This is a genomic window from Henriciella mobilis (assembly GCF_003576315.1).
Classification (GTDB): Bacteria; Pseudomonadota; Alphaproteobacteria; order Caulobacterales; family Hyphomonadaceae; genus Henriciella; species Henriciella mobilis.
This window is the reverse complement of sequence record NZ_QWFZ01000003.1, coordinates 1-57,281: the sequence shown is the minus strand read 5'-3', so window position 1 is coordinate 57,281 and position 57,281 is coordinate 1. Positions and strand designations below refer to the sequence as shown.

At 62.5% G+C, this 57,281-nt stretch carries 53 protein-coding genes, 1 tRNA gene and 1 pseudogene (1 of these 55 running past the window's edge); 32 read left to right on the top strand and 23 right to left on the bottom strand.

All coding sequences use genetic code 11. The features are described 5' to 3' along the window. Positions 1-999, top strand: partial view of a FliG C-terminal domain-containing protein gene (locus D1227_RS00290; protein ID WP_119377792.1) — the 3' portion only. 99 nt of this gene lie to the left of the window's left edge; the window shows 999 of its 1,098 coding nt (coding positions 100-1,098); the start codon falls outside the window, past its left edge; it ends in the stop codon at positions 997-999. Between the two features lie 66 nt (positions 1,000-1,065). Here the strand turns inward: D1227_RS00290 and D1227_RS00285 are convergent, their stop codons facing one another. The 5 genes from D1227_RS00285 to D1227_RS00265 form a co-directional block, all read right to left on the bottom strand. Beyond that, complete coding sequence (locus D1227_RS00285; RefSeq protein WP_407647010.1) at positions 1,066-2,163, bottom strand: flagellar basal body P-ring protein FlgI; 1,098 nt, start codon at positions 2,161-2,163, stop codon at positions 1,066-1,068. A 19-nt stretch (positions 2,164-2,182) separates the two neighbouring features. Further along, positions 2,183-3,163, bottom strand: coding sequence for a flagellin (locus D1227_RS00280; RefSeq protein WP_119377791.1), 981 nt, complete (start codon positions 3,161-3,163; stop codon positions 2,183-2,185). Between the two features lies 1 nt (position 3,164). Then, positions 3,165-4,613 (bottom strand): flagellar hook-associated protein FlgK, encoded by a 1,449-nt coding sequence (flgK, locus tag D1227_RS00275; protein ID WP_119403410.1) that lies wholly within the window; start codon positions 4,611-4,613, stop codon positions 3,165-3,167. 25 nt (positions 4,614-4,638) lie between these two features. Further along, on the bottom strand, positions 4,639-5,943 hold the full coding sequence (locus tag D1227_RS00270) for a flagellar hook protein FlgE (protein WP_119377789.1): 1,305 nt from the start codon (positions 5,941-5,943) through the stop codon (positions 4,639-4,641). Between the two features lie 63 nt (positions 5,944-6,006). Next, on the bottom strand, positions 6,007-6,861 hold the full coding sequence (locus D1227_RS00265; RefSeq protein ID WP_119377788.1) for a flagellar motor protein MotB: 855 nt from the start codon (positions 6,859-6,861) through the stop codon (positions 6,007-6,009). Positions 6,862-7,020: 159 nt separating this feature from the next. On the opposite strand from D1227_RS00265, the gene D1227_RS00260 reads away from it, so the two are divergent. The 8 genes from D1227_RS00260 (at position 7,021) to D1227_RS00225 (ending at position 13,878) form a co-directional block, all read left to right on the top strand. Continuing rightward, positions 7,021-7,950 carry a FliM/FliN family flagellar motor C-terminal domain-containing protein gene (locus D1227_RS00260; protein WP_158586524.1) on the top strand — a complete coding sequence of 310 codons (930 nt, stop codon included), beginning with the start codon at positions 7,021-7,023 and terminating at the stop codon, positions 7,948-7,950. Between the two features lie 46 nt (positions 7,951-7,996). Continuing rightward, on the top strand, positions 7,997-8,863 hold the full coding sequence (gene motA / locus D1227_RS00255; RefSeq protein WP_119377786.1) for a flagellar motor stator protein MotA: 867 nt from the start codon (positions 7,997-7,999) through the stop codon (positions 8,861-8,863). A gap of 89 nt (positions 8,864-8,952) precedes the next feature. Continuing rightward, positions 8,953-10,641, top strand: coding sequence for a hypothetical protein (locus D1227_RS00250; RefSeq protein ID WP_119377785.1), 1,689 nt, complete (start codon positions 8,953-8,955; stop codon positions 10,639-10,641). Beyond that, entirely contained in the window at positions 10,641-11,354 is a 714-nt protein-coding gene (locus tag D1227_RS00245; RefSeq protein WP_119377784.1) for a flagellar hook-basal body complex protein, read from the top strand. Before D1227_RS00250 ends, D1227_RS00245 begins: the two co-directional genes overlap by 1 nt. 29 nt (positions 11,355-11,383) lie before the next feature. Continuing rightward, entirely contained in the window at positions 11,384-12,169 is a 786-nt protein-coding gene (flgG, locus tag D1227_RS00240) for a flagellar basal-body rod protein FlgG (RefSeq protein WP_119377783.1), read from the top strand. A gap of 3 nt (positions 12,170-12,172) precedes the next feature. After that, positions 12,173-12,580 carry a flagellar basal body P-ring formation chaperone FlgA gene (gene flgA / locus D1227_RS00235; RefSeq protein ID WP_119377782.1) on the top strand — a complete coding sequence of 136 codons (408 nt, stop codon included), beginning with the start codon at positions 12,173-12,175 and terminating at the stop codon, positions 12,578-12,580. Then, on the top strand, positions 12,577-13,281 hold the full coding sequence (locus D1227_RS00230; protein WP_233349527.1) for a flagellar basal body L-ring protein FlgH: 705 nt from the start codon (positions 12,577-12,579) through the stop codon (positions 13,279-13,281). The genes flgA and D1227_RS00230 overlap by 4 nt, the downstream gene beginning before the upstream one ends. Before the next feature lie 12 nt (positions 13,282-13,293). After that, positions 13,294-13,878 (top strand): flagellar basal body-associated FliL family protein, encoded by a 585-nt coding sequence (locus tag D1227_RS00225; RefSeq protein ID WP_119377780.1) that lies wholly within the window; start codon positions 13,294-13,296, stop codon positions 13,876-13,878. A gap of 96 nt (positions 13,879-13,974) precedes the next feature. On the opposite strand, the gene D1227_RS00220 is transcribed toward D1227_RS00225, so the two are convergent. Then, entirely contained in the window at positions 13,975-14,652 is a 678-nt protein-coding gene (locus tag D1227_RS00220) for a flagellar hook assembly protein FlgD (RefSeq protein ID WP_119377779.1), read from the bottom strand. A gap of 12 nt (positions 14,653-14,664) precedes the next feature. Further along, the gene (gene fliK / locus D1227_RS00215) at positions 14,665-16,302 is read right to left on the bottom strand and encodes a flagellar hook-length control protein FliK (RefSeq protein WP_119377778.1); all 1,638 of its coding nucleotides are present in this window, start codon (positions 16,300-16,302) and stop codon (positions 14,665-14,667) included. 119 nt (positions 16,303-16,421) lie between these two features. On the opposite strand from fliK, the gene D1227_RS00210 reads away from it, so the two are divergent. From D1227_RS00210 to D1227_RS00185, 6 genes are all read left to right on the top strand, one after another. After that, a complete protein-coding gene (locus D1227_RS00210; RefSeq protein WP_119377777.1) occupies positions 16,422-16,760 on the top strand; it encodes a hypothetical protein in 339 nt (112 codons plus the stop codon). Continuing rightward, a complete protein-coding gene (locus D1227_RS00205) occupies positions 16,741-17,121 on the top strand; it encodes a hypothetical protein (protein WP_119377776.1) in 381 nt (126 codons plus the stop codon). The genes D1227_RS00210 and D1227_RS00205 overlap by 20 nt, the downstream gene beginning before the upstream one ends. Before the next feature lie 140 nt (positions 17,122-17,261). After that, positions 17,262-18,509, top strand: coding sequence for a flagellin (locus tag D1227_RS00200; RefSeq protein ID WP_119377775.1), 1,248 nt, complete (start codon positions 17,262-17,264; stop codon positions 18,507-18,509). Between the two features lie 62 nt (positions 18,510-18,571). Then, the gene (gene flaF, locus D1227_RS00195; RefSeq protein WP_119377774.1) at positions 18,572-18,961 is read left to right on the top strand and encodes a flagellar biosynthesis regulator FlaF; all 390 of its coding nucleotides are present in this window, start codon (positions 18,572-18,574) and stop codon (positions 18,959-18,961) included. Then, positions 18,961-19,383, top strand: a complete 423-nt coding sequence (locus tag D1227_RS00190; RefSeq protein WP_119377773.1) for a flagellar biosynthesis repressor FlbT — start codon at positions 18,961-18,963, stop codon at positions 19,381-19,383. The genes flaF and D1227_RS00190 overlap by 1 nt, the downstream gene beginning before the upstream one ends. A gap of 5 nt (positions 19,384-19,388) precedes the next feature. Continuing rightward, positions 19,389-20,222, top strand: coding sequence for a DUF1217 domain-containing protein (locus D1227_RS00185; protein ID WP_119377772.1), 834 nt, complete (start codon positions 19,389-19,391; stop codon positions 20,220-20,222). Here D1227_RS00185 and fliI read toward each other — a convergent pair. Continuing rightward, positions 20,152-21,540 carry a flagellum-specific ATP synthase FliI gene (gene fliI, locus D1227_RS00180; protein WP_119377771.1) on the bottom strand — a complete coding sequence of 463 codons (1,389 nt, stop codon included), beginning with the start codon at positions 21,538-21,540 and terminating at the stop codon, positions 20,152-20,154. The genes D1227_RS00185 and fliI overlap by 71 nt on opposite strands. Before the next feature lie 85 nt (positions 21,541-21,625). Here fliI and D1227_RS00175 point away from each other — a divergent pair, with 85 nt between their 5' ends. Genes D1227_RS00175 through D1227_RS00140 form a run of 8 tightly spaced genes read left to right on the top strand, consistent with a single transcriptional unit; the run spans position 21,626 to position 27,225 of the window. Then, entirely contained in the window at positions 21,626-21,985 is a 360-nt protein-coding gene (locus D1227_RS00175; protein WP_233349533.1) for a FlgB family protein, read from the top strand. 13 nt (positions 21,986-21,998) lie between these two features. Further along, positions 21,999-22,382 carry a flagellar basal body rod C-terminal domain-containing protein gene (locus D1227_RS00170; RefSeq protein WP_119377769.1) on the top strand — a complete coding sequence of 128 codons (384 nt, stop codon included), beginning with the start codon at positions 21,999-22,001 and terminating at the stop codon, positions 22,380-22,382. Positions 22,383-22,391: 9 nt separating this feature from the next. After that, on the top strand, positions 22,392-22,688 hold the full coding sequence (locus tag D1227_RS00165; RefSeq protein WP_119377768.1) for a flagellar hook-basal body complex protein FliE: 297 nt from the start codon (positions 22,392-22,394) through the stop codon (positions 22,686-22,688). A gap of 9 nt (positions 22,689-22,697) precedes the next feature. Beyond that, a complete protein-coding gene (locus tag D1227_RS00160; RefSeq protein ID WP_119377767.1) occupies positions 22,698-22,961 on the top strand; it encodes a flagellar biosynthetic protein FliQ in 264 nt (87 codons plus the stop codon). Between the two features lie 15 nt (positions 22,962-22,976). Next, positions 22,977-25,055: a flagellar biosynthesis protein FlhA gene (locus D1227_RS00155; RefSeq protein ID WP_119377766.1), complete on the top strand. Its 2,079-nt coding sequence runs from the start codon at positions 22,977-22,979 to the stop codon at positions 25,053-25,055. Continuing rightward, positions 25,055-25,810 (top strand): flagellar biosynthetic protein FliR, encoded by a 756-nt coding sequence (locus D1227_RS00150; protein ID WP_119377765.1) that lies wholly within the window; start codon positions 25,055-25,057, stop codon positions 25,808-25,810. Before D1227_RS00155 ends, D1227_RS00150 begins: the two co-directional genes overlap by 1 nt. A 9-nt stretch (positions 25,811-25,819) precedes the next feature. Continuing rightward, entirely contained in the window at positions 25,820-26,893 is a 1,074-nt protein-coding gene (locus tag D1227_RS00145) for an EscU/YscU/HrcU family type III secretion system export apparatus switch protein (protein WP_119377764.1), read from the top strand. A 2-nt stretch (positions 26,894-26,895) separates the two neighbouring features. Further along, positions 26,896-27,225 (top strand): hypothetical protein, encoded by a 330-nt coding sequence (locus D1227_RS00140; protein ID WP_119377763.1) that lies wholly within the window; start codon positions 26,896-26,898, stop codon positions 27,223-27,225. A 9-nt stretch (positions 27,226-27,234) separates the two neighbouring features. Here D1227_RS00140 and D1227_RS00135 read toward each other — a convergent pair whose 3' ends face one another. Continuing rightward, positions 27,235-28,320 (bottom strand): GGDEF domain-containing protein, encoded by a 1,086-nt coding sequence (locus tag D1227_RS00135; protein WP_119377762.1) that lies wholly within the window; start codon positions 28,318-28,320, stop codon positions 27,235-27,237. A gap of 119 nt (positions 28,321-28,439) precedes the next feature. Further along, a complete protein-coding gene (locus tag D1227_RS00130) occupies positions 28,440-29,519 on the bottom strand; it encodes a GNAT family N-acetyltransferase (RefSeq protein ID WP_119403409.1) in 1,080 nt (359 codons plus the stop codon). Between the two features lie 14 nt (positions 29,520-29,533). Between D1227_RS00130 and D1227_RS00125 the strand changes: the two genes are divergently transcribed. Further along, positions 29,534-30,337, top strand: coding sequence for a polysaccharide deacetylase family protein (locus D1227_RS00125; RefSeq protein ID WP_158586523.1), 804 nt, complete (start codon positions 29,534-29,536; stop codon positions 30,335-30,337). A 119-nt stretch (positions 30,338-30,456) separates the two neighbouring features. After that, positions 30,457-30,948, top strand: a complete 492-nt coding sequence (locus tag D1227_RS00120) for a flavin reductase family protein (protein WP_119377759.1) — start codon at positions 30,457-30,459, stop codon at positions 30,946-30,948. Positions 30,949-30,957: 9 nt separating this feature from the next. On the opposite strand, the gene D1227_RS00115 is transcribed toward D1227_RS00120, so the two are convergent. After that, complete coding sequence (locus D1227_RS00115) at positions 30,958-32,391, bottom strand: efflux transporter outer membrane subunit (protein ID WP_267896329.1); 1,434 nt, start codon at positions 32,389-32,391, stop codon at positions 30,958-30,960. 100 nt (positions 32,392-32,491) lie between these two features. On the opposite strand from D1227_RS00115, the gene D1227_RS00110 reads away from it, so the two are divergent. Beyond that, entirely contained in the window at positions 32,492-33,685 is a 1,194-nt protein-coding gene (locus D1227_RS00110; protein ID WP_119377757.1) for an efflux RND transporter periplasmic adaptor subunit, read from the top strand. Then, entirely contained in the window at positions 33,682-36,849 is a 3,168-nt protein-coding gene (locus tag D1227_RS00105) for an efflux RND transporter permease subunit (protein ID WP_233349537.1), read from the top strand. Before D1227_RS00110 ends, D1227_RS00105 begins: the two co-directional genes overlap by 4 nt. A 26-nt stretch (positions 36,850-36,875) precedes the next feature. Here D1227_RS00105 and D1227_RS00100 read toward each other — a convergent pair whose 3' ends face one another. After that, positions 36,876-39,791, bottom strand: coding sequence for a M16 family metallopeptidase (locus D1227_RS00100; protein ID WP_119377756.1), 2,916 nt, complete (start codon positions 39,789-39,791; stop codon positions 36,876-36,878). A gap of 101 nt (positions 39,792-39,892) precedes the next feature. Then, the gene (locus D1227_RS00095) at positions 39,893-41,161 is read right to left on the bottom strand and encodes an adenosylmethionine--8-amino-7-oxononanoate transaminase (protein WP_119377885.1); all 1,269 of its coding nucleotides are present in this window, start codon (positions 41,159-41,161) and stop codon (positions 39,893-39,895) included. Positions 41,162-41,250: 89 nt separating this feature from the next. Here D1227_RS00095 and D1227_RS00090 point away from each other — a divergent pair, with 89 nt between their 5' ends. The 3 genes from D1227_RS00090 to D1227_RS00080 are packed head-to-tail and all read left to right on the top strand — an operon-like array spanning position 41,251 to position 44,084. After that, positions 41,251-42,372 carry an aminotransferase class I/II-fold pyridoxal phosphate-dependent enzyme gene (locus D1227_RS00090; RefSeq protein WP_119377755.1) on the top strand — a complete coding sequence of 374 codons (1,122 nt, stop codon included), beginning with the start codon at positions 41,251-41,253 and terminating at the stop codon, positions 42,370-42,372. Then, positions 42,369-43,025, top strand: a complete 657-nt coding sequence (gene bioD, locus D1227_RS00085; RefSeq protein ID WP_119377754.1) for a dethiobiotin synthase — start codon at positions 42,369-42,371, stop codon at positions 43,023-43,025. The genes D1227_RS00090 and bioD overlap by 4 nt, the downstream gene beginning before the upstream one ends. A gap of 60 nt (positions 43,026-43,085) precedes the next feature. Continuing rightward, positions 43,086-44,084 (top strand): sugar kinase, encoded by a 999-nt coding sequence (locus D1227_RS00080; RefSeq protein WP_119377753.1) that lies wholly within the window; start codon positions 43,086-43,088, stop codon positions 44,082-44,084. Between the two features lie 26 nt (positions 44,085-44,110). On the opposite strand, the gene D1227_RS00075 is transcribed toward D1227_RS00080, so the two are convergent. From D1227_RS00075 to D1227_RS00030, 10 genes are all read right to left on the bottom strand, one after another. Continuing rightward, positions 44,111-44,908: an enoyl-CoA hydratase/isomerase family protein gene (locus D1227_RS00075; RefSeq protein WP_119377752.1), complete on the bottom strand. Its 798-nt coding sequence runs from the start codon at positions 44,906-44,908 to the stop codon at positions 44,111-44,113. Between the two features lie 28 nt (positions 44,909-44,936). Next, the gene (locus tag D1227_RS00070) at positions 44,937-45,710 is read right to left on the bottom strand and encodes an SDR family NAD(P)-dependent oxidoreductase (RefSeq protein WP_119377751.1); all 774 of its coding nucleotides are present in this window, start codon (positions 45,708-45,710) and stop codon (positions 44,937-44,939) included. A gap of 20 nt (positions 45,711-45,730) precedes the next feature. After that, on the bottom strand, positions 45,731-47,770 hold the full coding sequence (locus tag D1227_RS00065; RefSeq protein WP_233349539.1) for an NADPH-dependent 2,4-dienoyl-CoA reductase: 2,040 nt from the start codon (positions 47,768-47,770) through the stop codon (positions 45,731-45,733). Between the two features lie 34 nt (positions 47,771-47,804). Continuing rightward, entirely contained in the window at positions 47,805-49,064 is a 1,260-nt protein-coding gene (locus tag D1227_RS00060) for an acyl-CoA dehydrogenase (RefSeq protein WP_119377750.1), read from the bottom strand. 17 nt (positions 49,065-49,081) lie between these two features. Beyond that, the gene (locus D1227_RS00055) at positions 49,082-50,203 is read right to left on the bottom strand and encodes an acyl-CoA dehydrogenase family protein (RefSeq protein WP_119377749.1); all 1,122 of its coding nucleotides are present in this window, start codon (positions 50,201-50,203) and stop codon (positions 49,082-49,084) included. A gap of 192 nt (positions 50,204-50,395) precedes the next feature. Beyond that, positions 50,396-52,009, bottom strand: coding sequence for a GMC family oxidoreductase (locus D1227_RS00050; RefSeq protein WP_119377748.1), 1,614 nt, complete (start codon positions 52,007-52,009; stop codon positions 50,396-50,398). Then, the gene (locus tag D1227_RS00045) at positions 52,009-53,298 is read right to left on the bottom strand and encodes a 3-hydroxyacyl-CoA dehydrogenase (RefSeq protein ID WP_119377747.1); all 1,290 of its coding nucleotides are present in this window, start codon (positions 53,296-53,298) and stop codon (positions 52,009-52,011) included. Before D1227_RS00045 ends, D1227_RS00050 begins: the two co-directional genes overlap by 1 nt. A 215-nt stretch (positions 53,299-53,513) precedes the next feature. Beyond that, entirely contained in the window at positions 53,514-53,843 is a 330-nt protein-coding gene (locus tag D1227_RS00040) for a CoA transferase (RefSeq protein ID WP_267896333.1), read from the bottom strand. Positions 53,844-53,947: 104 nt separating this feature from the next. Further along, a tRNA-Leu gene (locus D1227_RS00035) sits at positions 53,948-54,032 on the bottom strand. Between the two features lie 348 nt (positions 54,033-54,380). Continuing rightward, on the bottom strand, positions 54,381-55,067 hold the full coding sequence (locus D1227_RS00030; protein ID WP_119377745.1) for a TetR/AcrR family transcriptional regulator: 687 nt from the start codon (positions 55,065-55,067) through the stop codon (positions 54,381-54,383). A 307-nt stretch (positions 55,068-55,374) separates the two neighbouring features. Between D1227_RS00030 and D1227_RS00025 the strand changes: the two genes are divergently transcribed. Both D1227_RS00025 and D1227_RS20080 read left to right on the top strand, forming a co-directional pair. Beyond that, positions 55,375-56,550, top strand: a complete 1,176-nt coding sequence (locus tag D1227_RS00025) for a TonB-dependent receptor (RefSeq protein WP_233349541.1) — start codon at positions 55,375-55,377, stop codon at positions 56,548-56,550. A gap of 155 nt (positions 56,551-56,705) precedes the next feature. Then, positions 56,706-57,281: pseudogene (locus tag D1227_RS20080) on the top strand (IS3 family transposase); the annotation flags it as partial.

Here is a 57,281-nt window from a genome sequence, read left to right as displayed (position 1 = left end):
GCGCAGCGGGCTGCCGTGGTGATCGCCATGCTGGGCAAGTCGGCTGCGAAACCGATTGTCGACAAACTGGACGACCGTGCACTGGAGCAGGTTTCGCAGGAGATCCAGAACATCCGCTACCTGGGCCGAGAGGAGCTGGTGGAGATCGTGGTCGACTTTCTGCAACATCTTCACGGTCAGAATGGCGCCTTCCGGGGCGGGCCAGAGCGGGCGCGGGAAATTGTCGAGGGCGCAATAGGCGAAGCGCGCTTCGAAAACATCTTCGGCGAACCCTTCCAGGAGCTCGATTTCTCGCCGGGCTTTGACGACACTTGGATACGCCTCGAGCAGGAAGATCCCGGGCGGATCGCCGAGTACCTCAATGGTCTGACGCCCAACCTGGTTGCAATCATTCTTCGAAAGCTGGACGTCGCCGTCGCTTCGGAAATCGTGACCTATCTCGAGGATGACAAGCTCGACCCGACCATCGGGTCCATGGTCGAAACCGATCATGTCGATGAAGATATCGATGCGGTCGTCGCCAAGATGGTCAAGATGGAGTTCCTCGACAATTTTGGCGATGGAGGGTTTGGCGGCGATTTCGGTGGTGATGAAAGCCATCTCGCCGCGATCGGCGAAATGCTAAGCCTCGTTCCCAGCGACAAACGCGACCGGATGCTTGCTTTCCTCAAGAGCCAGTATGAGGGCAAGTTCTCGAGCATCGAACGGCAAATGTTCACCATTGAAAGCCTGCCCGACATTCTGCCGCGCAATGCCGTTCCGGTCGTTTTCCGGGAGCTGGACGAGATGACGATTGTGCGCCTGCTGGCGACGCTGACGGGCGACAGTGCGCCGGTCCAGGAATACCTGCTTGGCAACATTTCCTCGCGTCTGGCAGACCAGTACCGCGATCAGCTCGGTGATGTCTTCATCGGATCGCCCGAGCAGGCAGAAGCCATCCAGCGGGAGTTCTTCACGGCTCTTATGGCAATGAAGCGGCAAGGCACCATCAGCATGTAATCCGGGCTGCGTGGCCGCAGCGCCATTGCATGACGGCTCGCGGCCACATTTATGGCGCCATCCTGCCTAGCGGATGATCAGGTCCGCGTGGATTGCGCCTGCAGCCTTCATGGTCCGGATGATATCCGCCATCTCGCCTGGCGACACGCCGAGGGTATTCAGCCCGTCGATCAGCTGGGACAAGGTCACATTCGGATTCAGCAGGGCGATGCTGTCGGTACCGGTCTGCTGGATATCGATTTCGGAACGTGGCAGCACAATCGACTCGCCTTTCGAGAAGGGGTTCGGCTGCGAGACCACGGGTGTTTCGGTCACCTTGATCGAAATATTCCCCTGCGCGATCGCAACCTTGGAAATCGTCACGTCCTCGCCGAGCACGATGGTTCCCGACTGTTCGTCAATGACGATGCGGGCAGGCACCGCGACCTTGATCGGCAGGTTCTCGATATTGGCCAGGAGGCGCGACGGTGAGCCGCTCATCGAGCGAAGGTCAAGGTCGACCGTACCCGGATCGCGCATGTAGGCGATGGGGGTACCGATCGCCGTATTGATCGTTTCCTCGACCCGGGCGGCAGTCGTGAAATCCGGATCGCGCAGCGCCAGCACGATTGAATCGCGCTGGTTGAATTCGAATCCGGTCTCGCGCTCCACGCGCGCGCCATTGGGAATTGCGCCGGCCGTCGTCACGCCCTGGCGCTGCCGTGCGCCCTCAGCCTGCACATCCAGGCCCGAGACCACGATGCTGCCCTGCGCGACAGCGTAGACTTCGCCATCGGCGCCCTTGAGCGGGGTCAGGATCAGCGTGCCGCCTTCGAGGCTTTTTGCGTCGCCGATGGAGGAGACCGACACATCGACCGTCGAGCCGTTTCGCGCAAAGGCGGGCAAAGCCGCCGTAACCAGAACGGCGGCGACATTGTCCGGCTTGATGTCCTCGCCCTGCACATTCACGCCGAGGCGCTCGAGCATGTAAGTCAGGGAATCCTCGGTGAACGGCGAATTGCGGGCTGTGTCGCCTGTCCCGTTCAGGCCGACCACGATGCCGTAGCCAATCAGATCGTTCTGCCGGACACCCTCGACATCGACGATATCCCGGATCCGGGTCTGGGCATCGGCGGTGCCGACAGGCGCTGAGACCTGGAGCAGGACGGTTGCGGCGAGAAGCAGGAGGAGGCGCATCATCGGATCACTTCAGATAGTTGAGCAGGGAAAGACCAGAGAGGCGGGCGGTCAGCATGTAGGAGGCTTCGAGATTGTTCTCGAGTTCCTTCAGGATGGTGGCCGCTTCATACTGATCTCTCATCGTCATGTTGGTGAAAGCTTCGGTCAGTATCAGTTCTTCTGAGTTCAGCGCGTCCAGGCCCTCGGTCAGCCGTTCCTGGATGACGCCGAGCTTCGAGCGCAGCTGGATCATGTTGATCTGGCCGGAAGCGACCGTATCGGCGGCGATCCTGAGCGAGGCATTGTCCTGCGTCAGCAGGGCGGGCGGAGCGTCGTCTCCGGCCACGGCCATGACGGCCAGCCCTCTGACGAGCTCGGTTATGGCGGGATCGATCCCGTTCACCGCGTCAGGGTCGGTAATGCTCGCGGAGCCCTGATAGATATTGGCCTGCCAGCCGCCCGTGGGCGTATTGAAATAGGTGTCGAGCTGGGTCTGGAGGTCTGCCGCATCTGTCGCGGTGACAGCCATCTGCCGCACATCGCTGATAAGCTGGCTGGGATCTTCGAATGGCTGCGTCGATGTTGCATCGCCCGCGAATAGAAAACGTTGGCCATGGCGGTTGTTCAGCGAAGAGAACAGCTTTTCGAGGGCGCTGACCGCATCGCGGCCAATGATCTTGATGTCCGACTTGTTGTCGACACCCAGTGCCGCGAGCATCCGGGCAGGCAGGCCTTCAGCGCCTTCCTGCGCGCTCTGCAGGCTGCGCTGTGCAATGTCGATCCGTGCATCGCGCAGTTGCAAGGCGCCGCGATCCACCTGGATATCCTCAAGCGCCTTCTGGCTCAGCATCGCTTCGCCGATGCGGCCGGACAGAAACTTCGAGAGATCCGCCCGCTTGCCTGTCACAGCTTCAGATGAGACGTCGTTTATCTGCTCACGCAGCTGCGCCACATTCTTTGAAAGCTTGGCGTTGATGAGCGAATAGGAGATGGACATTTTTTCCATGTCAGAGGTCCATTAGCCGTTGAATCATCTGGCTTGCGACCTGAATGACACGGGCATTCGCCGCATAAGCCTGTTCGATGAGAAGCAGTTCCTGCATCTGCGCGTCGACGTCGACGGCCGTCAGCGACTGCTCTGCCTCGAACGCGATTGTGTGCTGCGCCGTTGTCGATGCCAGGACCGAGTCATGCGCGATGCGCGTCTGGCCGACCATGGATGACAGGTGTGCCGACAGCTGCGTCGCTGTGAAGCTTCCCTGGATACCGTTCTCGTTGATCGAGCGGATTTCGGTCAGCGCATCGACCATGGCCGACAGGATCGAGTTGTTTCCGGGCGGACCTTCAGCCGTTGCCGCCAAACCGTCTCTCAGACGCCACAGCTGGCCGCCCGCGGCCGGATCAACAGCGGCATTGATCTCGATCCGTGAGGCCAGACCATCGCCTGCGCCCGGATTGTTGTCGATAAACAGGCCTGGCGCGCCGCTGGCTGTGGTCGGATCGATCCCATCGGCCGACAGGCGCGCAATGAGATCGCCAGCGACCGAGTCGAGCTGTCGGCTGAGTTCCGGAAGGTCATTGTCACGAAGCGTGAAGAGGGCGCCGAACAGGCCGCTGGAAACGGCGGACCAGGCCGATGCGCCAGGCGTCAGGTCCGTTCCATTTACGCTTAGCCCGGAGAGCTGGCCGTTTTCGACGGTCTGCGATGCGACGAAGGAGTTAGAAGGCGAGAACTCGATTGTCTGCGCCTTGCCTGCAATCAGGAAGACGCCTTCTTTTGTCACCACGTCCACGGAGCCGCGATCGCGCTGGACGGTTTCAATCGGAATATACTCGGAGATCGTATCCAGCAGGCGCTGGCGTTCATCCTTCAATGCGGCCACCTGGACGGAGGCCTCTTCATTGCTGGAAATCTCTACGTTCAGCTGTTCGATTTCCTTCAGCGCCTTGTTGACGATCGTCACGCCGTCCGCAATTTCGCGATCAGCCTCGGCGCGCTGGGTTTCGACCATCCGCGACAGGCCGTGAAGCTGATTGACGAGTGAGCGGGCCGCATTCAGCACGGAATTTGCGGTCGCTTCGGATTCGGGAGTTGCCGCGGCTGCTTTCAGCGCGGACTCGAAACTGTTCAGGGAATTGAATAGGCCCGGGCCATCGGTCGAATTGCCGATGCGGGCGGCAATTGTTTGCCAGGTGCTGGACCGCAGGCTCGCCTGCGACAGGTCACTGGTCAGCAGCATCCGCTGGCCGGTCAGGCCATCGTCGCGCGCCCGGTCGATGCCGGCCACCCGCACGCCGTGCGTAGTTGAGCCCAGCGTGGTTTCGGCCAGCAATGCAGAACGCCGGACATAGCCCGGCGTTGTAGCGTTTGCGACGTTCGTCGCGACGATGTCGGCCCTCAGTCCACTGACTTGAAGGCCGGATCGCGCGGCGTTTATGGCGTGTGAGACGCTCAAGGTTCAGCTACCTTTCAGCCGCCGACTAACGTTTCAGGTTAGTCGTTTCCTGAAGCATCTCGTCCACGGTCTGAACGATCTTGGCGTTGGACGTATAAGCCCGCTGCGTCTCGATGAGGTCGGTCAGCTCGGCAGCGATGTCCGTCGTCGATTCCATCAGAGAGTAGCCTGCAACAGAACCAACAGGGCCAGCGGACGCATCCCAAAGGTAAAGGTTACCGCTTTCAGCGGAGACCTGGTAAGCCTGAGAGTCCAGAGCCTTGAGGCCGTTCATGTTCGGAACGTCGCCCACTGGGATCTGATACAGGGTGCGGCGGAAGCCGGTATTGTAGATCGCCTGCAGATAGCCGTTTTCGTCAACTTCCACCGACTGAAGGTCACCAATCGGCGCACCGTCCTTCGTAACGGCTGTTGGCGAGAAAGGAGCAGACAGCTGCGTGATACCAACGCTGTCGTTCGGGCGGCCGATAAACACGTTGACCGGGCCGTGCGGCAGGCTGAGTGCGATCTCACCTGTTGAGGAATCGTAGCTGATCCCGCCATTTGCCGTAGCACTCAGAATCCGGCCGCCATTGGTTGGCGTATCGGCAAAGGTGATATCCATTCCACCGATCGAGGTGTTGGGATCGCCAGCGCTATCGAAGACTTCAACAGTCCAGCTGTTGGAGTGACCGGACGCCGGGATCACCGGGGTGAATTCCAGCGTCAGCGTCTGGGCACGACCAAGATTGTCGAAATATTCGATCGGAAGCGGGAAGGAGTTCCCGGTTCCAATAGACTCGGTGGCATCGGCTGGCAGGTTGATGCCAAGTTCGATGCTCGTTGTCGGCGATGCGGTATATTGCGACGCGGCGATGTTCACCGGGGCAAGGTCGATACCGCTGTTGCGGCTGACATTGCCAATTTCGCCATCCGTGTTGGCAGGCCATCCGAGGAGAAAAAGACCGCTCTGCGTGCGCAGGTTGCCGTTCTGGTCGGCATAGAAGGAGCCGGTCGGCGTCATCATCATGTTCCGTTCCGACGCAATGGCGCTTACGCCGACCTGGTCGGTCACGGGCAGTAGGCCGCGGCCAGCGACGGCGAGGTCGGTCGCGTTACCTGTCGAGATCAGGGAGCCGGTGGCTGCAATGTCCTTGAAGGTGTCGACACGCACACCGCCTGCGGAATAGGCCGAAGAGCGCTGCTGCAGCACCATGCTCGAAAAGTCGACTTGGCTACGCTTGTAGCCGTAGGTCGACGAGTTGGCGATGTTGTCGGAAATCGTGGAAAGGCGGCTGGCATTGGAATTCAAGCCCATAACGCCAGCGTTGAGGGAAGACGAGATACTCATAAGACGGACTCCTACCGAATGTTGCGGTTAAAGAGTCGCGGTCTTTGGTTAACATCGGGATAATCAGCTTTTGGGCGAGCCCACGCTATCTGTAAGGATGGTGATAGATATACGCCGGTTCGGGGCTGCGCTCGGATCTTCCGGCAGCAGCGGGTCTGTATCGGCGCGGCCAGACACTTCCCTGAGGCGGTCGGGGTCGAGACCGGCTTCGATCAGCATCTGGCGGGCCGTGTTGGCCCGGTCGGCCGAGAGGTTCCAGTTATCGTAGCGCGCGCCGCCGCGATAAGGGCGGCTGTCTGTATGGCCAACGATCTTGATGTCGTTCTGGAAGGATCCAAGCGAGTTGTTCACCACGACCAGGAGTTCCTCTAGCAGCCCGGTTGGTGCGCTCTGGCCGATTTCGAACAGAGGCGCGCTGTCGGACTCGACGATTTCCAGAACAATGCCTTCAGGGGACATCTTTACCAGAAGGTGTTCTGAAAGCTGGGTGGATTTCTCACTCAGTTCTGACTGCATCGACTTCAGGTTTTCGCTGACTTCGCTCTGCGAGGCCTGCTGCGGCGTCTTTTCTTTCTCACGCTTCGGCTTGGGATATTCGACTGTATTGTTCCGCGTCGCGCCCGTGCCCATCCGGGCGTAGGTCTGCTCCGTAAACATCGAGGAGCCATTAAGGCCGTCCGAACCGCCACCGGAAATCCGGCTGACAGGAATGGTCGGATTGAAATAGTCGGCAATACCCTTGCGCTGTTCTTCGGTGGTCGCGTTGAGCAGCCACATAAGAAGGAAGAACGCCATCATGGCCGTCACAAAGTCGGCATAGGCCACTTTCCAGGCGCCGCCATGGTGCCCGTCGCCTTTAACAACCTTTTTTCGCTTGATGATAATTGGTTGTGAAGAATGAGATGGCTGTTCTGCCATGACGCCCCGCTTTCGAATTGCAGTCATGGTAAATAACAGCGATAGCTCAAAAGAGCTTCTACGCGGGGCAAGGGTTTGCAACGGTCCTGCTAACCATTCGTCAACCAAATAAATTCACTGGTTGGTAACAGGATTAGCTATTGTTGCCACGAGTGTGCCGTGTCCATCGTACTGAGGAAGAAAATCAGTGCTGCGGGGGGACTTCCCCAAAAGCTCATGCAATGCGACCCGCTCTGGGCCGCACTGATGGCGGCTGCCCAAAACTGGTCCAAACAGGTCTACAAGTCCGACTTGGCCGGGCGCATGACCAATAGCCGGATCATTGGCGGCGCGACCGCCCAGCGCGAACTCGGGCATCGTTTTGCGTTCATGCCGCAAATCATGTCGGGCGGCCCGCTGCTTGCGGTCGCGATCGACCGGGCCGGCGCGGCACGTTACGCGGCAACGCGCCTGCGCCAGCCAACAGAAAATCTGCTCCAGGCCGCAGACCTTTTCTTGAAGCTGATGTGCGAACAGCCCGCCAACGAGCTTTGGCAGCAGGTCGAAAGCGCGCTGCAGCCTGACGCTTTTCCCGGTATGCCCGCAGAGCTCACCGACGCGTCGGCTGTGCCGGACGGTATCGATTCTGATGTGCGTGTTGCCCAGATTACCATCGCAATGGCGGCAGAGGGCGGCGAAGATGGCTGGCTGCTTGAGGGCGGCGAAGACCCGCCGGAAATCGACCTCTTCTTTGACCTCAGCAAGCTTGAAGCCGTCGCAGCTGAATTCCGTGAACGGTCCAGGCCAAAGTCGCTCGGCGGTGGACACGATCGCGAAATGCTTCGCTCGCGCATGCGCAGCTCTTCAGTCCGTCTTGATGTGGTCCTTGGCAGTATTGTCCTGTCGGTCGGCGAATGCTCGCGCCTTAAGGTTGGCGACGTTCTGGACTTGCCGGACGTCGAAAACGGCAAGCTGACGCTATGCGCTGAAACCATGACAGGGCAGGGCGCGATCGCGACCGGCGAAATGGGAAATTGGAAAGGTCACCGGGCATTGAAGCTCGATGGGCCAGTTGTTGAGAGCTTCCTGCGCGAACTCGCGGAGAACTGAAGCTCGACAGGGGTTTGCGTCCGGATGGGCGCGGAGGAGGTTGAACGTGAATGCGATTCTGGGACTGGTGGTTACCATCGGTATGGTGTTCGGCGGCTATCTGCTCGCTGGCGGACACATGGAAATCATCATGCATGCCCTTCCATTTGAAGGGATGATGATTGGTGGTGCGGCGATCGGCGCATTCCTCGCGTCCAACGATTTCAACACGATCAAGCATACCGGCGGCGACCTGATGGCCGCGATCACCGGGCCGAAGTGGAAGAAGACGGACTATCAGGACCTTCTCTGCCTGATGACCGAACTGCTGAATGTTCTCAAGCAGAACCCTGTCGATATCGAAGCGCATATCGAAGAGCCGCAATCGTCGGATATCTTCCAGAAGTATCCAAAGATCCTGAAAGATCACGATGCGATCGAGATGATCTGCGACACCATCCGGTCGATGCTGATGAACTTCGACAACGTGCACCAGGTCGAGGAGCTCCTGGAGAAGCATCTCGAAAGCTTGCTGGAAGAGAAGCAGCATGGGTCGCACGCACTTCAGAACATGGCTGACGCGCTTCCGGCGCTGGGCATCGTTGCGGCCGTTCTCGGCGTTATCAAGACAATGGCCTCGATCGACAAGCCGCCGGAAATTCTCGGCGGGATGATTGGCGGCGCGCTGGTGGGGACATTCCTGGGCGTTTTCCTGGCCTATGGCGTGGTCGGTCCGTTCGCATCGCGCATCCGCTCGATCCGGGCCGAGGAGCATTTCTTCTACTCGATGATCGGCGAGGTGCTCGTGTCGAACCTGCACAAGAACCCGGTCAATATCTGCGTCGAGGTCGCGCGGCGACATGCGCCAGCCCGCGTTCGTCCATCCTTCAATGAAATCGAACAGGCTGTCAGGGGGCTCAAGCAGGCGGCGTGAAACGTCGAGGCATCATCTGTTCTGTCGCCCTCGCCCTTGCTGGGGGAGGGTTGGCCTGTGCCCAGGACTCCGATGGCAGGACAAAAATCGTGGAGCCTGACAGCGAGCTACCCAGCTCGCTTGACCGCTTCGTGAAGAATGCCATCGACGAAGGATTGCTGACGCCATCTGAGCCATCATCGTCGCAGCCTTCATCAACGACAGCGAATACCGCGCAGAACCCGCACGCTCCGATCATCGAAAGGCAGGGGAGCAACCGGGCGCAGGCGGGCGTGTCGCTTCGCCCCAAACAGTCCACCGCCACAAATGTGTGCGCTGAGGAGGACCCGTTCGATTTCACCGAATATCACGAGCTTCGTACATATGATGATCTGCTGGCCTGGCGCAGCACCGCTGAAGCGGCTGAGCCCGAGCAGTTCAAGAACGAGCTCGCACGGGCGTATATCGCCCTCGGCCTCAACGAAGAAGCCCGGCTGCAGCTGAACGGAATCGTTGGCCCGGAAGCATCTGCCCTGCGGCGCCTGGCGGTGCTCATGGAAGATCGTGCCGCGCCTGATCTTGAGTTTTTCCGCCAGCAGGCCGATTGCCCCGACGTGTCAGGCATCTGGTACTCCCTCGCCCTTCTCAAGAAGGACAGGAAAGCCGCAGCCCGGCGCTTCGATGAGCGGATAAACGAGTTCCGCCGGCTTCCTTTCCAGCTACGGGTCGAGATTGCTGCGCGCGCCGTGCCGGCTCTGGATGCTGCTGGCGAGCGTCTGATCGTCGACAAGCTGATGGCCAATTTCAATGAGGAAGATATCGCAGCCTCGTCGCGCCTGAAATTCAACAGAGCGCTCATTAATATGCGAAACGGCGGCGACGCTGCGCGCGATGTGATGCGCAATTACCTGAACAATCCCGAGTTCAGGGAAGAGGCGGCGGCGAGCCTTCTGCGCCATGGTCAGACACTAGAGAAGACAGTCCAGAAGGACGTTGCAGACCGCATGATCGAGAAGATCAGCAGTATTGATTCCACAGGGCCTGTCGCGAGCAGTCTCGATGTGATGCTCAATGACCTGCACGAGGTCGCCGGATACGGGCTGACGCTGCAACTGGCCAGCATGCCGGCAACGCAGCGGCCCGAGGCTCATGACCGCATCGTTTCGCACTTCGTCTCGCTGGCTGAGGACGGCTTGTCCAGTGCCGACACGCTCGAGAATCTTGAAGCGATGGACGCCCTGCTCGCTGCGGCCGATCTGCTCTCGGAACACGACGAACTGGACAATTTGTACACAAATGCCAGCCAGCTGGCGTTGAAGCTGGGGTTCCAGAATCTTGCTGCGACGTTTGCTTCGCGTTCATCCGATCCGGAAGAACTGGTCGAGGCGCGCGCATCCCTGGCCTTCCGCATGGCGGACCATGACGCCCTGAAGTCCTTCACCGACCTTTATCCTGAGAATGCAGAAATCACCCTCCTGGCCGCCCTGAGCGCAGTGAGATCTGGCGACGAAGCCTTGCTGGCCGCTGTGGAGCCGAGGCTGCGGCGCGATGCGAGGACGGTGGTTTCCCTGATCGAGATGGATGCCGCCAGCGGTCGCTGGATTGTGCCCGAATACATTTACGGGACGGCCCGAGCTCTCGGCGACGAAGAACATAAGGCGCGCGTGGAGCGGGTCGAACTGCTGCGTAGCCAGCTTGGCGCCCCGCAACCGTCACCGGAGTACGGCGTCGCCGATATTGGATCGGCCCTGAAGCGAATCCGCACCTCACTCGAACCAGACGAAATGGAGGTTCACTGATGTCGAATGCCGTTTATGCTGCCATCACGCGCCAGACTGGCCTTACGAATGAATTGCAGGTCGTGGCGAACAATCTCGCAAACGCCAGCACGACTGGGTACAAGGCCGACCGCGCCGTGTTCGCTGAGTTCCTCGCAGGCAATGGTGAGGATATCGAACATATTTCGATGGGTGGCCTGGCCGGTCACCAGTTCGACCTGGAGCAGGGCGGCCTCAAATTCACCGGCGGCCAGTTCGATCTTGCGATCCAGGGTGATGGATTTTTCGTCCTCGACACGCCGGATGGTCCGCGACTCACAAGGGCGGGTCATTTCCAGCTTTCCGCGGAGGGCCGGCTCGTTGATGCGCAAGGCAGCCCGGTCCTGAACCCGGCCGGCGGCGCGCTTCTCATTCCCCAGGGCGTGGGCGATGTTTCGATTGCAGGGGACGGCACGATTTCCGCCAATGGCCGCATTCTGGGACAGGTTGGCATCGTGCAGCCGGAAGGCCAGCTTACCCGCGCCGGCAATACGAGTTTCGAAGCCCCGGAAGGTTTTGACCCGGTTGAAGGAGCCCGTGTGGTTCAAGGCGCGCTCGAACAATCGAATGTTTCCCCCGTGCTTGAAGTGGCGCGCATGATCGAAGTGCAGCGCGCCTATGAGGCCGGACAATCAATGATGGACACAGAGGACCAGCGGGTAAGCCGCTTCATCGAAACACTGCGACAACTCTAGGGCTGGACGCCCGCTCGAAGGAGGAACCTATGAAGTCACTACAGATTGCAGCCACCGGGATGGCCGCGCAGCAAATGCGCGTGGATGTCATCTCGAACAATATCGCCAACATGAGTACCGCGGCCTACCGTCCCAGGACGGCTGAGTTTTCCGACCTCATGTACCAGCAATATCTCACGCCCGGGACGATAACCTCGCAGGTGGGGACAGTCGTCCCAGCCGGTATCCAGCTCGGGACTGGCGTGAAGCCCTCCTCCGTTTCCATGGAGATCACACAGGGCTCACTGCGCGAAACCGGCGCTGAACTGGATCTCGCGATCGACGGTACTGGCTTCCTGGAAGTGCGCCTGCCATCGGGCGAGTCAGCCTTCACGCGCGATGGCAACCTGAACCGGAGCGCCGACGGCGAGCTGGTGACCAAGGACGGCTACGCGCTGGCCGACGGGATCATCATTCCAGCCGATGCCCGGCGGATCTCGATCAGCCCTGATGGCGAAGTCGTTGCCTATTTCGAGAACGAGGTTCAGGGCCAGCCAATCGGCAACATCTCGCTGACACGGTTCGTCAACGAGAAAGGCCTGGAGGCCATCGGCGACAACATGTTCCGCGAAACCGAAGCCTCCGGCGCCGCGAACCGGCTAGTGCCCTCTTCAGAAGGGGTCGGCATATTGCGACAGGGCTACATCGAGGATTCCGGTGTTGATGTGGTGAAGGAGATCTCGGACCTCATCGAGGCGCAACGCGGCTATGAGCTGAATTCCAAAGTGATCACCGCGGCTGACGAAATGCTCGCCGCAACGACACGGGTGCGCTAAGCCATGAGTGCCTTCATCAGTCTCGCGGCCAGTGTCGCCGCCATCCTGAACACCTCCGCATCTTTCGTCGCAACAGACGTGATCCGCGCAGGCGAGCAGGTTTCGCCAACCAACATCACCACCGAAGCTGGCGAGGCCGCGCCGGCCGATCATCCAGTCATCGGCCGGGAAGTCCGCCGCACGGTCTATGCGGGCCAGACCGTGTCGATGGACAACACCCAGCCCGCGCGCCTCGTAAGCCGCAACCAGCTGGTCACGATCAAGTACATTCGCGGTGGCCTCGAAATCACCATGACCGGGCGCGCCATGGGCGAAGCCGCGGCCAATCAGGACGTCTCGGTGCTGAACCTCCAGTCGCGTCAGATGGTGCACGGCGTAGTTCAAAAAGACGGATGGGTGCTGGCACAATGAAACACATTTCCACGATCGGCCTTGCCGCAATCGCCCTGGCTGGATGCGCGTCCGGTGGCAGCCAGCAGGCTGCCGTGATGCCGCCGCCGCCAGCAGCCATGCCGGTGATCACACAGCCGCAGCAACCGGAGTCCTATCGCGACAAGAACTCGCTCTGGACCACCTCGCCCACCGCCCTGCTCGGCATGCGCCGGGCCAAAGCGATCGGTGACCTGCTGACCGTTGTTGTTGAAATGGACGACCAGGCCAGCCTGCAGAGCTCCCTGTCGCGCTCGCGCGATGCCAATAATGAGGCAAGTATCGACGCCCTGTTCGGCCTGCCGAACCTTGCCGGCGCCGCGCTACCGAATGGCGCAACCTTGTCGCCGGGTATCGACTATGGCCGCAGCTCATCGCTCAACGGGGCCGGGACGATCAACCGCGCCGAGAAGGTTGCCTTCACGCTGGCGGCCCGGGTTGTTGGGGTCGAGCCGAATGGAAACCTTGTCATCCAGGGCTACCAGCAGACCCGGGTGTCGAACGAAGTTCGTGTCCTGACAGTGTCCGGCGTTATCCGTTCGCAGGATATTACTCGTACAAATACAGTGTCTTATGAGAAGATCGCGGATGCGCAGCTGGCTTATGTCAGCAGCGGGGAAGCGACAGCACCCGTCGAACGGCGTGCGGGCACCAAAGTGCTCGACGCCATTATCCCATTCTGAGGTAGATCCACCATGATGAAGCTCATCGCCCCGGCCCTGATAGCCGGCATTTTCGGCGCCGCAGGCGGGGCGGCGGCCGTCTACCTGAAGTCCGGGTCATCCGACGCCGCGCACACGGTGCCAGCGGACAAGAGCGGTGGGGACCATGGCGGGAGCGATGATGGTCACGGCGCCAAAGGCGGCGACCATGGAGAGACCGCCAAGAAGGACAAGAAGGATAGCCACGGTGCCAGTTCCGGCGGGGGCGGGCATGGGGGAGGCGATACCTCCGGCGCCCCTACCTATTACAAGTTCAGCCGGGAATTTGTCGTTCCGATCATCGAGGATGACCGGGTGAAAAGCCTTGTCATCCTGAACCTCAACCTGCAGATCGACACGGCCTCCTCGCAGAGCCTGTTCTCGCAGGAGCCAGCGCTGCGCGACAACATCATGACGACGCTGATCACGCTGAGTGCGGATGACGAGATCTTCAATTCGCTCAACAGTATCGAGCATTATGAAACGATCCGTTCCATGATCCTGAACAATTTGCAGAATTCATTTTCGACCGGGATCGAGAACGTCCTGATCCTCGACATGGCGCGGCAGGACCTCTGAGGAGACAGAAGGTCTGGCGACAGTCTGATTTCCGTCTATTTTCAGTACAATTCCAGTCTGATTCCAGTATAATTCCGGTCTGGAAGCGGCCCGGGCCTATTCGGCCTTGCGAACTGCCGACATATCGGCGGACACGCGCGAGGTTGTACCGACCCGCATTGTTCCATTCTCGCTGGCGACGTCGGTCACTTCCGTGAAAATGCGCGGCGCAACCGTTCCGAGATACTGGCCGTCCTGGTAAAGCGAGATGCCGAATTCGAACAGCGTGTCGGTGGCCGGTTTCTGGCCGGTCAGGGTCTCCCCGTTCCAGCTGTGAGCAGCCTTCGACATGTCGAGATCCTGGCTCCACACCGCTTCGCCATCGGTATCCACAACGGCGAGGACGGCCTTGTCGACGCCATCGGGGAGGTCGAACTCGAAATCGACCGCATCGCCGGAATAGGGCACCCAGGATGTTTCGACCGACACGCGCTGGCCCAGCCATTCGCTGGCGAGCATGGAGTGGAGATCGCCGATCATGGTCGCAATGCTCTCAAGGCTCTTATTGCCGACGACCTGCTGCTCGAGATTGGAGAAAGTCGCGAGCTGCTCGACGAACTGGGTCGAATCCATTGGCGAGAGCGGATCCTGGTTGCGGACCTGGGCGGTCAGCAGCTGGATGAAGCTCATGAATTCCTCGCCGAAGCGCTCGGGCGAGACGACGGGCTCCTTGGCGACGCCCGACTGCTGCTGGCTGGTCGCCTGCGTATTGCTGGCTGCTGATACGGTGCTCATGGGGCCGACTTTCTAAAGCTTGATGTCCAGGCCCGCAGCGATTGTCCGGGCGCGGTTGGGAAGGTTTGCAGCGGTCAGGGTCTGGGCCACCAGCTCATCCTCGGCAAAGGAAAGGGGCCCGCCTGCGAGGCGGCCGGAAGGCTGCTGGTCCTGCTGCGAGGAATTCTGGCGGAAGGTCATGTCCTGCGATGACAGGCCGTGCTGTTCCAGCGCCTGCGCCAGCTGGAAGTGCAGCTGGCGGAGCTGGCGCATGGCTTCGGGCGTATCGCCCGTCACGGTGATGTGCTGCAGGCCCTGTTGTGCGTCGAATTTGAAATCGATCGAGACGCGGCCGAGTTCCGGCGGGTCGAGCTGCACGGTAATCCGGTCGCTGCCATCCGTCCCGGCGAGCTTGGCCCGGACGATATCGACCACTTCAGGCGGCGTGGCGATCATCGCCGCGTTTGTCTGCATGCCCTGAAGGACGATGCCATTGGCGACATTGATCGCAGGTCCTGGTGCGCCGGCTGCAGGCTGGGCAACGGAGAAGAGCGATTCAGGCTTGCCCGTCGTATCGGACAGGGCGTGCTGGCCGAGCATCTCTTCCGGCGGTGTCATGGCCGCCGGTGACATGATACCTGTCAGGGTGTCGGCATGGCGCTCGCCAGCGGGATGGACGAGCTTATCCTTGCCCTGTTCGACGCCGCGCACGGGTTGCGGTGCGGCGTGCTGAACCGCGGCTGCTTGCGCACTGGCTTGCGGCGGTGTGCCTCGGCTGGCGTCTTTCTGGATGGCTGCGGCGGCGACCGGCGATGCGGCCGCGGCGGCCGTTTCATTGGTCAAGGGGCCACTGGAGGGGCGATCGGCGTAAGGAAGAGTGGCGGCCCGGTCCGGCTGTTGGCCGCGGTCAGCGGCGGCTTGCTGCTCGCCCTTGCTGGAGGCTCCGGCGGACACGTCGTTAGCCGGCGCTTCGGCATCAGCGACGGGGGATGCGACAGGGGCTGGCTTGGCATCTGTTCCGGACGCAGCTGACGCGGCCGGCGACGCGACCTGACTGTCAGCTGGCGCGCGGGCGCCTTCCTGAACGTGGTCGGCTGGTGCCATCGTCTGCGCGGGCTCAATCGCCTGCGCGGCTTCAGATGGCTTGTCCGGGGACACAAGCGGGGTGCCGGACTGTGGCGTGTGATTCGCCTTTGTCTCTTTTGATCCGTCGCCCTCGTCAGCGGACCCTTCAGCCTGCGCGGCCGTTGCCGGGGCTGACACAGCTGCAACAGCCGTTTCGGCCTGCGCACCGGCTTCATCGCGATCGCCCGTCTCGGACGGTGTGTCCTCCAGGTCGGCGGAAGCGGCCGCAGCCGCATCCTCAGCTTCAGCTTTCACGGTTTCTTCGGGAGACGCAGCGCCGTCTGATTTGCCTGTCTGTGCAGCGTCCTCAATGGCGCCAGCATCGCCTTCAACCCAGTTGAGATCGCTCGATGCCGCCTTGCCGGAGCTGGCCTGCTCGCCTGCCGGCGCCATCCCGGTCGTAGCTTTTTCGGGGGCCGGCCCATCCGGATCCATCATGGATTTGCGGAACGCGTCGCCTTGCTGGGCGGGGGCATTTGGGGGGCGGCTCGGCCTTGAGATGAGGTCGATCAGACCTTGCATCTTGGTGTGTACGCTATTCGCCATTTCTCATCCTGAGTTAGGGCTCTCTTAACCGAAGCTGCCGCACGTCGAGTAAAATATGCCTTAACGCGGCGCTCTTTTCTGGCGGCCTCCGGCGGGCACAGCAGACTCTGGTTGGATACATGGCTGACTTTATAAATTCAGTGGCAGTGCAATCAGGCGCCGGGCCGGCGGCCGGCGAAAGGCCGAAACCGGTCCCTGCCGACGAGCGCTCGGAACTCGGCATCCGGTTCGAGAAGATGCTTTGGGCCGAGATGCTGCGCCATACCGGCCTTGAAAAGGCGATGACGCAATCAGGCGGCCAGTCTGCGGCGGCCTTCACACAGTTCATGATCGAATCAATTGCCGAGGACATCGCCCGGCGCAGCCCGCTCGGGCTCGACCCGGTCGGGTCCAGGGCAGGGCAGACTTATGCAGCATTGAATACGGAGGCAGCAGTCGATGCAGGCGAACGTGATTGAGGATGCCATCGGAACGCTTGAAACCGTTCTTGTGCATGAGCGCGAGCTGCTGATGCGCGGCCAGGCGCGTGAGACTGCCGCTCTGGTCGGCGAGAAGATGTCGGCCCTGCAAGTCTTCGATGATGTTGTGCTTAACCGCGCCGCGACGGGTCTTCAGGACGGCCATCGCCGGCGTGTCGAGGCGATCATCGCGCTTGCCAAGGAGAATGCCGAACACTTCAAGGCTGTGCGCAATGGCGTTCGCAATGCCATCGACCGGATCGGCGCACGTACAGAAAACGCATATGTCGGCGCTTACAATGCGACGGGCGGCCAGACGCCTTTCCGAAACGCAACCGGCGGTTATCTGAAGAAAGTTTAGTTGGTTAACTCCTTGTACACTTGCCTCAACTATTCAGCGATGAACCAAGAAGGGTTCCCGGGGCTGTCCCGCTGTCAGGATGACATGAGTTTAAACAATTCAGCCGGCAACGTGTCCGGGCTGGCAATAAGGAAAAACTGATGTCCAGTATTATCACCAACAATAGCGCAATGGTTGCACTCGAGACCCTGCGCGGCATTAACCGCAATCTCGAGGCTGTCCAATCCGAAATCTCGACCGGCAAGAAAGTCGCGTCGGCAAAAGACAACGCAGCCATCTGGGCCATCTCGACGGTCATGTCGACCGACGTGGAAAGCTTCAAGCAGATTTCCGACTCGCTGAACCTCGGCTCGTCCACCGTTGGCGTTGCCCGTAAGGCTGCCGAGTCCGTCACGAGCCTCGTCCAGGACGTCAAGTCGCTGATCGTGTCCGCTCAGGAACAGAACGTCGACCGTTCGAAAATCCAGACCGACATCGACGCCAAGGTTGCCCAGATCCAGTCCGTGGTCGGCGCTGCCCAGTTCTCGGGCCTGAACCTCGTTGACGGTTCCAGCACGGCTGACGTCTCGATCCTGGCTTCGCTCGACCGTTCGTCTTCCGGCACGGTTTCGGCGTCCTATATCGACATCGCCCGTCAGGATCTCTCGATCTCGAACACGGCAACCGGTGCCACCTTCGGCTCTACCGGCGTTACCGACACCTCGATCATCAACAATGGCGGCACGGCTGCCGGTACGTCCGACACGGTCGCCGACACGGCGTCCCAGGACATCACGATCGCCAGCGTCGCTGACGGCAATTCCTACCGCGTCATCCTTGACGACTCCGGTACGACCAACAGCGTTGGCCAGCGCACCTTCGAATACGTTGCCGGTACCACCGACAGCGCGAACTCGGTTGCTGCCAACCTCGCCAACCAGATGCAGACCTTCCTGGATGCAACCGGCGACAGCAACTACACGGTGTCCTACGCTGACGATGTCATCACGGTCCAGAACGACTCTGGCGGCGTGCTGACCATCACGGCTGAATCTGCAACGGGCGGTACGGCCGGCACCAGCGCAGGCGGCCTCGGCAACCTGTCCAGCATCGACGTCACGACCGACGCCGGCGCAACGTCCGCTCTGACCTCGATCGAAAGCCTGCTCGACACCGCCATCGACGCGGCCGCTGCTTTCGGTTCGGCCCAGAGCCGTATCGCTGACCAATCGGAATTCGTTTCGACCCTGATCGACTCCCTGACCTCGGGTGTCGGCGGCCTGACGGACTCCGACATTGAAGCGGCCTCTGCAAAGCTGCAGGCCCTTCAGGTCCAACAACAGCTCGGCGTGCAGGCGCTGTCGATTGCCAACTCGGCACCGCAGTCGCTCCTGTCGCTCTTCCGGTAGTATGACAATGGGCCCGGGCGCTTCTGGCGCCCGGGTCTCTTTTTGAGTCGAAGTGAGTGGAAATGCAGCAACTGGCACACAAGGCGTACGGCGAAGTTACAAACCGCACGGCAAGCGACAAGCAAGTCGAATACGCCCTGTTCAGCGAGATCACTCAGGCGCTCCAGAAAATTTCACAGACTGACGATCCGGCCCCCTCCGAGTGGGCCGATGCCATTGACCGGAACCTCCAGCTCTGGACGGTTCTCTCGACCGACCTGGCAAGCCCGGAAAACCAGCTCAACGAAGACCTCAAGCGCGGCCTGATCGTGCTTGCAGAGTCCGTTCGCCGCATCAGTTATCGCGTGCTGGCTGGATCCGATGAGCTCGCCGATCTGGTCGATATCAATCAGACAATCATGCTGGGCCTGGAGGCCCAAGCAAATGCAACCCAGGAGGAGAATGCAGCCTGATGTCCGGTCTCGTGCTTAAACTTGCAGCGGGTGAACGCGTTGTGATCAACGGCGCCACGCTCGAAAATGGTGACAAACCCTGCAGCCTGCGGATCACCGATGGTGATGCGCGCGTGCTTCGCTGCCGCGACGCCCTAAGGCCCGAAGAGGTCGATACGCCCGTCAAGCAGGTCTACTACGCCATCCAGCTCCTCATCACGGGCGACCTGAAGGAAGACAACGTCCTTCCGGCCCTGCAGAAGGAGTGCGACGCGCTGGCAGACGCCTTCTCGACGATTGATGCCCGCCTCATCCCGTCGCTCTGCGACATGATCGGCCGCGGCAACTACTATTCCGCGCTGTGCCACCTGAAGCAGGTCATCGCCCTTGAGGCGGAACTCCTGCACCACAGCGAACTGATGATGCACCGCAAGGTCGCCTGAGGCCGATGTACCAGCCGGCCATACCCCTGACCGGTTACGGCGGCTGGAAGCTGCTGCAGGCAACCTATGACCGCCAGTTCGAAGGCTTCACGAAAAGCTCGACGGTCGCCAATGACCGCTCCTACTTCCTCGAGAAGTTCTCCAAGCCTGTTGAACTGGAGGACTTCCTGTCCGACAAGCGCCTGCTGCGTATCTCGCTGACGGCGTTCGATCTTGGCGGCGAGGAGTGGAAGGGCGGCTTCATCCGCAAGGTCATGGAAGAGGCGGCCGACCCGGCCAGCACCTTCCTGCAGCGGCTGAACAATCCCGACTACACGAACTTCTCCAAGGCCTTCAAACTGTTCGGCACCAAGCTCGCGCTGACCAGCGATGAATCCGAAGCGCTTGCCGACCAGTTCGAGAGCGCGGCCTTCCGCGAAGCGGTCGGCGAGGTCAATCAGAGCATGCGCCTCAGCCTGAACTATGAAAACAGGATCGAGAGCATCGCCGGGACCTCCTCCAGCGAGCAATCGAAGCTCTACCGCCTGCTCGGCAATGTGCCGATGCGCACGGTGATGGAAACCGCGCTCGGCCTGCCCAAGGATTTCACCAAGCTAGATATCGACCGGCAGGCGGAGATCCTGAAGGAACAGCTGCAGTCGAAGATCGGCATCACCGATGTCTCGCAGCTGGCCGAGCCGGAAAAGATCGACAAGGTCATCCAGCGCTTCCACGCCATGGAATCCATCAATAACGGTCCGTCAGCGACGACGCCGGGCTATGCGGCCCTTACCCTCCTGGGCGGGTCAGGATTTGGCGCCCAGGCGAGTGAGAACCTGTTTCTGAGCCTGATCCGCTAGGCGCAGGCTCCGGCTTTCCGGCGTTCAGCAGGCTCTTCATCAGGTCGAAGGCGAGCGGGATGTCGCCGTCATTCTTCAGCGAAACGAAGCCGTCGAGATGCGGAAAGAGATCGATGGCGCGGTCGCCCTGCGCATCGTGGCCGCGTTCATAGAGATTGGCCCGCAGCATCGGCGCGATCTCCTCATAGAGCGACAGGTAGCGCCTGTAGTCGCGCAGCAGGGCATTCTCATCGTCCGTCGCCGCGCCCGGCAGGGAGCGCGACACGCTGCGCAATATGTCGATGGCCGGGTAGCGGCCGCGGTCGGCGATGCGCCGGTCCATGATGATGTGCCCGTCGAGGATGCCGCGCACCATGTCCGCGACCGGCTCTTCCATGTCGGAGCCCGCCACCAGCACCGAAAAGATCGCCGTGATGTCGCCCTGCGCATCCGTGCCGGGGCCGGCCCGTTCGGCCAGCTCGGCGATGGTGCGCACCGTCGATGGCGGGAAGGCGTTGAGTGCAGGCGTTTCGCCGGCCGTCAGCGCGGTCTCGCGATGGGCTTCGGCAAAGCGCGTGATCGAGTCGAACAGCAGCAGGACCTGGTGGCCTTCGTCGCGGAAATGTTCGGCCGCCGCCATGGCGCAATAGGCGGCGCGTTTCTTTGCGCCGGGCGGCTCGCTCGCCGTCGCCGCGACAATCACGGTGCGCTCGCGCGCCTCGGGGGTGAGCGTGCGGTTGAAGAACTCGCCGACCTCGCGTGAGCGCTCGCCGATCAGGCCGACGACGACCCGGTCAGCCTGCAGCCCGCAAGCGAGCCCGCCCAGGAAGGTCGACTTGCCGATGCCGGAGCCGGCAAACAGGCCGAGCCGCTGGCCGCGGCAGATCGGAAGCACGGTATCGGTGATCATCCAGCCCGTATTCAGGCGCTCGCCAAGGCCCTTTCGCGCATGGGCGGACGGTGCGGCGGCATGCAGGCGCCGGCTCTTCAGGCCGGGCGGGGGCAGGGGCTGGTCGTCGCCGACCACTTCGCCGCGATAATTGACGATCCGTCCAAGCCAGTGATCGCCCGGCGTGACCCGCGCATCGCGCTCGATATTGACCCGGTCACCGATGCGGATCGCATCTGAATCGCGAAAAAGCAGGGCGGTTGCCCGATTGTCGCTTACATTCAGGATTTCGCCATGCACCGGCCCGTCCGGCGTCATCAGCGACACTTCATTGCCGATGCCCGCCGACTGGCTGATGCCCGCAATGCGGATGATGCCCGGCGACACGTCCGTTACTGTCCCCCAAAGCTGGAACAGGCTGTCTCTGGTCTGTGACGTCAAATGCAACACGTAAACAAATCCCGCAGATTCATTAACTTTTTGTTCAAATTAGACAGGCAGTTTTTCCAAACAGTTAACCAGGATGATTCCGGCCGTGATTTCGAATCTCGACATCTTCAAAGTCTACAGCGCAATGGCCCGGCACTCCGCCGAAAGCCAGAAAGTGGCGGCGACGAACATCGCGCATGCCGACGAGCCCGGCTACAAGGCGAGCGAGATTGAATCCTTCCAGGATTATCTCACGCGCACCAGCTCGACCGAGGCTGCGGGCGGCGAGGCGACCCGGTTCAAGACGTTCGACGTCGAGACCGGCGCATCGCCCAACGGCAACACCGTGAATATCGAGCAGGAAGTGTTCAAGGCTGTCGACGCCGTCGGCCAGCACGAGCTTGCGCTGACCGTTTACACCAAGTCACTCGACCTGCTGCGCGCCGCGCTCGGCCGGAAGATCTAGAGAGGGCTGAACCATGAATCCACTCAGGGCTACAATGATGCAGGCGCTCGCCGGCATGGACCTGCAGACCAAGCGTCTCGATGTGACCTCGCAGAACATCTCGAACGTGGATACGCCCGGCTACAAGCGGAAATTCCTCGTCCTCGACGAGCTTTCGACCGGCGCCGACGCCTTCCGGGCCGCGCGTGTCGAACTTGACCAGTCCGAGGGCGAAACCCGCCTCGACCCGACCCACCCGATGGCCGACGAGAATGGATATATCGAGATGTCCAACGTCCAGGTCGTCACCGAAATGGCCGACATGCGCGAAGCCAACCGCAGCTATGAGGCCAACCTCAACTCATTCCAGCAGGCCCGGTCGATGTACCGCTCCCTGCTCGACATTCTCAGACGCTAGGAGGGCTAGATGGCTGATGTCAGTTTCAGTGCTTACGCCGCACTGAATTCCGTCAAATCGGCGCAGACCAAAGCGGCCGCGCCGCAGCAGGACGCCGGAAAGAACGAGGTCGCCGAGACCTTCGCCAACTTCAAGGACGCCGTGCAGGGCGCCGAGAAGGCGGCCATCGATACGGCCGTCTCCGGCGCCGATCCGCACGCCATGGTGGAAGCCCTGGCGAATGCCGAACTTGTCCTCGATGCCGCGGTGACGATCCGCGACAAGGTGGTCGAGGCCTATCAGGAACTCCTGCGGATGCCGGTCTGACGGGGCGGCATGACTGAACTTGCCATCTTCGAGGTTCTCAGGAGTGCGCTCTGGGCGGCGGTGCTGATGAGCCTGCCGATCCTGTCGGTCACGCTGGTGCTCGGTTTCGTGGTCGGCCTGTTGCAGGCGCTGACCTCGATCCAGGAAATGACGCTGACCTTCGTGCCGAAGATCTTCGCGGTGGTCGTCGTCCTGTTCCTGACGCTCGGCTACATGACGCGCATCGCGCTCGACCTGTTCAACAATTCCATCCTGCCGCTGGTCGGCAGCTAGGGCCAAGGGCGCACCATGCCGAAGAGCAAACTCTTTGATCTGTCAAAGCCGACCGCGTTTCTCGCCATCGGCCTGATGCTGATCATCCTGGTGATGGTGCTGCCCGTTCCGGCCTGGGTCATGGATATCGGCCTGACCATATCCTTCGCCTTCGCCATCCTGATCTTCACGACCTCGATCTTCATCGAGAAGCCGCTCGACTTCTCATCCTTTCCCAGCGTGCTGCTGGCCTCGCTGATCCTGAGGCTGGCGCTCAACGTGTCATCGACCAAGCTGATCATCAGCGAAGGCCATACCGGCACCGATGCGGCCGGCGGGGTCATCGAGGGCTTCGCCATGTTCATCATGGGCGGCAATCTGTTTGTCGGCCTCGTCGTGTTCGGCGTGCTGGTGATCGTGAACTTCATGGTCATTACCAAGGGTGCAGGCCGGATGGCGGAAGTCGGGGCGCGCTTTGCCCTCGACGCGATGCCCGGCAAACAGCTCGCCATCGACAGTGACCTTGCCGTCGGCGCGATCAGCCACGAAGAAGCCAAGCAGCGCCGCCAGAAGGAACAGGAAGAAGCCGCCTTCCTCGGCTCGCTGGACGGTGCGTCGAAATTCGTGAAGGGTGACGCGATTGCGGGTCTGCTGATCACCGCGCTGAACCTTGTGGCCGGGATCGGCTTCGGCATGTTCAGCCACCAGCTCTCCTTCACCGAGGCGCTGAACAACTATTCCATCCTGACCGTCGGTGACGGCCTGGTCTCGCAGATCCCGTCGGTGATCGTTTCGGTGTCGGCCGCGATGCTGCTGTCCAAGGGCCGCGACGATGGCGCGATCGACGAGGCGCTCGGCAAGCAGCTCGCCGGTAATGCGACGGCGCTGATGATCGTTGCGGGCATCCTGGCGGCCTTCGCCCTGCTGCCTGGCCTGCCCTTTGTGCCTTTCATGCTCGCCGCCGGCGGGTTTGGTGCGGCGTCCTGGATGATCCGCCAGCATGCCGACGCCAAGGCCAATGAAGCCGAAGAGCCGGAAGAGGCCGAAACACCCAAGGCTGCCCAGATCGGCGATGCCATCTATGCCGATGAAATCCACCTGGAAGTCGCCCCGGACCTGGTCAGCATGGCCCTGCAGGGGGCCGGCGGCTTCGAGAGCCGGATCGAGAAGATCCGCCGCTATATCGCCGAGGAATATGGCTTCGTCCTGCCCTCGATCCGCATGACAGACAATCCGACGCTGAAGAAGAACGACTACCGGATCCGCATCCAGGGGGTGAAGGTCGATGGCGGTACGCTGCGCCCCGGCTCGGTGCTGGCGCTGATGGAAGACAGCCAGCTGCCGCATCTCTCCGGCGAGAAGGTGAAGGAGCCGGTCTACAAGGCCGATGCCCGCTGGCTGCCCAACAGCAAGAAGCAGGAACTGGCCGCCGCCGGTGTGCCCGCCATCGAGGCGACCGAAGTGCTCGCCACGCACATGCTGGAAGTCATCCAGAACAATTTCTCGCTGGTCTTCACCCGTATGGTGATGCTCGACACGCTCGACGCGCTGACCCGGATCAGCGACAGCGAGCGCGCCGCCGCCAACCAGCGCTTCCTCGACGAATACATCCCGGGCAAGGTCTCGCCGGAACTCCTGCTCAGCGTGCTGCGCCTTCTGCTCGAGGAGCGCGTCGCCATCCGCAACCTGTTCCTGATCATCGAGACCGTGGCCGAGGTAAAATCGCAGTCGAACAATCCCCAGCGCATCGTGGAGATGGTCCGCCAGCGCCTTGGCTTCCAGATCGTCGACCGCCTGCAGGACACGCAGGGGCGCCTGCCGCTGCTGCAGCTCGGCGCCAACTGGGAGCAGCGCTTTGCCGAGCATGAGATCAACCGCGATGACGGCCATTCCGACATCGCCCTGCCGCCGGAACTGTTCGGTGAGCTGACCAATTCGGTGCAGTCCAAGCTCAACGAAGCCGCGCAGAAGGGCGTCGTCGCTGCGGTCGCGACCTCCTCGCGCCGGCGCCGCTTCCTGCAGACCGTGCTGGCCAGCAAGGGCATCCGCAATTCGGTGCTCGCCTATGAAGAGATCGGGTCGAAGAGCAAGCCGTACATTGTCGGCGTGGTCTGATGCCAGATAGCGGCTATCTCACCGCTGAATTCACCGCCTGGATCGCGCTTTTCATGACGATCGTCGCGCGGCTGGGCTTTGTTGTCTTCCTGATGCCGGGCATTGGCGAGCAGGTCGTGCCGATGCGGGCGCGCGTGGCTGTGCTGCTGGCCATATCGACCGCCTTTGCCGCTGCCGGTGTTATCCCGCGCCCGCAGCTGGACGGCTTTTCGGACTATTTCAGCCTGCTGTTCAGCGAAGCCATTATCGGCCTCTTCCTCGGGGTCGCGCTGCGCCTGTCGATCTGGATGCTGTCAATTGCCGGGACCATCATCGCGCAGGTCATCGGCCTGTCGCAGATGCTGGGCATCGCGCTGGAGACCGAGGCGCAGACGCTGACCGCCAACATGCTGTCCATGGCCGGGACGGCGCTGCTGCTGTCGGCCGACTACCATCTCAGCGTGTTTGCGAGGCTGGCCGAGATGTATGCCGAGATACCGGCCGGGGCGCTGTCCGGGATCGACGTGACATTCCTCATCAACAGCAGCTTCAACGCGTTCAATTTCGCGATCCTGCTCGCCTGGCCATTCGTTGCGATCAACCTGCTATACAACATCTGCCTGGGCTTCATAAACAAGGCGCTGCCTTCGCTGATGGTCGCCTTTGTCGGCGCGCCCTTCATGATCGGGGCGGGTCTCATCCTGCTCACAATCTCGCTTGTCACCATGCTCACGGTCTGGATGGAACGTGTGCCCGGACTTGTCGGCTGGCTGTAGGGGGAGGCGATGGCCGAAGACAACGAACAGAGCGGTGAAAAGGAGTTTGAGGCCACCGAGCAGCGCCTGCGCGAGGCGCGCCGGGAAGGGGATGTGCCGCAGTCCAAGGAGGCCAATGCCTTCGCGCTGCTCGCCGGGATCATCCTGGCAGCCTTCGCCTACAGCGCGACCTTCGCCAATGATGCCTTCTCCAAGATGTCATCGCTGTTCTATCATGCCGACAGCTACTCCAATGACATTTTCGCTGGCGGCGGACAGGCTGCGCAGGGCTGGCTCATCGGCGTGCTGATGAGCTTCGCGCCGCTTTTCATCCTGGTCTTCGCCTTCATTCTTGCCGCGCTTGTCGTACAGCGGGCGATTGCCTTCTCGGCCAAGAAGATCAAGCCGGATATGAAGAAGCTGATGCCCGCCGAGAACCTGAAGAAGAAATACGGCCCCAAGGGCCTGCTCGACTTCCTCAAGGACACCGCGAAGATGCTGTTCGCGGGACTGATCGCGGCCATCTTCCTCTGGCATTTCGTGCAGAGCTATTACGGCTCAAGCGCCGTGCAGAAGGGCCAGATGTTCGAGTTCACCTTCGCGCAGGTGATGCTGCTCTTCACCCTGTTTGCCGCGTTCTATTTCGTGCTCGCCGCTATCGACCTGCCGCTCCAGAAGCAGCTCCATGCCAACCGGCTGAAAATGACCCGCGAAGAAATCAAGAAGGAGGTCAAGCAGTCCGAAGGCGACCCGCAGCTCAAGCAGCAGCGCCGCGAGAAGGCGACCAAGATCTCCCGCAGCGAGATGCTCGGCAATGTGAAGGATGCCACGGTCGTCATGGTCAACCCGGAACACTATGCCGTTGCTCTGAAATGGGACCCGGACGACAGCCGCGCGCCGATCTGTGTCGCCAAGGGCGTCGACCATCTCGCCGCCAAGATCCGCGAGATCGCGCTGGACAACAACATCCCGATCCACCGCGATCCGCCCGCGACACGCTCGATCTACCGCCTTGTCGAGATTGACGAGGAAATCCATCCTGAACACTTCGCCGCCGTCGCCGCCGCGATCAGCTTCGCCGAACGCCTCAAGGAGCATTTGTGAGCATGGCCGGGCCCCAGGCTGACAGGACGCTGAAGAAGCTGGTGTCGCTGAAACGCCAGCGGGCCGAGCAGGTTCATGCACTCGCCATCGCCGAACTGCGCGCCGAGGAGCGCCGGCTGGCGGCACTTGAAGCCGAGATGTCCGCGCTGGATCCTGGACAGGGCGATTATGCCGATTTCGTGCTGGCCATGAAATTTGGCCGCGCGGCCTTCCTGAAGAAGCAGGCCGATGCGGTGCGTGAGGTGATCGGGCGCAAGAAACAGGCGCTGCAGGAGGCGCGCGAGGCGCTGAAGAAGGCAATCCATTCCGAAGGCCAGCTCGCCTCCGGTTAAGCCCCCGGCCTAGGCCGCAGCCTGTGTGAGGCCGTCAGCCTGGACCTGGTTCCGGCCAAGGTCCTTGGCGAGATAGAGCTTGCGGTCAGCCTGCTCGACAAAGGTCTTGGCATCGACACCCGGACGGTAGCTCGCAATGCCGAAGGAACAGGTGATCTGGCCGAGCCCCTGGCGGGACTGTTTGAAGATCAGGTTCGTCTTGGCGAATTGCTGGCGGATCTTGTCGATCAGGTTGAAGGCGCTGCGTACATCGGTGCGCGGCAGGATGATGGCGAATTCCTCACCGCCATAGCGCGCAACCATGTCCTGGCCCTTGATGTTTTCGCTGACGATCGTGGCGAAGACTTTCAGCACTTCATCGCCCACCCTGTGGCCGTAAGTATCGTTCACTTTCTTGAAGTGGTCGATGTCGGCCAGCGCCAGGCAAAGCTGGCTGTTATCCTCCGAACTTGAATTCAGTTCCGCGGCGAGGCGGGCATCGAAGGCCCTGCGATTGGCGATACCGGTCAGCGGGTCGCGCATGCTTTGGCTGCGGACTTCCTCAAGCTCCCGGTTGAGCTGTTCGATCTGGCGCTGCGACTGGCGAAGGCCGTCATTCAGCGCCTGGCTCTGTTCGGCCATCCGGCGGTTTTCCACCATCAGGCTTTGAAGGATGGTGTCGATATGGTCGGCCGTGACCGATTGCGGCAGGTCTTCCTCGATCTTGTCGAGGACTTCGGCGAAGCTCTCATTGTCGCTGACGCTCTTCTGGATCATGGTGAGCACGGCGGAGAGCTGCGTCTCGAATTGCCGGCCGATATTCTGCTGCGCAGCCTGTGCGTCGGAGTCCGACAGGTGAGTCTTGCAGACCTCGTCGATTTCGTAGGCGCTGAGAGCGCCGCCGCGCTCCAGCATCTCCTCGACGGTCGAGACCAGTTTCTCGTTCGAGCGCGAGACATAAGCGTACCAGAGGGCGTAGGTGCTGGGATAGGGCGGTGTTTCGTACCGGTCTATCATCTGGAAGGCCTGACCGGCCAGATCGTATACGTCCTTGTGAGACTTGCGTACGCCCGTCTCCTCTCCGGCCCCCACAGCCTTTTTGCTTTTCGCGTCCATGACCAAGTCTCCGCCCCGAAAAATCAATAGCTTGAGCTTATGAGTGAAGACCTTCGATATTTGGTTAACAAAAGACACTTGCCGTGCCGGAAAGTCACGCGATTGCGGGACAGAATGTCTCAGGCGCCGAGACGGCCTACGATGGAGACCCGCTCCAGCTTTCTCGCCAGCTTTGCCGACAGCGGGCCAAGCCGCTGCCGGCGGGCTTCGCGACGGCTGCTCCAGGCGTGAAAGCCGGCGACCAGTTTCTGCGGTGCGCCGACAGCAACCGCCCCGGCACGCACTGGGGCTGCGTAGCTGGCCATCTGCCGTTTGTACTGCACATTGCCGAGGCCGAGATGAAACTCGCGAATGCCCTGGCTTGCGGCCCACTCGGCGAGGCTGAACAGCATGGCATGGCCCGGCTTGCTCTCCGAGAAGGCTTTTTCATAACCGGGGAACCAGTAGTGGAGCACCGATTGCGATCGCATGCAGAAGCAGGCCGCAGCGAAGTCTCCGCCGATTTTCATGATCGAGAAGACGCCGCTCACATCGCCGGTGGACGATCCGGCGAGCCGGCGCAGCAGCGCTTCGGGCCAGCCGAGCGAGAACACGTCGAAATGTCCGGCGCTGGCATAGCCGTCCTGCTTCAGCTCGATCAGCCGGCGGAAGGCGGTTTCGTCGAACGTGTCATGGGTGATCTGAACCTCACCGCTGTCGAGCAGTTTCTCGATCTTGCGGTGGGTGCGGCGGAATGAGCTGCTGGCCTCGTAGCGTTCGGCAAGATAGCCTGCATACCCGCCGGTGAGGTCCATGACCTGATTGCCTTCGCCTGCGGCGCCGGCGAGCCCATGGCGGGCCTGCTGGTAGGGAACCGCAGAGAAGGCATAGCCGCCGAGCCCGCACTGGCGCAGCGTGGCCGGCAGGTCGATGCTTGTGTTCGGCGCTGCGATCACTCCGTGCAGATCCCCGAGCAGGCCATCGGGCGCACGGCCCGTGCCGATCATGTCGCGCCGGAAGGGCAGGAAGGCGAGGGGCGCACCCGCCTCGGTGACCCTGATCACCTCGACCCCCGGATAGACGCTGTCCAGCGCCGTGAGGTAATCGAGCGAGAAGTAGGGGCTCGCCAGGGCGTCGTCCTGCGCGCGCATGGATGTCCAGGCGGCCCTGTCATCGGCGGACAGCGCGGCGATCGGCAGACATGTCGCGGTTTTTCTCATGACTGGCGAAGAACTTGCATGGCCCGGGGCAACTCCATGTCCCCAGGAGGCAATATGACTGCTCTCGGTTACTATTTACAAAAGCCGGTCCAGAAAATTCGCGAAGCTGCGCCGCGTTTGTCGCGACTGACAAGCGGCTGCTGCCGCGTGGACGCCATGTCTCGATCTGTTTCGACGACTTCCCGAAGTCCGCGGTGACCGAGGCTCTGCCGGCGCTGACCCGCCGCGGCTGGAAGGCGACCTGGTATGCCGCTGGCGGCATGATGGGCACAGACCATCACATTCACGGACGCATGTTCGACGCGGGCGACCTGCAGCGCCTCAAGCGCGAGAAGCACGATATTGGCTGCCATACGTTCAGCCATATGGACTGCGCGCCAGCGAGCGACGAGGCAGTGCTGCGCGACCTTGGCCGCAACCACGCCTTCTTCCGCAAGCACCACCTGCCGCGCGCGAAGAGCTTTGCCTTTCCCTATGGCCGTCTGGATGTCTCGGCCAAGCGTCTCCTGATGCGGCGGATGCCGGCCCTGCGCGGTGTGCGCCCCGGCGTTCACAATGACGCCGCCGATCTCGGCCTGCTCAAGGCGACCGGCATCGAAGACCATAATGGCGGCACGGCGCTCGCGCTGGACCAGCTTGCCAGCATGAAGGGCGATCGCGACTGGCTGATCATCTTCACCCACGATATCGCCGACAATCCAAGCCGCTGGGGCTGCACGCCGCGGGCTTTCGAGCAGCTGCTGGATGCCATCGAGGCGTCGGGCGCAGACGTCGTGCCCGTTTCCGGCATGCTCGAGCGGATGAAGCGCGCACGCTGACGCCGGCTGGGGCACTCATGGGCTTCAAGACAGTGAATTGCGGCTTTTCGCTCGAAATCCGGCAAATCGTGAATAAGTTCTAGCAAGACCCTCAAAGATCGCCTGGAGCGAAACCTTTCATGACGAATGACAGCCAGTCATTCCGGGCCGCCATGGCCCAACTCGGCTCAGCTGTGTGCATCCTGTCGACCGGCGGCCCCGCCGGGCGCTACGGCATCACGGCCTCGGCTGTGACCGCGGTGTCGGACGATCCGCCCTCGCTGATCGTGTGCGTGAACCGCAATTCCGGCGCGAACGCCGCGATCAAGACCAATGGCCGGTTGTGCGTGAACGTCCTGTCCTGCGACCAGGAAACCGTCAGTGCGGCGTTCTCAAATCCGTCCGTTGTCCCGGCCAGGCGCTTCGATACGGGCGAGTGGCAGGACAGCCCCATTGGCAATCCCGTGCTTGCGGAAACGGCGGCCTATTTCGATTGCGAGGTCGACAAGGCGGTCGAATACGGCACCCACACGGTCTTCTTCTGCAAGGCGCTCGACATTTCGGTCAGCCAGGCGACCACCTGCCTGATCTATCAGGGGCGCGCCTACCACAAGATCGAAGGGTTCGGCTGAGGCCAGGACCTAGCCGCCGAAGGCACGATACACCGTGACCCGCCGGCGCAGCGCCTCATGCCGGGCCTGCACTTCGGCATCGCTCGCCGACAGGGTCTGGCGCTGGGCATCGATCAGGCTGAGCAGGCTGTCGGCGCCTTCCTGGTAGCGAAGCTCGACAAGGTCGAGCGCCCGCTCGGCCGATCCCAGCGCCTTGACCCGCAGCGCGGCCTCCTCGACCGCGAAATTATAGGCTTCCAGTGCCGCATCCGTTTCCGTGAGGGCCTGGATGACGGCGCCTTCGAAACTGGCTTCGGCGGCCCTGGCTTCGGCTTCGGCCTGCTCGATCTGGGCGCGTGTCAGCGGCAGGTTGAAGATGCCCCAGCTGAGACGCGGGCCGAAACTGTAACCGAGCGCTTCGTCGGAAAAGAGGTTGCCGGGTTCATTGGCGGTGAATGCGGCCTGTCCGGACAGGGTCAGGCGGGGGTAGAGGTCGGCCATTTCCGCGCCCACGACATAGTTCGCTGCGGCAAGCTGGCGCTCGGCCGCGCGGATATCGGGCCGGCGGCGCAACAGGTCGACAGGGGCAGCGATGGCAATCGGCTGGAATGCCTCGACCGGCGGCAGCCTGTCGGTCTGATAGGATTCGAGGTCCGGATAGGTGGTGAGGAAATCCGGTACGGTCTTGCCCGTCAGCCGCGCCAGCCCGGCCAGCGTTTCGGACCGCGCGGACTTCAGCGCGACGATGCCTGCGCGGGTCGATTCCACCAGATTGCTCTGGCGTTCGACATCCATGTCGGCGATCTCGCCGGCATCCCTGAGCTGGCGTGTCAGGTCGAGTACCTCCTCCTGGCGCGCGAGGCTTTCAGTGTTCACGCTGATCCGGGCATCGAGTTCGCGAAGGGTGAGATAAGTCGTCGCAGTCTGCGCGGTAACGGCCCGCGCGACGTCGGCTGCAACCGCCTCGCGCCCGCCAAGCGCCGCCTCGGCCTGGCCGATACTGTTGGCGATGCGGCCGAACAGGTCCGCTTCCCAGCTCGCATCGGCACCAGCCGAATACTGGGTCTGGGCTGTGAACTCGAAAGGCAGGTCCGCGCCAAAGGTACCGCTGGATTGCTTCTGCCGGGTAACGCTGCCGGACAGCTGTCCCATCGGGAACCGGCTCGCGCGTGCTGCATTTACAGCAGCACGGGCCGCTTCGATATTGGCATTCGCCTCCATGAGATCGAGATTGCTGCTGGCCGCATCCTCGACCAGGCGCGTCATGTGGGCGTCGTTGAAGGCCTGCCACCAGTCGGCTTCTGCAACCGCACCGGGTGCCAGCACATCGCTCTCTCCGGCGATCCATGCGTCCTGATAGGTGTCGAGAGCGGGTGGCTCATAGTCCGGCCCGACGGACAGGCAGCCTGTCATCGTTAAAGCGCATAAAGCAAAGATTGATACTTTTGTGGGATGGAAGGTCATCAAAACGGGTCTGCTGGCAAAACGGGTCGGTGGCACCATGTACAATCATAGAGGGTGAGGTCCAGTCGGATATTTGCCCCAGGGTGTGTTGGGAACTGTTATGACGTCCGAAACGGGCTCGCAGAAGAGCCGTGCAGAAAAACCGAGCCGCGTGTGGATTCTGGCCGGGCTGCTTGTCGCGGCTGTCGGCTTCGCGATCATGACGGTTGCGGGCGCCCGGTCCGGGGTCAACGAAACCGCCACGGCCCGTGAAGACAGTATTCCCTATGTCGAGACGGCCAGCGTCGAGTCCGCCGGGCGGACATATGACGTGTCGGCGCCCGGACGTCTTCAGGCGCGCGACTCCCTCAGCCTTGTCGGCGAGGTTTCCGGCAAGGTGACGGCGCTCAACCCGGCCCTGGAAGTCGGCGGCCGTATCGCCAAGGGCGAAACCATCCTCAAGATCGATGATGGCGACTTCCGCGCCGACCTGGCCCGCGCCAGGGCGCAGCTCTCCACGGCGAAGGCCCGCCTGCAGCAGGCAGAGGCCGAGAAGAACCGCCAGCAGAGGCTGTCGGAGATTGGGGCATCCCCCGAAAAGGCAGCAGAGCAGGCGCTGGCGGCTTATGAAGATGCGCAGGCCGCCGTCCAGCAGGCCGAAGCGCAACTCGTCGTGGCACAGCGCACGCTGAACAAGGCCGTCATCACTGCGCCCTTCGATGCCATCGTGACCAGCGAGTCTGTCGCGCCGGGCACATTCGTCGCGCCCGGCCAGCCTCTCGCCACACTGATCAGCGCCGGTGCCGGTGAAATCCAGGCCGGCTTGCCGGCTGAGGATATTGCGGCGGTCCGGGCGGCCATGCGCGCGGCGGAGGATGGGCGCCTGCCGGTTCGCGCCGTGCCGAATGGCAGTTCGCTCGGCAGCAAGACGCTGGATGGCTACCTCGCTGAATTCTCGCCCGTCATCGACCAGGGCTCGCGCACGGCCACCGTGATCGCGGTTTTTCCGGACGCGTTCATCCCCGAGAATGAAGGCGAAGTCTTCACCGACGATTTCATGGACATTGTTGTCCAGGGCGTCTCCGAGACCCCTGTCTGGAGCCTGCCGAAGGGCGCGGTTCGCCAGGATTCCTATATCTGGGTGATCGATGAGGACGAACAGGCCCGCCGCGTCAGTGTCGACCCGATCGACCAGTCCGATGATGCCATTCTCGTGCATGCCCCGGACCTCACAGGCGATGAGCGCGTCATGACGACCGTGCTGTCGGAAGAAATCGAAGGCATGCGGGTCCACGTCATGGAGTCCGGCTCGTGAACCGCTGGATCGAAGGCGTTCTCGCAAACCGGGTTGCTGCCAATCTCCTCATGGTCTTCCTGGTGATTGCCGGCGTGGCGTCGCTGTCGGCGCTGAATGTGCGCGTCTTCCCGCCCATCGAGACCAACCAGATCTCTATCACCGTGCCCTATCCGGGCGCAACGCCGGAAGATGTCGAAACCTCCATCGTCCGGCCGATCGAAGAGCGGCTTGAAGGCCTGGAAGGCGTCGACAAGGTCACTGGCCTTGCTGCGTCGGGCGTCGGCAATGTCATCGTCGATATTCCCGAGAGCGAGAGCATGGCCGACATGCTCGACGAGGTGAAGAACGAGCTCGGCCGGATTACCGTGTTCCCGCAGAATTCCGAGTCACCGCAGGTCACAGAGGTGGAGCCGGATGAGCTGGTCGCCCAGATCATCCTTTATGGTGATGCCGACCGGCGGCTGCTGAAGCAGGCGGCCGACCGCGTGCGCCGGGATCTCGCCGCCAAGGACGGGCTGTCGCTCGTCGAGATCGGCGGCGTGCCCGATTACCTGATCCGGATTGCCATACCCGAGCAGGAGCTTCGCGCCCGCAATATCAGCCTTACCGCGATTGCGCAGGCGATCGGCCAGCAAAGCATCGACCTGTCGGCCGGCGAGATCGAGGACGACCGCCAGCTGCTTCGCGTGCGGGCCGTCGGCGAACGACGGAGCGGCGCCGAGTTTGCCAACATTGTCGTCGGTGCGGGAAGCAATGGCCGGCCGATCTATCTGGGCGATATCGCGACGATCACCGATGACCTCTCCGACGATCCGATCGAAGCGGTGTTCAAGGGACAGCCCGCCTCGATCGTTTCGGTCTTCAGGGTCGGCAGCGAGAAGACGCTGGATAATGCCGATATTGTCCGGGATTACCTCGATACGGAGATCTGGGATGCCTTGCCGGCTGGCATTTCACACGAGCTCTGGCGCGATGAATCCGTCAATTTGCGCTCGCGGATCGACCTGCTGGTGCGCAATGCCATTCTCGGCCTCGTCCTTGTGACGTTGCTGCTCCTGCTTTTCCTCGACCTGCGCATCGCCTTCTGGGTGGCGCTGGGGGTTGGGGTCAGCTTCGTTGCGGCCTTCTTCCCGATGTTCCTCTTCGGGGTGACGATCAACCAGCTCTCCCTGTTCGGCTTTATCCTGGCCATCGGTATCATCGTGGATGACGCCATCGTCGTGGGTGAGAACATCCACGCCAACTGGCGGCGCGGGCATGCGCCAATGGAAGCCGCGCGCCTCGGCGTGTTGCGGGTTGCCCGGCCGGTCCTGTTTTCCGTCTCGACCACGATTACCGCCTTCGTGCCCATCCTCCTGGTGCCCGGCCTGTTCGGCCAGTTCCTCGGACAGGTCTCTGCGGTGGTCATCATCCTGCTGGTGATCTCGCTGGTGGAGAGTTTCTTCATCCTGCCGCGCCACCTCTCGCATCTTGAAGAGAAGAAGCCGGGCCGCTGGTCACCCCGGCGGATTGCCGATCCGGTGCGCGACCGGGTCGCCGCGCGCCTGCGCAGTTTTACAGACGGCCCACTTCGCCGCGTGATGGAGTTTGTCGTCCTGCGCCCGGCCATGATCGTGCTGATTGGCGTCGGTATCTTCTTCGCAGCCCAGTCGCTGACATCGAGCGGCTATCTCAAATTCATCTTCTTCCCGGCCGTTGAGGGCGACTATGTCACCGCTGAGCTGGAGCTGTCGGAAGGCACGTCCGAGGTTCAGACCCAGCGCTTTGCCGGAACGATTTCCGAGGCGGCCAGTGTCGCAGCGAAAAATGTCTCGTCCGACGAGGGCGCGCTTGAAGGCGTGCTGTACCAGATCGGCTCGCCAATCGGCGGCGGGGGCGGCAATCCCCTTGAAGGCGGCGGCGGACCCGGATCGTCCGGCAACCGCGCCTATGTTGTCGCCAAGCTCAAGGAGTCCGCCAGCCGGGATTTCGGCGCCGGCAGTTTCGAGCGCGAATGGCGCCAGGCTGTCGGCAATATCCCCGGCGCGGAGAAGCTGACCTTCACCTCGGACCTCGTCAGCCCCGGTGCGCCGATCCAGCTGCAGATCTCGGCCAGGACCGACGAGCAGACCCGCGATGCCGTTCTCGACCTTCGCCGCGAGCTGGAATCCCGTCCCGGCGTCTATGACGTGCGCGATGACCGCTTCCGCACGACCGAGGAAGTGCAGATCCGCCTGAAGCCTCTGGCGCGTAATTACGGCATCACCCAGAACGACCTTGCCCGCGAAGTGCGCGCGGCCTTCTTCGGGGCCGAGGCGGTGCGCATCCAGCGCGACCGCGAGGAAATCCCCGTCCGGGTCCTTCTGCCCGAAAATGAGCGCGACTCGCTGGAGACCCTGAAGCGCCTGCGCGTGAAAGTCGGTGATGGTTTCGTGCCGATGCACAATCTGGCGGAGCTTTCCATCGCGCCGGCACCGGCCTCCATTAACCGCGTGAATGGCCGCCGTATCTACTCATTGAGCGCCTTCGTGGACGAGGATGTCACGACAGCCGATATCGTGTCCGACCATATGTTCGATGTCGTCCTGCCGCGCCTGCAGCAGCAATATGACGGGCTGACCATGCGCGTGTCCGGCGACCAGGAAGACCAGGCCGAGGCCGAACCGGTCCTCGTCCGCAACTTCCTGCTGGCCATGATCGGGATCTACTGCCTGCTGGCGCTGAACTTCCGCTCCTATAGCCAGCCCATCGTCATCATGGCGGCCATCCCGTTCGGCTTTGTCGGTGCCCTGCTGGGCCACGGCATCATGGGCGCCGACCTGACCCTCCTGTCCTTCTTCGGGATCATCGGCCTGTCAGGCGTGATCATCAACACATCCCTGATGGTGACGGACTTCCTGAATGAGCGTCTCGATCAGGGTGAGGACCCGCACGACGCCGTTATTGCGGCCATGCTGGACCGCTTCCGGGCGATCATGCTGACCACGCTGACGACCTTTCTGGGCGTGACACCGATCATCATGGAAACCAGCCTTCAGGCCCAGTTCCTGATCCCGACGGCCATTTCGCTTGGCTTCGGCATCCTGTTCGGAACCGCGATGCTGATCTTCATCCTGCCGGCGTTGCTGATGCTGCATCTTCGCATCTTCGGAACGACGGGGCAGAAGGCAGCGCGTGAGCAGGCCAGTGCGGGCAGCGCCTGATCAGCACCGCCCGCATGGTTTGTAGATCACTCCTCTGACGGCGTGCCGGCTTCCACCGGGTCGCCGAAGATGTCGAGCAGGGTGACGTCGCCGCCGGCGAAGGATTTCACCGGTTCCAGCTGGGTCTCGCCATCGCCAATGATGATCCAGGTCATGTCCGGCTCGGCGAGGTATTCGGCGATCACGCGCTTGTATTCCTCCAGCGGCATGGACAGGAGTTCCTGCTGTTCGTCTTCGACGAAAGTCAGGCTCTTGCCGTACTTGGAGATCTCCCGGAGCGTTCCGAGCTTCTCGCTGAGGCTTTCAAAGGCGCGGGTGTCTTCCTTGACCAGCTTCTGACGCGTCAGCTCGACGGCTGCCTCGTCAAAGTCAGGCCCGTACTGCACCAGCATGTCCCTGATCACCTCCAGCGACGGCTCGGTCGCATTGGCACGCACGCTCGTGCCGATGCGGAAGGGCTGGGGCACCAGGCCGCCCGTCACATAGGAATAGGCGCCATAGGTGTAGCCCTTCTCAATGCGCAGCACCTGAGCAAGGTCGCCGCTGATCCCGCCGCCGAGCTTCTCATTGGCGAAGACGATCTTGTTGTAGTCTGGATGCGGGGTGGCGACGGTCAGCTTGCCGATGGCCAGCACACTCTGTTTCGAGCCCGGCACATCGATGAAGTAGACCTTGCCCTCATCATCCTGTTCGGGGATCGCGGATTCGGGCAGGGCGACCTTTTCCTCGTCCAGCAGGCCGGCAATCTCACCGAAGACCGCTTCGGCCCGTTCCTGAGAGACGGCCCCGGCGATGTGCATGCGCACATTGGTCGCGAGCATCTCGTCGAAATAGGCCTTCAGGTCATCCAGCTCGATGGCGCTTACGCTCTCCTCGGTACCGATGCTGAACCGGCCTTTCGGATGGTCGGCGCCATAGAGCAGTTTGGCGAAAGCATTGGCCGCGATGTAAGGCGGGCTGGCTTCGCGGTCCTTGATGGTCGTCAGGGCCGCTGATTTCTCGCGGGCGAAGTAATCCTCATCCCAGCGCGGCTCGGTCAGCATTTCCACGATCAGGGCAGCAACCTCCTCGAAATTGCGCGCAAGCGTCGTGGCGCTGATCGTGACGCTGTCGGAATCGGCGCTGACGCTGATGCCGGCGCCGAGCAGGCCGATGGCCTGTTCCAGCTCGGCGGCGGTTTTCGTGGCCGTGCCCTCATTCAGCATGTCGGCGACGAGGCTGGCCGTGCCGACCTTGCCGTCCGGGTCCATCCAGGAGCCGGCATCGAAGACGATGTCGAAGGTCACCAGCGGCAGCTCATTGTTCTCGATGCCGAAGAGGCTGGCTCCGTTTGCGAGCTCGGCCGTCCAGACCTCGGGCATTTCGATCAGCGGCAGGTCGCCAAAAGGCGGCTCGGAGCGGTCATACTGGCTCGGCGTCTTCTCGTAGTCGGCTTCCTCGCCCTGGCTGACCTCTTCCGCGGCGACGTCGGCTTTGACTTCCTCGATCCAGACCTCGGCCTTCTCGGCCCCTTCCAGGGCCAGGTCGGCCTCGCCCTGCGGGACGAAGCTCGTGACCACGGCCGGCTTGTCCTTGATATAGGTCTCGTAGACGCGCATCACGTCCTCGGCCGTGACCGCGCGCAGCAGTTCGGCTTCGGTGATCGCATAGGACGGATCGCCCGCGAACTCATTGTCGCTCGACATCTGGTTGGCCTTGCCGAGCACCGTCGAGAGATTGTTGTAGAGAATGGTTTCCTGCTCGGCCTTGATGCGCTGCAGGTCTGTTTCGTTGACGCCTTCTTCCTCGAACGTGGCAAAGGCGTCCTCGATGGCGGCCTGAACAGTGTCGAGGTCGACACCCTCCTTGGCGCGGACGCGGAAGACGAACTCGCCGGCCAGTTCCATTGAGTTGTTGTAGGCCGACACATCCGGGGCCAGCGCCTCGGTCTCGACAATCCCGCGGTAGAGCGGGGAGGTCTTTGTCCCGGCGATCAGGCGGGCCAGCACGTCGAGGGCCTGCTCGTCCTCATGATAGGCCTCGACGGTCGGAAAGGTCATGCGCAGCTCGGGCAGCTTGGCAAAATTGTCCTCGAACCAGAGCGATTTCGTCTCTTCCAGCTTGACCGGCATGGGGGCGAGCGCTTCGACATCCGGGCCCTTGCGGATCTCGCCGAACCAGCGCTGGACCTTCTCCTTGGTTTCCTCGATGTCGATATCGCCGACGATGGAGAGCGTCGCATTCCCGGCGCCGTAATACTGCTCGTAGAACTCTTTCAGATCGTCCAGCGTTGCTGCCTGAAGGTCAGGCAGCTGGCCGATCACCGTCCAGCTATACGGGTGGCCTTCGGGATAGAGCGCGGTTCGGATGACTTCCTGCGTATAGCCATAGGGCTGGTTGTCGACCCGCTCGCGCTTCTCATTCTTCACCACCTGCTTCTCGCGCTCCAGCGCGGCCTCGGTGACGGTGTTGATCATGTAGCCGAGCCGGTCGCTGTCGATCCAGAGGATCTTGTCGAAGGCGTCCTTGGGCACGACCTCGTAGTAGATCGTGCCGTCCGACCAGGTGCCGCCATTGCGCTCGCCGCCCCAGTCCGGGATGGCCTTGCGGTTCCAGCCACGCGGGACGTTTTCGGAATCATTGAACGCCATATGCTCGAAAAAGTGGGCAAAGCCGGTGCGGCCGGGTTTCTCGCGGTTCGAGCCGACATGGACAACGGTCGAGAAGGCGACGATCGGGTCCGATCGGTCGACGTGGAGGATCACTTCGAGGCCGTTCTCGAGGGTGAACTTCTCGTATTCGAGGTCGAAGTCAGCGGCCTGTTCCGGTGCGCTGGCGGCGTCTGCACCGGCGGAGGCGTCCGCAGTTTCTACAGGTTGGTCCGGCGCACTGGCCTCGGTGGTCGCGGCGCACGCGCCAAGAAGGAGCACCGCGGCGATCGCGGTGGATGCTGTCAGTTTCATGATAAACCCTGCCGGTTTGGACGAAAACCGGACGCCCCTCGCAGACGCCCATCTGCGATGGGTGTAGCATATTGTTTTTCGATGTCACGTCCCGGAGTGGTTTACCCTGCCAGCGTCCCGGCGAAGTCAGCGATGGCGCCGGTGAGCCGGCTCAGCTGCCGACTCTCGATGACATAGGAAGGCGTCAGGTAGACAACCCGGCCGAGCGGGCGGATGAAGGTGCCCTGCTCGATGAACCAGCGCCGCGCCGCCTCGACATCGAAATCCTCACGGAACTCCACAGCGGCGACAGCGCCGCAGACGCGTACATCGGCGACCTGGGGAAGGCTGGCCAGCGGATCGAGTTCGTCGAGCAGCTGCTTTTCCACCGCGCGCACCTGTGCCAGCCGCGGCTCGCGCTCGAACAGGTCCAGCCCGGCATTCGCGACCGCGCAGGCGATCGCATGGCCGGTGAAGGTCGGCCCATGCATCAGCGCGTGTTCGGCGGAGTCGGTGTGGAAGGCGGCGTAGACCTCATCGCTGGCGATGGTGGCGGCGAGCGGCGTCACCCCGCCCGTCAATGCCTTGCCGAGACAGAGGATGTCCGGCGTCACCCCGGCACGGTCTGCGGCGAACAGCTCGCCCGTCCGCCCGAAGCCGGTGAAGATCTCGTCAAAGATCAGCAGTACGCCATGCCGGTCGCAGGCCGCGCGCAGCGTCTGCAGGACAGCCGGGCTATGCATCCGCATCCCGCCCGCGCCCTGGATCAGCGGCTCGACGATGACCGCGGCGATGTCGTCATGCTGGGCAAGCAGCCTGTCCAGCGCAGCAGCGCGATCATCACTGTCCGGCAGGTCGACGACATATTGTTCCGGCACGACACCGGCGAACAGGCTGTGCATGCCTTCCTCAGGGTCGCAGACGGACATGGTCGCGAAGGTGTCGCCATGATAGCCGCCCTTGAAGGACACAAAGCGCGTGCGCCGGGCACCGGTCCGGTTCATGGCGTATTGCACCGCGATCTTCATCGCCACTTCCACCGCGACCGATCCGGACTCGGTGAAAAAGACCCGCGACAGCGTTCCCGGCGTCACCTGCGCCAGGCGGGCGGCGAGACGGTAGGCCTGTTCATGCGCGAGCCCGCCCAGCATCACATGCGGCATCGCGTCGAGCTGGTCATGGGCGGCTTTCAGGAGGGCCGGGTGGTTGTAGCCATGCACGCTCGTCCACCAGCTGCCGACACCGTCGATGAGCGTGCGTCCGTCCTCCATGAGCAGCAGTGAACCCTCCGTTGAGCGGATGGGTGCCGGGTCCGGCAGCGTCTTCATCTGGGCATAGGGCAGCCAGATATGGTCCAGCCCCTTCCTGAACCAGTCATTACGGTTCGGCATGTTCGGTCCCTTCATTGAAAGACAAGGCTTGCGGCAATTGCGCATCTCACTAGGACAGGCCCGAAGCAATTTCGAGGAAGCCTGTCTGCATGAGGTCTTTAGGGAGTCTGACACGTTATGCCGAGGGCCGGCTTGAGCGGCTTCGGGACGCAGGCCAGCACCGCACGCTGAAGCCGACCCGACGCATGGCCGAAGGCCGTGCCGAGCGCGCCGGACGCGGCCTCATTTCCTTTTGCGACAATGACTATCTTTCGCTGTCCTGCGATCCGCGCCTCATCGCGGCGGCCTCGCAGGCGGCAGAGCAATTCGGCGTCGGCGCCGGCGCCTCGCGGCTTATCACCGGCGACGGCCCGCTCAACGAACAGCTGGAGACACGGCTGGCGGCGAAGAAAGGGCTGGAGGCCTGCCGCGTCTTCGGCTCGGGCTACCTTGCCAATATCGGCACGATCCCGGCGCTCGTGGGCAAGGGCGACACGATCGTCATGGACGCGCTCTCGCATGCCTGCATGCATGCCGGTGCGCGCCTCTCCGGAGCCGAGATCCGCATCTTCCGGCACAACGACCTCGCCCATGCCGAAGCGCTGATGGGTGATGCGCCGGGGCAGCTTCTGGTGCTGACCGAGACGGTCTTCTCCATGGATGGCGACCTCGCGCCACTGGCGGACCTGGGGGCCCTTTGCGAGCGCCACGACGCCTGGCTGATGACCGACGACGCCCACGGCTTCGGCGTGCTCGAACAGGACAATCCGGCCCCGCTGCAAATGGGGACACTCTCCAAGGCGGCCGGGGCTTATGGCGGCTATGTCTGCGGCCCGGCGCCGGTGATCGACATGCTGACCAGCCGGGCGCGCAGCCTGGTCTACACGACGGGCTTGCCGGCGCCGGTCCTGGCCAGTGCCCTCAGCGCCCTGGACGTCATGGATGCCGAGCCAGAGCGCGCCGGGCGGGCAAAAGCGCATGCGGCGCATTTCTGCAAGCGCCTCGGCCTGCCCGCGCCTGAAAGCGTCATCGTGCCGCTCATCATCGGCGAGGAAGCCCGCGCCATGGCAATCTCGGCCGAGCTTGAGGAAGCCGGTTATCTCGTCACCGCGATCCGCCCGCCCACCGTGCCGCAGGGCACCTCGCGGCTGCGGATCACCTTCTGCGCCGGTCATTCGCAAGCCGATGTCGACGGCCTGGCCGACGCCCTGCAAAAGGCGCTCCGGTCATGAGCGCTGTCTTCGTCACCGCGATCGGAACCGAGATCGGCAAGACCTATGTCAGCGCGCGCCTGCTGAAAGGCTGGCGCAAGGCAGGCCACCGGGTCCATGCCGTCAAACCTGTGATGAGCGGCTTCGGCGAGGATGCCCTCCTCATGTCCGATGCCGGCCAGTTGCTGCAGGCCTGCGGCGAGACGGTCAGCCCGCAGAGTGTCTCCGGCATCTGCCTGCACCGCTTCGAGGCACCGCTCGCCCCGAATGTCGCGATGCGCCGCGCCGGCGTCGAGCAGGACTATGGTGCCATTCTCGATTTCACGCGCCGCCAGATCGAGGAAGCCGGTGCCCACAGGATGATTGTTGAAGGGGCCGGGGGCGTGATGTCACCGCTGACCGATGATCGGCTGCAGATCGACTTCATGGCAGACCTTGCCCTGCCGGTCATCCTCGTGGCGGCGCCTTATCTCGGCGCTGTCTCCCATACGCTGACCGCTATCGACGCCTTGAAGGCGCGCGGGCTTGAAATCGAGACGCTCATCATATCGCAGCCAGACCCGGCCAGCCCCGACCCGGACACGCTGGCCGAGGAAGTGTTGCGCTTCCGCCAGGTGCCGGTGTCGCTTGCCGGGCACGGCGCGGGCTTCCTTGCTGGGCACGCATCTGATTAGGTGCGGGGGATCAATCTGTCGGCTGGCCGTGGCTGGCGCGTACGCTGGGAGCAAGGCAACATGACCGGGCGCATCATCTGTTTCGGCGAACTGCTTCTCCGCTTCACCACGCCCGGCCATGAGCGCCTGATGCAGTCTCCGAAATTCGACGTCCACTTCGGCGGCGCGGAAGCCAATGTCGGCGTATCGCTCGCCCGGTTCGGACATGATGTCCGTATGGTGAGCGCCCTGCCGGACAATCCGTTCGGTGAGGCCACGATCGAGGCGCTCCGGGCACAGCAGGTCGATGCGAAGGGTGTGGCGCGCGGCGACGGCCGGATGGGGATCTATTTCCTAGAGACGGGCGCCGTCCGCCGTCCGTCCCGGATCGTGTATGACCGCGCAAATTCGGTCTTCGCCAATACACCGGCCACGGCCTATGACTGGCCGAAGCTCCTGGAAGGCGCGGACTGGCTGCACCTGTCAGGCATCACGCCAGCTATTGGTCCTGAACCCTCGAAAGCCGCGCGCGATGCGGTCCGCACCGCCCGGGAGATGGGGATCAGCGTGGCGTTCGACGGCAATTATCGAGAGGCGCTCTGGTCGGCCTGGGGCGGCAACGGTCCGGACGTGCTGCGCGACATTCTCGGCCATGCCGATGCAGCCTTCATCAATGAGCGCGACATCGCCCTTATCCTGGGTGAGACGCCAGCCAGCCGCGCAGATGCCATGACGCGCGCCTTCGAGGTATTCCCCAGCCTCTCCGCCATCGCCTGCACGTCGAGGGCCCAGACCTCGGTCACCGACCAGACCCTGACCGGCGAGCTATACACCCGCGAGGGACACTGGACCTCGAAGCCTCACACGATGAGCGGCGTCGTCGACCGGATCGGGGGCGGCGATGCCTTTGCGGCCGGCATCCTGCACGGCTCCATCGAGGCCTATGGCGCACAGCGCTCGGTCGAATTCGCGACGGCTGCCAGCGTGATCAAGCATTCCATTCCGGGCGACTGGAACCTCACCACGGTCCGGGAAGTCGAGGATGCGATGAGCGAAAACGGGCTCGACGTCAGGCGCTGAAGACAGGGCGGCACCTGCTTCCCGGATCAGGCGTCGCGGTAGACGGGTTTGCGCTTCTCGATGAAGGCCTGCATGCCTTCCTTTACGTCTTCGGTCGTGGAGCACAGCACCTGGTTGCGGTTCTCGATCGCCATGGCGGCTTCGAGGCTGGCGGCATCGACGGCCATGTTGAGGCCTTCCTTGGTGAGCCGCAGCCCCATGGGCGATGTTGCCAGCATCTCCTCGACGAACACCTCGCCGGCCGCATCAAGCTCTGCATCGGGAACGATCTGGTTGACGAGGCCAACCGCCAGCGCGCGGTCTGCATGGATGAAACGGCCGGTCATCATCAGCTCCGAGGCGATGGTCACGCCGACCAGCCGCGGCAGGAAATAGCTGACACCCATATCGCAGGCTGACAGGCCGAGCTTGATGAAAGCGGCATTCATTTTCATGCTCTCGCCGCCGATGCGGATGTCTGAGGCGAGCGCAAAGGCAAAGCCCCCACCGCAGGCCGCCCCCTGGATCAGTGAGATGATTGGCTGCGGACAGCGCCGCATCTTGATGTAGACGTCCGCGAGGAAGCCCTGAAAGCCAAAGCCGCCTCCAAAGGGCGGCTCATTGCCTTCGCCACGGGCCTTGATATCGAGGCCGGCGCAGAAAGCGCGCCCGGCGCCCTTCATCACAACGATGCGGCAGGCTCGATTGTGAAACAGCCCGCCGAAATAGTCCGACAGCTCGCCGACCATTTCGGTGTTGATCGCATTCAGCATGTCAGGCCGGTTGAGCGTCAGATAATGAACGCTGCCGCGAACCTCGACGCTGATCGTTTTGTAGTCGTACATCTCTTTTCTCCCCTGGAGCCGGCGGCCGCTAGCGTGAGCCCTGCCCGTCATCGACGCGCACGCAGGTGCCCGTCACCGCGTCCGAAGATGGGCCGACGAGGAAGAGGAGGGCGGAGTCGAGCTGGGCGGGATTACCGATCCGCTTGCGCGGGAAGTGCTGGGCAATGTCGCCCATCCGCTCGAGCATGCCGTCCATCATCTCGGACTCGAAGGCTCCCGGCGCGATGGCGTTGACGTTGATGTGGTTGCGGCTCCACTCCACCGACAGCGTCTCGGTGATGCGAACGACGGCGGCCTTGGAGACCGAGTAGAGCGCTGCGCCGTTGCCGGCATAATGGAAGGCTGCAGCAGAGGCGATATTCACGATACGGCCCGGCTTGTCGGCGGCCATCAGCCGGCGGGCAACCTCGCAGCTCAGGATGAAGGGCGCACGGACATTGATGTCGAGCACGCGGTCGATGAGCTCGACGCTCATCTTGTGAGCGCGCTGCGCGTCGGGAATACCGGCATTGTTGACGAGGATGGTCACCGTGCCGAGAGCCTCCTCGGCCTTGGCCACGGCTCCGATCATCTGGTCGGCATCAGTGGCATCCATCTCGACAGCAACGGCTTCACCGCCAGCATCGCGGATTTCCTTTGCGAGGGCTTCGAGGCGGTCGACGCGGCGCGCGGCGAGGGCCACCTTGGCGCCCTGGCTGGCGAGCACCTTGGCAAAGCGAACGCCGAGGCCCGACGAGGCACCGGTGACAAGCGCCACCTGGCCGGAAAGGTCGGTGGATGCGTTGGGAAGGGGATAGGTCATTGGTGTCTTTCCTTAAGGGGCTAGACTGCGGCAGCGGCGTAGGCCGCCTGATTGATGGCGCGCTTGGCGTCGAGTTCGGCGGCCTCATAGGCCCCGCCGATGAGCGACACGTTCGCGCCCGTTTCCATCAGCGCGTCGTAGAGATCGCGCAGCGGTTCCTGGCCGGCACAGAGAATGATCGTGTCGACCTGGAGCAGCGTCGGCTCGCCACTGATGGTGCAATAGATGCCCTCATCGGTGATGCGGTCATAGTTGACGCCGGGCACCATCTGGATACCGCGGCGGCTGAGCGTGAGGCGGTGGGTCCAGCCGGTGGTCTTGCCAAGGCCCCGGCCGACGCGGGAGGTCTTGCGCTGGAGCAGCCAGATCTTGCGCGGGGAAGGGGCAACCTCCGGCTCGACACCGGTGACACCGCCGCGCGGATGGTTCTTGAAGTCGACACCCCATTCCTTCGCGAACAGGTCGATGTCGAGCGCCGAGGATTTGCCGGAATGCGAAATGAGTTCGGCGACGTCGAACCCGATGCCGCCCGCGCCGATGATCGCAACGCGCTCGCCGACCGGCTTGCGGCCGAGTATGGCGTCGATATAGCCGATCACCTTGGGGTTATCGATGCCGTCGATGGCAGGCGTGCGCGGATTGATACCGGTCGCGATGATGATCTCGTCATAGCCGCCATGGCTGAGCTGGTCTGCATCGACACGGGTGCCAAGCCGCAGTGTCACGCCGGTCACGTCAAGCTGGCGCCGGAAATAGCGAAGCGTTTCGTGGAACTCTTCCTTGCCGGGGATGCGTTTGGCGAGATTGAACTGTCCGCCAATCTCGTCGGCCTGCTCGAACAGTTCGACATCGTGGCCGCGTTCGGCGGCGATGGTGGCATAGGCCAGGCCCGCCGGACCAGCGCCGACAACGGCGATCTTCTTGCGCTTTGCGGTCGGCTCGTAGGAGAGCTGGGTTTCATGGCAGGCGCGCGGATTGACGAGGCAGCTGACCTCCTGGCGCCCGCCAAATGTGTGGTCGAGGCAGGCCTGGTTGCAGGCAATGCAGGTGTTGATCTCGTCCTCGCGGCCCTCGGCGGCCTTCACCATGAACTGCGAGTCGGCGAGCATCGGCCGGGCCATGGAAACAAGGTCGGCATCGCCGCGCGCAAGGACCCCCTCGGCCACATCCGGCATGTTGATCCGGTTGCTGGTGATCATCGGCACGCTGACTTCCTTGCGCAGCCGCCCGGTCACGCTGGTAAAGGCCGCACGCGGGACCATGGTCGCGATCGTCGGAACGGCGGATTCATGCCAGGTGAAGTGGGTCGAGATGATCGACACGCCTTCCTTTTCCAGCGCCTTGGCGAGCTGCACGATCTCTTCCCACGACATCCCGTCCTGCAGCATGTCCATGGCCGCGATGCGGAAGATGACGATGAAGTCCTCGCTGACCGCCGCCCGCACGCGCCTGACGACTTCCAGCGGGAAACGCATGCGGTTCTCATAGGAGCCGCCCCACTTGTCGGTCCGGAGATTGGTCTTGCGGACGAGAAAGGTCGACAGCAAGTAGCCGGCCGAGCCGATGATCTCGACGCCGTCATAGCCGGCCTCTTCGGCGCAGCGCGCGCAATTGGCAAAGTCCGACAGCTGTTTCTCGATACCGGCCTCGTCGAGTTCTCTCGGCGTGTATCCGCCAATCGGTGAGGCCACCGCCGAAGGCGCGACGCAGGCTTCGCTGCGAACCAGCGGACCGGCGTGGAGGATCTGCATGCAGATCTTCACCTCCGGATCGGCCTCATGCACGGCATCAGTGATCACCCGGTGGCGGGCGACTTCCTCGGCATTGGCCAGCTTCGCGCCGCCGCCGCCTTCCTCGTTCGGCGAGATGCCGCCTGTGATGATCAGGCCAACGCCGCCCCGTGCGCGCTCGGCGAAGTATTCGGCCTGGCGAAGATGACCGTCAGCCTGTTCTTCGAGCCCGGTATGCATCGACCCCATGATCGCCCGGTTCTTGATCGTGACATTGCCGACCTTGAGCGGGGAGAAAAGCAGCGGGTATTTCGGATGTGCGTCGCCCACAGGCGCCTCCTGTGACTGTCGTGGCAGCGAACCGCTATTTCTTCTGCTTGCCGCTGGTCGGGATGTCCTTGAAGGCAACGTCCTTGTCGACGCGGATGTCGCCCGGCAGGCCCAGCACCCGTTCACCGATGATGTTGCGCAGGATTTCGTCCGAGCCACCTTCGATACGGGTCGCCGGCGAGCGCATCAGCATGGCCTGGAAGCGGCCATTCTGCGGGCTGTCCTCATCCCAGACGACACCCGACTCGCCCTGCAGGTCGAGCGCGAACATGGCGAGTTCCTGCATGGTGGCGCCGGCGACGAGCTTGCCGATCGAGTTTTCCGGGCCCGGCGTTTCCCCCTTGGAGAGGGCCGAGATGGCGCGCATGCCGGTATATTTGAGCCCCGACTGCTTGATCGCGAACTGCGCCAGCTTCGAGCGGACATTGGAATCGGCCACGGCCGGCTCGCCGTCGACTTCGGCTTCCATGCAGAATCTGAACAGCTCCGGAAATCCGGTCGACATGCCGGAGCCGATGGAGAGCCGTTCATTCATCAGCGTGGTGAGCGAGACCTTCCAGCCTTCGCCGACCGCGCCGAGGCGCTGGCTGTCAGGGATGCGGACATCGGTGAAGTAGACTTCGTTGAAGCCGGAGGCGCCATTGGCCTGCTTGATCGGCACGACCTTCACCCCGGGCGAATCCATGCGCAGGAAGAACATGGTCAGGCCCTTGTGCTTGGGCACGTCCGGATCGGTCCGCGTGATGAGCAGGCCCCAGTCGGAGTTCCGTGCACCGCTGGTCCAGATCTTCTGGCCATTGATGATCCAGTCGCCCGAGCCGTCATCGGCCTTCACCGCGCGGGTGCGAAGGCCCGCAAGGTCGGAGCCGCTGGCCGGTTCGGAGAAGAGCTGGCACCAGATTTCCTCGCCGCTTGCGAGCGGCGGCAGGAGCTTTTCCTTCCACGCTTCATTGGCCCAGGCCATCACCGTCGGCCCGCACATGCCGTGACCGATGGTGAACGGGCCGGAGAGGACCGAGTAGACGCCTTCTTCCTGGCCCCAGATGACGCGTTCGATCGGCGTGCGGGCGCCGCCGCCATACTCCTTCGGCCAGTGCAGGCAGGCCCAGCCGGCGTCGGCTTTCTTTTTCTGCCAGGCCTTGCCGGCCTTGATCGGGTCTTCGCTGGTCAGGCCGCTTGAGCCGAAGCTCGCGCGCTTGAGTTCAGCTTCCAGGTGCTTCGGCGCATTCGCGTCGAGCCAGCTGCGGACCTCCTTGCGGAATTCGGCTTCCTGAGGGGTGTCGTTGAAATCCATCTGGTCGTTCCTTCCGTTCAGGCTGCTGCTTCGACATTGCCGGCGCTCATGCGCTCGATCAGCAGGCTCTCCCAGGTCGAGAGCGAGCCGAGCGCAAGGGCGAGGGCGTTGGAGCGGCGGTAATAGAGGTGGCAGTCATATTCCCAGGTGAAGCCCATGCCGCCATGGGTCTGGATATTGTTCTTGGCGCAGTGCTGGAAGGCCGTGGTCGCCGAGACGCGCACGGTCGCGGCTGCGACCGGCAGTTCGGCCGCGCTGGTGGCGAGGGCCCATGCCCCGTAATAGCAATTGGACCGGGCCAGGGTCGCGGACACATACATGTCCGCCAGCATGTGCTTGATCGCCTGGAAGGAGCCGATCTGACGACCAAAGGCCATCCGCTCCAGTGCATAGTCGCGCGCCATTTCCAGCGAACGGTCTGCCCCGCCGAGCTGTTCGAAGCCCATCAGGATCGCCGCGCGGTCCATGACCTGCGTTGCGATGTGCCAGCCATCGCCTGTGCCGCCGATGCGGGTCGCTGGTGCGTCCTCGAAGCGGAGCCGGGTCTGCACCCGCGTAGGGTCCACGGAGTTGAGGTTCTCGCGGCTGACGCCGCCCGCTGAGAGATCGACCAGGACAAGCGAGACGCCATCGCCTTCGCGCGCTGCGACGATGGCGATGTCGGCGATGGCGCCGTCTGCGACCGGCGATTTCGTGCCGGTCAGCTTGCCATTCTCGAAGCGTGCAGAAATCTTCGACGGCTGCATCCGGCCTGAACCTTCATTGATTGCCCAGCATCCGATCGTCTCGCCTGAAGCCAGTTTCGGCAGCCAGGCCGATTTCTGTTCCTCGCTGCCGGCCTGCATCAGGCATTCGGCAACCAGATAGATGGATGAGGCGACAGGCACCGGCGCGAGCACGCGGCCAAGTTCTTCTGCGAGCACACAGAGCTCCAGATGGCCAAGGCCGACACCGCCATATTCCTCCGGGATCGCCGCGCCGAGTACGCCGAGCTCGGCGAGCCCTCCATAGAGCGCCGCGTCATGATTGGCGTCGCCTTCGAGCACGGCCCGGACCGCTTTTGGCGGACAGCGCTCTTCCAGGAAGCGGCGAACCTGATCGCGCAGCTGGTTCTGTTCGTCCGAAAAATCGAGATTCATGTGTCCCTTGCTCCCTTGGCCGGACGTCAGGCCTGACCGGCCAGCGTCCTGTCTTTTTCTCGTCCGCCGCGCGGCAGACCTGTTTGTGACAGATTGCCACCGGGGGCGGCGTTTCGACAAGGATTGCCCGAACGTCACATGCCGCAAGGGCAAAGGGGGAGAGGCTTGTCGGGGCGTAGCTGCCCCGGAGCATCAGCGATCGATCAGCGCCGCGCCTCGCGCCGCAATCATGATGGTCGGCGTGTTCGTGTTGCCAGAGACGATGCGCGGCATGACCGACGCATCGATCACGCGAAGACCGCCCACACCGCGGACGCGCAACATCGGATCGACGACCGCCATGGGGTCATTGTTGGGACCCATTTTAGCTGTTCCGACGGGATGGAAAATCGTCGTGCCGATGTCGCCCGCCAGTTCTGCCAGGTCCTTTCCGGCGGCGGCCGGTCCGGGGACATGTTCTTCCGGCTGGAAGCGGGCAAGCGCGGGCTGGTCCATCAGGCGCCGCGTGACGCGAATGGCATCGGCCGCGACGCGCCGATCGTGATCGGTGTCCAGATAGTTCGGATCGATGACCGGCGCTGCGTCCGGGTCGGGGCTCTGAATGCAGACATGCCCGCGGGAGGTCGGGCGCAGGTTGCAGGCCGCCACGGTAATCGCCGGAAACCGGTGAAGCGGCTCGCCAAACTTGTCGAGGGACAATGGCTGGACATGGAACTGGATATTGGCGCGGCTTTGCGCCGGATCGGAGCGCGTGAAGATGCCGAGCTGGGATGGCGCCATCGTCAGGGGGCCTCGCCGGCGCAGCGCATAGTCCAGCCCCATGCCGGCTTTTCCGAACAGCGAATAGTAGGTCTGGTTGAGCGTCCGCGTGCCCGACACCTTGTAGATGGCCCGCTGCTGGAGATGGTCCTGCAGATTGGTCCCGACGCCGGGACGGTCGACGAGGGTATCGACACCGGCTGCGGCCAGGACGGCGCCGGGCCCGATGCCGGACCGCTGCAGGATTTGCGGACTGCCGATTGAGCCGGCGCAAAGGATGATTTCGGCGCGGGCCGTCGCGCTGAAGCGCTGGCCGTTCTGCCTGAAGATGACACCCGTCGCCTTGCCGTTTTCCAGCACCAGCCGCTCGGTCAGCGCGCCGGTCTCAAGCCGGAGGTTCGCGCGCCTCAGAGCAGGCTTCAGAAAGCCGCGCGCGGCCGACCAGCGCCGGCCGGTCTTCTGGTTGACGTGGAAATAGCCCGAGCCCTCATTGTCGCCGGTATTGAAATCGGCGGTTTTGGGAATACCCATCTCCTCGGCGGCATCGCGGACGGCATCGAGGATCGGCCAGCTGACACGCGGCGGCTCGACCCGCCACTCCCCGCCCGCTCCATGTGCCTCGCTTGCGCCGAGGAAGTGGTCCTCGATGTCACGGAAGACGGGCAGCACGTCGTCCCATCCCCATCCGGGATTGCCCTCATCGCGCCAGGCATCGTAATCGGAGGCCTGTCCGCGCATGGTGATCATGGCATTGATCGCCGAGGAACCGCCAATCACCTTGCCGCGCGGATAGTCGAGCGAGCGGCCATTCAGACCGGGCTGCGGGCTGGTCCTGAACATCCAGTCGGCGCGTGGATTGCCGATCGCGAACAGGTAGCCGACCGGGATGTGGAACCAGATCCAGCTGTCCTTCCCGCCCGCTTCCAGCAGGAGGACGCGCTTGCCCGGATCGGCCGACAGGCGGTTGGCCACCACGCATCCCGCCGATCCGGCGCCGATGACGATATAGTCGTAGTCACCGGAAAGGGGCTGCGCGGGGGCGTCCATCAGCCTGGCTGAACCTCGATGAACCTGCCTCCGTCGCGGGCGAGCCGCTTGAGCGTTTCGGCCGGCGCAAAGCGATCGTCTTCCGCGCCAAGGCGCTGCATTGTTTCGAGCACGGTTTGCGCGCCAACCATGTCGCCATACAGCATCGGCCCGCCCTTGTCGGCCGGCCAGCCATAGCCATTCAGCCAGACGATATCGATGTCGGATGCCCGCTGGGCCTTGCCTTCCTCCAGGATCTTCAGGCCCTCATTGATCATCGGATGAATGCAGGTCGCGATGATTTCGTCCTGTCCCGGCGCATTGCCGGCCTCCACGCCCGTAATCTCGGCGATGATCTTCGCGGTCACATCCGACGGGATCGGGCGGCGGTTCTCATCATAGTCGTAATAGCCCGCACCGGTCTTCTGGCCGCGCCGGTCCAGCTCGCAGAGCGCGTCGCGGATCGGGTTGGCCGTCTTCGCCCCTTTCTTCCAGCCAATGTCGAGGCCGGCGAGGTCGGACATCTGATAGGGGCCCATGCGGAAGCCGAAGGCGTTGAGGGCGGCATCGACGTCCCAGGGCATGGCGCCCTTGTAGACGAGCTTCTGGGCCTGGGCCTGGCGCGCGAACAGGATGCGGTTGCCGACAAAACCCGGGCAGACCCCGACCAGGACCGCAACCTTGTTGATCGTTTTCGCCAGGTCCATGCAGGTCATGATCACGTCATCGGCCGTGTGATCGGCCCTGACGATCTCAAGCAGCTTCATCACATTGGCCGGCGAGAAGAAGTGCAGGCCGATGACGTCCTGCGGGCGGTTCGTCGCGCTGGCAATCTCATCAATGTCCAGGGCCGACGTGTTCGTTGCCAGGATGGCGCCCGGCTTCATGATGCGGTCGAGGTCCGAGAAGATCTTCTTCTTCAGGTCCATGTCCTCGAACACCGCTTCGATCACCAGGTCGCAATCGGCGAAATCTTCCATGTTGAGCGTGCCCGAAAGCCGCGCCATGCGCGCCTCGACCTCGTCCTGCGGGAAGCGTCCCTTGTCGGCACTGCGCTGGTAGTGACCGCGCACGACGCCCAGGCCGCGGTCCAGGGCTTCCTGCTTCTGTTCGAGGATCACAACCGGGAAGCCGGCTGTGGCGACGTTCATCGAGATGCCGCCGCCCATCGTGCCGGCGCCGATGATTCCGACTTTCTTGATTTCGCGTCTCGGCGTGCCGGCCGGAATGTCCGGCACCTTCCACGCGTCCCTGCCCGCCTGGGCAATGTAGTCGGAAACGGCTTCGGGGGTCATGGTTGTATCTGACATGGTGCAAGGTCCTCCACATGGTCGCTACGGCGTTGCGGCGTGATCGCCGTCAATATCTCCCGATGTCATACATCGCGAACACGATCGCGCGAACCTCCGACATCGCATAATCCATTGGAGGGATGATCGATCCGTCCGTGAGACAACCACCAGCGGTCGTTGCGAGTCGTCACGTGCCGGCTTGATCGTTCCCGCATGCGGCGGCGGCGGGCGGACTAGATCGTGCCATTGCGGCGAAGGGCATCCAACGCTTCCCGGTCAAGCTTGAGAAGGCTGGAATACATCTCCTCATTGTGCTCGCCGAGCGTCTCCGGCCCCGGCCAGCGCACGCTGCCGGGCGACGAGGAGAGCTTCGGCGTTACATTGGGCATGGCGATCTTGCCCCAGCGCGCGCTGGCGAGCTCGACCAGGGCCTCGCGGGCAGCATAGTGCGGGTCGTCCAACATCTCGCCGGCGCGGTACACCTTCCCGACGGTTACGGCATGCTCGATCATGTGGGATTCGATCTCGTCGATGCCACGCTCGCGGGTCCACTCATTGGTGATCGGTCGAGTGCCTGCCGGTCCGCGCCGCGCGCCGAATGGGTCGCGTCGATACGCCTGTTTTAGAAGGGTTTATGGAGCTATTCGGACTGTCTCGGAAAAAGCAATGGTGCCCAGGAGAGGACTCGAACCTCCACGTCGTGAGACACACGGACCTGAACCGTGCGCGTCTACCAATTCCGCCACCTGGGCAATCCGGCTGCGAAGGCGGGGTGATAGGGCTGGCAGGCCAGAACGTCAACGGGGAAATCCAGCAATGTAATCACGCAATTGATGACTTCAGAATACCGTGGCCCGGTCGGAGCTACGAATTTACTTTAAGCAAAACCACAGCTTGCATTTCTCGAGAAAAAATGAAACCTATGCATTAATGAACTTGGAGAAACACAAATGCCAGCAACCCGTCTTCCGTTTTGGCGGTGAGGCGCGACATGTGCAAACGCGTCTCTGCCGTCTGATCACAGAGGGCTTTCTAACGCGATACGATACCGGATCACTTTTTAAAGTGGCGCGAAAGTCAACAAGCCGCCCGAATTTAAGCTAGGGGCGTCGCTTGGCCTTCTCATTGAGCTCGTGAAAGCCGCCGGCCATGAAAGAAGCCATGCGCTCCTTGGCGGCTTCAAAGTCATCAGACTTGCAGAGACCGTCAGACAGCCGGTCGATCCGGCCGGTTCGGCCAAGCGTCAGCATTAGGGCGCCTGTGACAAAGTGATAGCCCCAGAAAAGGTCCTCGCGCGACAGGTCGGGAAGGGCCTTCTGGAGGAGGTCGATGAGGCGCAGGACAACCTGGTCGAAATGGAAATCGAAAAGTTCGGCGCCGTAGGTCGTGTTGGAAGACTGCGCGCCGAGCACGCCGTAATTCTTCCAGCCTTCGCCGCCCTGGCTGTAAAGATCGAGGTCCGTATCGAGGAAAGCCCGCAGCGCGCCTTCGACCGTCGGCTTGCCCCCGCTCGCCTTGTCATACTCGTCTAGGGCCTTCATGCGCAGTGAACTTGTTACGCCGGCGCGGCGGGCGATCACGGCATCGAACACGCTCTTCTTGTCGTCGAAATAGTAGTTGAGCAGCGTGTGGTGCACCCCGACGCGCTTTGCGATGTCCTTTAGCGTGACGCCGTTAAAGCCGCTCTGGGCGAACAGATATTCGGCCTCGTCCAGGATCTGCTCCGTGGTTTCGGCGCGCTGTTCAGCCTTGGTCATGCGGCGGCGCTTGGGTGCGGTTTTCGTCATTCGGTCAGTCAGCCATTCTTTTTGATCAGTTCTGGTGAATGGCCAATCGTCCGCCATGTCAACGCTCGGCAAGGTCGCAGGCAGGGTATCAGCCGAGCACTGGCGCTAAGGTTCGCTGTGGTCACGACTGCCCTGTTTATTGTCATTCACCTCATCCGGTTTCCACTCTGACCTATCCAGCCCTGCGCCAAAAGACACAAGCGCAATAATGTTCATTATCGCAAGAGTGAATTTTATTGACACGGCTTTTTTTCTGGTTTCTATCGTCGGCACAAGCGGGAAATCCGCGGGACCAAGGGAGGAAGATATGACGATGAAATTCATGGCATCCGTTTCGGTAATTTCGCTGATCGCGCTTGGAGCGCCAGCCTTTGCCCAGGACGCCGATGCACCCGACACAAGCGAAGCGACACCGGAAAACGAAGCGCGCCAGGAACGCGTCCTGGTGACGGCAACCCGCCGCGAGGAAAGCCTGCAGGATGTGCCGCTCGCCGTGACGGCCTGGCAGCAGGACGCGCTCAGCGAGAAGGGGATCGTCAGCTATGACGGCCTTGCTCGTGAAACGCCGGGCATCGTGCTCAACCAGCCGACGGCCAACTTCAACACCATAACGACGCGCGGTATCGCCACGAATGGCTATGGCGCGAACCTCCAGGCCGCGACCGCCATCTACATCAATGAATTGCCGATCTCCTCGAACGGCAACTCCACCATCCTCGACCCGACCCTGTACGATGTTGAACGGGTCGAAGTCCTGCGCGGCCCGCAAGGCACACTGTTTGGCGCAAACTCTCTTTCCGGGGCCGTGCGCATCCTGACCAAGGCGCCGAACCCGAACGAATTCGAAGCCTCGGCGCTTGTCGATTACGGTCTTGTCGACGGCGATGCCTTCCGCCAGCGCTATAATGGCATGGTCAACATCCCGCTGCTCGAGGACCAGCTCGCGCTTCGTCTTGTCGGCTTCTACCGCGACGAAGATGGCTGGGTCGACAATCTCGGTACCGGCATTGAGGGGTCGAACTCGCTCGAAGCCGTCGGTGGCCGCGCACACCTCCTCTGGGAGCCGACCAGCAATTTTGATCTCGGCCTTCTGATCATCCACGAAGACAATGACCCAGCCGATTCCGGCCTGACCAATCCGGACCGGGGCGAATTCCTTCGTTTCACCGAGCGGCCGGACCTCTTCCAGTCAGATTTCACCAGCTACAATCTGACGGCGAACTATGAAATGGACTGGGCGACGCTGACCAGCTCCTCGACCTATTCCAATGTGGACGGCCTGTTCATTGTCGACCTCGCCGGAACGTTTAATCAGGCGATCCCCTTTGCGCTCGACGCAGTTGGCTCTGACGAGAATTTCGTTCAGGAGGTTCGCCTCGTTTCTGCCGACGGCGGTGACTGGGACTGGGTCGTCGGGGGCTTTCATTTCAACAAGCGCCGCGACATCGATTATGACTACCGCTCTTCGATCGAATTCCTCTAGGCCCGCAATCTGACGGGCCTTCCAGACGAATATTATCAGAGCTTCGCGGGTTATTTCGACGCCATCGAAACAGCCGCCTTTGGTGAGCTTGGTCTGCTCCCTGAAAAGTGGTCCATTATTTGAGTTAGTTCCGGCTTCAGATATGGAGCTGAGACATGGGCAAGAGATCTACGCCTGAAGAGATTATTGCGAAGCTGCGGGAGGTGGAGGTGCGCCTTGCTCGCGGTGAGACGACGGGTCAGGCCGTGCGTTCGATCGGCGTGACGGAGCAGACCTACTACCGGTGGCGCAAGGAGTATGGCGGGCTGCAGGTTGGCCAGGCCAAGCGGATGAAGGAGATCGAGAAGGAGAATGCGCGGCTTCGCCGGGCGATCTCCGATCTGACCCTCGACAACCAGATCCTTCAGGAAGTCATCAAGGGAAAGTTCTAAGCCCTTCACGCAAACGCGAAGCGGTCGATCATGTGGTTGAGACACTCGGCGCAACCGAGCGCCGGGCCTGCCGTGTGATCGGCCAGCACCGTTCCACTCAGCGCAAGCCGCGCGTGCCGCGTCAGGACGAGGATGTGCTGACAGCAGCCATCATCGCCCTGGCGGAACGGTTCGGCCGGTATGGCTACCGCCGGATCACGGCCCTGCTGAGACGGGATGGCTGGCATGTGAACGAGAAGCGCGTCTATCGCATCTGGCGGCGTGAGGGGCTGAAAGTGCCAATGAAACAACCGAAACGTG

Bases quoted from the DNA above. Each gene is read 5' to 3' on its own strand.
- D1227_RS00280 (WP_119377791.1), bottom strand. From the start codon at position 3,163: ATGGAAAAAATGTCCATCTCCTATTCGCTCATCAACGCCAAGCTTTCA.
- D1227_RS00270 (WP_119377789.1), bottom strand. From the start codon at position 5,943: ATGAGTATCTCGTCTTCCCTCAACGCTGGCGTTATGGGCTTGAATTCC.
- D1227_RS00265 (WP_119377788.1), bottom strand. From the start codon at position 6,861: ATGGCAGAACAGCCATCTCATTCTTCACAACCAATTATCATCAAGCGA.
- D1227_RS00245 (WP_119377784.1), top strand. From the start codon at position 10,641: ATGTCGAATGCCGTTTATGCTGCCATCACGCGCCAGACTGGCCTTACG.
- flgG (WP_119377783.1), top strand. From the start codon at position 11,384: ATGAAGTCACTACAGATTGCAGCCACCGGGATGGCCGCGCAGCAAATG.
- flgA (WP_119377782.1), top strand. From the start codon at position 12,173: ATGAGTGCCTTCATCAGTCTCGCGGCCAGTGTCGCCGCCATCCTGAAC.
- D1227_RS00230 (WP_233349527.1), top strand. From the start codon at position 12,577: ATGAAACACATTTCCACGATCGGCCTTGCCGCAATCGCCCTGGCTGGA.
- D1227_RS00225 (WP_119377780.1), top strand. From the start codon at position 13,294: ATGATGAAGCTCATCGCCCCGGCCCTGATAGCCGGCATTTTCGGCGCC.
- D1227_RS00220 (WP_119377779.1), bottom strand. From the start codon at position 14,652: ATGAGCACCGTATCAGCAGCCAGCAATACGCAGGCGACCAGCCAGCAG.
- fliK (WP_119377778.1), bottom strand. From the start codon at position 16,302: ATGGCGAATAGCGTACACACCAAGATGCAAGGTCTGATCGACCTCATC.
- D1227_RS00210 (WP_119377777.1), top strand. From the start codon at position 16,422: ATGGCTGACTTTATAAATTCAGTGGCAGTGCAATCAGGCGCCGGGCCG.
- D1227_RS00205 (WP_119377776.1), top strand. From the start codon at position 16,741: ATGCAGGCGAACGTGATTGAGGATGCCATCGGAACGCTTGAAACCGTT.
- D1227_RS00200 (WP_119377775.1), top strand. From the start codon at position 17,262: ATGTCCAGTATTATCACCAACAATAGCGCAATGGTTGCACTCGAGACC.
- flaF (WP_119377774.1), top strand. From the start codon at position 18,572: ATGCAGCAACTGGCACACAAGGCGTACGGCGAAGTTACAAACCGCACG.
- D1227_RS00190 (WP_119377773.1), top strand. From the start codon at position 18,961: ATGTCCGGTCTCGTGCTTAAACTTGCAGCGGGTGAACGCGTTGTGATC.
- D1227_RS00185 (WP_119377772.1), top strand. From the start codon at position 19,389: ATGTACCAGCCGGCCATACCCCTGACCGGTTACGGCGGCTGGAAGCTG.
- D1227_RS00170 (WP_119377769.1), top strand. From the start codon at position 21,999: ATGAATCCACTCAGGGCTACAATGATGCAGGCGCTCGCCGGCATGGAC.
- D1227_RS00165 (WP_119377768.1), top strand. From the start codon at position 22,392: ATGGCTGATGTCAGTTTCAGTGCTTACGCCGCACTGAATTCCGTCAAA.
- D1227_RS00160 (WP_119377767.1), top strand. From the start codon at position 22,698: ATGACTGAACTTGCCATCTTCGAGGTTCTCAGGAGTGCGCTCTGGGCG.
- D1227_RS00155 (WP_119377766.1), top strand. From the start codon at position 22,977: ATGCCGAAGAGCAAACTCTTTGATCTGTCAAAGCCGACCGCGTTTCTC.
- D1227_RS00150 (WP_119377765.1), top strand. From the start codon at position 25,055: ATGCCAGATAGCGGCTATCTCACCGCTGAATTCACCGCCTGGATCGCG.
- D1227_RS00145 (WP_119377764.1), top strand. From the start codon at position 25,820: ATGGCCGAAGACAACGAACAGAGCGGTGAAAAGGAGTTTGAGGCCACC.
- D1227_RS00140 (WP_119377763.1), top strand. From the start codon at position 26,896: ATGGCCGGGCCCCAGGCTGACAGGACGCTGAAGAAGCTGGTGTCGCTG.
- D1227_RS00135 (WP_119377762.1), bottom strand. From the start codon at position 28,320: ATGGACGCGAAAAGCAAAAAGGCTGTGGGGGCCGGAGAGGAGACGGGC.
- D1227_RS00130 (WP_119403409.1), bottom strand. From the start codon at position 29,519: ATGAGAAAAACCGCGACATGTCTGCCGATCGCCGCGCTGTCCGCCGAT.
- D1227_RS00120 (WP_119377759.1), top strand. From the start codon at position 30,457: ATGACGAATGACAGCCAGTCATTCCGGGCCGCCATGGCCCAACTCGGC.
- D1227_RS00115 (WP_267896329.1), bottom strand. From the start codon at position 32,391: ATGACCTTCCATCCCACAAAAGTATCAATCTTTGCTTTATGCGCTTTA.
- D1227_RS00110 (WP_119377757.1), top strand. From the start codon at position 32,492: ATGACGTCCGAAACGGGCTCGCAGAAGAGCCGTGCAGAAAAACCGAGC.
- D1227_RS00100 (WP_119377756.1), bottom strand. From the start codon at position 39,791: ATGAAACTGACAGCATCCACCGCGATCGCCGCGGTGCTCCTTCTTGGC.
- D1227_RS00095 (WP_119377885.1), bottom strand. From the start codon at position 41,161: ATGCCGAACCGTAATGACTGGTTCAGGAAGGGGCTGGACCATATCTGG.
- D1227_RS00090 (WP_119377755.1), top strand. From the start codon at position 41,251: ATGAGGTCTTTAGGGAGTCTGACACGTTATGCCGAGGGCCGGCTTGAG.
- bioD (WP_119377754.1), top strand. From the start codon at position 42,369: ATGAGCGCTGTCTTCGTCACCGCGATCGGAACCGAGATCGGCAAGACC.
- D1227_RS00080 (WP_119377753.1), top strand. From the start codon at position 43,086: ATGACCGGGCGCATCATCTGTTTCGGCGAACTGCTTCTCCGCTTCACC.
- D1227_RS00075 (WP_119377752.1), bottom strand. From the start codon at position 44,908: ATGTACGACTACAAAACGATCAGCGTCGAGGTTCGCGGCAGCGTTCAT.
- D1227_RS00070 (WP_119377751.1), bottom strand. From the start codon at position 45,710: ATGACCTATCCCCTTCCCAACGCATCCACCGACCTTTCCGGCCAGGTG.
- D1227_RS00060 (WP_119377750.1), bottom strand. From the start codon at position 49,064: ATGGATTTCAACGACACCCCTCAGGAAGCCGAATTCCGCAAGGAGGTC.
- D1227_RS00055 (WP_119377749.1), bottom strand. From the start codon at position 50,203: ATGAATCTCGATTTTTCGGACGAACAGAACCAGCTGCGCGATCAGGTT.
- D1227_RS00050 (WP_119377748.1), bottom strand. From the start codon at position 52,009: ATGGACGCCCCCGCGCAGCCCCTTTCCGGTGACTACGACTATATCGTC.
- D1227_RS00045 (WP_119377747.1), bottom strand. From the start codon at position 53,298: ATGTCAGATACAACCATGACCCCCGAAGCCGTTTCCGACTACATTGCC.
- D1227_RS00030 (WP_119377745.1), bottom strand. From the start codon at position 55,067: ATGACGAAAACCGCACCCAAGCGCCGCCGCATGACCAAGGCTGAACAG.
- D1227_RS00025 (WP_233349541.1), top strand. From the start codon at position 55,375: ATGACGATGAAATTCATGGCATCCGTTTCGGTAATTTCGCTGATCGCG.